Annotated in this window: 63 protein-coding genes and 1 tRNA gene (2 of these 64 only partly in view); 31 read left to right on the plus strand and 33 right to left on the minus strand. The window is 52.2% G+C overall.

From position 1 onward, the window contains the following. The 10 genes from CEE36_00280 to CEE36_00325 form a co-directional block, all read right to left on the minus strand. Nucleotides 1–735, minus strand: the 5' portion of a protein-coding gene (locus CEE36_00280; protein ID TKJ44215.1) for a hypothetical protein. The gene continues 348 nt to the left of window position 1, outside the view; 735 of the gene's 1083 nt are visible here — the first part of the coding sequence; it begins with the start codon at nt 733–735; its stop codon lies off the left edge, out of view. After that, complete coding sequence (locus tag CEE36_00285; GenBank protein ID TKJ44216.1) at nt 732–2201, minus strand: hypothetical protein; 1470 nt, start codon at nt 2199–2201, stop codon at nt 732–734. Before CEE36_00285 ends, CEE36_00280 begins: the two co-directional genes overlap by 4 nt. A 472-nt stretch (nt 2202–2673) precedes the next feature. Beyond that, nucleotides 2674–3732, minus strand: a complete 1059-nt coding sequence (locus tag CEE36_00290) for a hypothetical protein (protein TKJ44217.1) — start codon at nt 3730–3732, stop codon at nt 2674–2676. Then, nucleotides 3729–4394 carry a ribonuclease III gene (rnc, locus tag CEE36_00295; protein ID TKJ44218.1) on the minus strand — a complete coding sequence of 222 codons (666 nt, stop codon included), beginning with the start codon at nt 4392–4394 and terminating at the stop codon, nt 3729–3731. The genes CEE36_00290 and rnc overlap by 4 nt, the downstream gene beginning before the upstream one ends. Nucleotide 4395: 1 nt before the next feature. Further along, a tRNA-Leu gene (locus tag CEE36_00300) sits at nt 4396–4479 on the minus strand. Nucleotides 4480–4715: 236 nt separating this feature from the next. Next, the gene (locus CEE36_00305) at nt 4716–6068 is read right to left on the minus strand and encodes a hypothetical protein (GenBank protein ID TKJ44219.1); all 1353 of its coding nucleotides are present in this window, start codon (nt 6066–6068) and stop codon (nt 4716–4718) included. A gap of 208 nt (nt 6069–6276) precedes the next feature. After that, a complete protein-coding gene (locus CEE36_00310; protein TKJ44220.1) occupies nt 6277–7389 on the minus strand; it encodes an alcohol dehydrogenase in 1113 nt (370 codons plus the stop codon). Further along, on the minus strand, nt 7386–8462 hold the full coding sequence (locus tag CEE36_00315; GenBank protein TKJ44221.1) for a ribulose phosphate epimerase: 1077 nt from the start codon (nt 8460–8462) through the stop codon (nt 7386–7388). Before CEE36_00315 ends, CEE36_00310 begins: the two co-directional genes overlap by 4 nt. 226 nt (nt 8463–8688) lie before the next feature. Further along, nucleotides 8689–9408 carry an isoprenylcysteine carboxyl methyltransferase gene (locus tag CEE36_00320; protein TKJ44222.1) on the minus strand — a complete coding sequence of 240 codons (720 nt, stop codon included), beginning with the start codon at nt 9406–9408 and terminating at the stop codon, nt 8689–8691. 120 nt (nt 9409–9528) lie between these two features. After that, the gene (locus CEE36_00325) at nt 9529–9747 is read right to left on the minus strand and encodes a HicB family protein (GenBank protein ID TKJ44223.1); all 219 of its coding nucleotides are present in this window, start codon (nt 9745–9747) and stop codon (nt 9529–9531) included. Nucleotides 9748–10012: 265 nt separating this feature from the next. Here CEE36_00325 and CEE36_00330 point away from each other — a divergent pair, with 265 nt between their 5' ends. Further along, on the plus strand, nt 10013–10303 hold the full coding sequence (locus CEE36_00330; GenBank protein ID TKJ44224.1) for a nucleotidyltransferase: 291 nt from the start codon (nt 10013–10015) through the stop codon (nt 10301–10303). Then, nucleotides 10300–10641 (plus strand): hypothetical protein, encoded by a 342-nt coding sequence (locus tag CEE36_00335; protein ID TKJ44225.1) that lies wholly within the window; start codon nt 10300–10302, stop codon nt 10639–10641. The genes CEE36_00330 and CEE36_00335 overlap by 4 nt, the downstream gene beginning before the upstream one ends. A 121-nt stretch (nt 10642–10762) precedes the next feature. On the opposite strand, the gene CEE36_00340 is transcribed toward CEE36_00335, so the two are convergent. Then, nucleotides 10763–11104: a hypothetical protein gene (locus CEE36_00340; GenBank protein ID TKJ44226.1), complete on the minus strand. Its 342-nt coding sequence runs from the start codon at nt 11102–11104 to the stop codon at nt 10763–10765. Nucleotides 11105–11321: 217 nt separating this feature from the next. Here CEE36_00340 and CEE36_00345 point away from each other — a divergent pair, with 217 nt between their 5' ends. Next, a complete protein-coding gene (locus CEE36_00345) occupies nt 11322–12884 on the plus strand; it encodes a methionine--tRNA ligase (protein ID TKJ44227.1) in 1563 nt (520 codons plus the stop codon). 62 nt (nt 12885–12946) lie between these two features. On the opposite strand, the gene CEE36_00350 is transcribed toward CEE36_00345, so the two are convergent. Then, a complete protein-coding gene (locus CEE36_00350; GenBank protein ID TKJ44228.1) occupies nt 12947–14191 on the minus strand; it encodes a hypothetical protein in 1245 nt (414 codons plus the stop codon). Between the two features lie 212 nt (nt 14192–14403). Here CEE36_00350 and rpsT point away from each other — a divergent pair, with 212 nt between their 5' ends. Beyond that, nucleotides 14404–14646: a 30S ribosomal protein S20 gene (gene rpsT, locus CEE36_00355; protein TKJ44229.1), complete on the plus strand. Its 243-nt coding sequence runs from the start codon at nt 14404–14406 to the stop codon at nt 14644–14646. Nucleotides 14647–14723: 77 nt separating this feature from the next. On the opposite strand, the gene CEE36_00360 is transcribed toward rpsT, so the two are convergent. The 15 genes from CEE36_00360 to CEE36_00430 all read right to left on the minus strand — a co-directional run bounded on the left by CEE36_00360 (nt 14724) and on the right by CEE36_00430 (nt 25675). Continuing rightward, nucleotides 14724–15266, minus strand: coding sequence for a hypothetical protein (locus CEE36_00360; protein TKJ44230.1), 543 nt, complete (start codon nt 15264–15266; stop codon nt 14724–14726). Between the two features lie 10 nt (nt 15267–15276). Then, nucleotides 15277–16665, minus strand: a complete 1389-nt coding sequence (locus tag CEE36_00365) for a DNA repair protein RadA (protein ID TKJ44231.1) — start codon at nt 16663–16665, stop codon at nt 15277–15279. Next, a complete protein-coding gene (locus CEE36_00370) occupies nt 16662–17438 on the minus strand; it encodes a hypothetical protein (GenBank protein ID TKJ44232.1) in 777 nt (258 codons plus the stop codon). The genes CEE36_00365 and CEE36_00370 overlap by 4 nt, the downstream gene beginning before the upstream one ends. Continuing rightward, entirely contained in the window at nt 17431–18138 is a 708-nt protein-coding gene (locus CEE36_00375) for an ABC transporter ATP-binding protein (protein ID TKJ44233.1), read from the minus strand. The genes CEE36_00370 and CEE36_00375 overlap by 8 nt, the downstream gene beginning before the upstream one ends. Then, nucleotides 18135–18866: an ABC transporter permease gene (locus CEE36_00380; protein ID TKJ44234.1), complete on the minus strand. Its 732-nt coding sequence runs from the start codon at nt 18864–18866 to the stop codon at nt 18135–18137. The genes CEE36_00375 and CEE36_00380 overlap by 4 nt, the downstream gene beginning before the upstream one ends. After that, nucleotides 18863–20236: a replicative DNA helicase gene (dnaB, locus tag CEE36_00385; GenBank protein ID TKJ44452.1), complete on the minus strand. Its 1374-nt coding sequence runs from the start codon at nt 20234–20236 to the stop codon at nt 18863–18865. Before dnaB ends, CEE36_00380 begins: the two co-directional genes overlap by 4 nt. A gap of 70 nt (nt 20237–20306) precedes the next feature. Continuing rightward, entirely contained in the window at nt 20307–21488 is a 1182-nt protein-coding gene (locus CEE36_00390; protein TKJ44235.1) for a bifunctional 4'-phosphopantothenoylcysteine decarboxylase/phosphopantothenoylcysteine synthetase, read from the minus strand. Further along, on the minus strand, nt 21485–21676 hold the full coding sequence (locus CEE36_00395) for a hypothetical protein (GenBank protein TKJ44236.1): 192 nt from the start codon (nt 21674–21676) through the stop codon (nt 21485–21487). Before CEE36_00395 ends, CEE36_00390 begins: the two co-directional genes overlap by 4 nt. Then, nucleotides 21676–22281 (minus strand): guanylate kinase, encoded by a 606-nt coding sequence (locus tag CEE36_00400; protein TKJ44237.1) that lies wholly within the window; start codon nt 22279–22281, stop codon nt 21676–21678. Before CEE36_00400 ends, CEE36_00395 begins: the two co-directional genes overlap by 1 nt. Then, nucleotides 22271–23143 (minus strand): YicC family protein, encoded by an 873-nt coding sequence (locus CEE36_00405; protein ID TKJ44238.1) that lies wholly within the window; start codon nt 23141–23143, stop codon nt 22271–22273. Before CEE36_00405 ends, CEE36_00400 begins: the two co-directional genes overlap by 11 nt. Beyond that, nucleotides 23143–23586, minus strand: a complete 444-nt coding sequence (locus tag CEE36_00410; protein ID TKJ44239.1) for a D-tyrosyl-tRNA(Tyr) deacylase — start codon at nt 23584–23586, stop codon at nt 23143–23145. Before CEE36_00410 ends, CEE36_00405 begins: the two co-directional genes overlap by 1 nt. Continuing rightward, the gene (locus CEE36_00415; GenBank protein TKJ44240.1) at nt 23583–24197 is read right to left on the minus strand and encodes a thiamine biosynthesis protein ThiJ; all 615 of its coding nucleotides are present in this window, start codon (nt 24195–24197) and stop codon (nt 23583–23585) included. Before CEE36_00415 ends, CEE36_00410 begins: the two co-directional genes overlap by 4 nt. Before the next feature lie 16 nt (nt 24198–24213). Continuing rightward, nucleotides 24214–24471 carry a hypothetical protein gene (locus tag CEE36_00420; GenBank protein ID TKJ44241.1) on the minus strand — a complete coding sequence of 86 codons (258 nt, stop codon included), beginning with the start codon at nt 24469–24471 and terminating at the stop codon, nt 24214–24216. A gap of 8 nt (nt 24472–24479) precedes the next feature. After that, on the minus strand, nt 24480–24914 hold the full coding sequence (locus tag CEE36_00425) for a hypothetical protein (GenBank protein ID TKJ44242.1): 435 nt from the start codon (nt 24912–24914) through the stop codon (nt 24480–24482). After that, nucleotides 24911–25675, minus strand: coding sequence for a hypothetical protein (locus CEE36_00430; GenBank protein ID TKJ44243.1), 765 nt, complete (start codon nt 25673–25675; stop codon nt 24911–24913). Before CEE36_00430 ends, CEE36_00425 begins: the two co-directional genes overlap by 4 nt. A gap of 82 nt (nt 25676–25757) precedes the next feature. Here CEE36_00430 and CEE36_00435 point away from each other — a divergent pair, with 82 nt between their 5' ends. The 16 genes from CEE36_00435 to CEE36_00510 all read left to right on the plus strand — a co-directional run bounded on the left by CEE36_00435 (nt 25758) and on the right by CEE36_00510 (nt 41058). Then, on the plus strand, nt 25758–26876 hold the full coding sequence (locus tag CEE36_00435; GenBank protein ID TKJ44244.1) for a hypothetical protein: 1119 nt from the start codon (nt 25758–25760) through the stop codon (nt 26874–26876). A gap of 195 nt (nt 26877–27071) precedes the next feature. Continuing rightward, on the plus strand, nt 27072–27395 hold the full coding sequence (locus CEE36_00440) for a hypothetical protein (protein TKJ44245.1): 324 nt from the start codon (nt 27072–27074) through the stop codon (nt 27393–27395). 786 nt (nt 27396–28181) lie between these two features. Then, on the plus strand, nt 28182–29420 hold the full coding sequence (gene buk / locus CEE36_00445) for a butyrate kinase (protein ID TKJ44246.1): 1239 nt from the start codon (nt 28182–28184) through the stop codon (nt 29418–29420). Nucleotides 29421–29450: 30 nt separating this feature from the next. Further along, a complete protein-coding gene (locus CEE36_00450; protein TKJ44453.1) occupies nt 29451–30359 on the plus strand; it encodes a phosphate butyryltransferase in 909 nt (302 codons plus the stop codon). A 5-nt stretch (nt 30360–30364) separates the two neighbouring features. Then, nucleotides 30365–31351, plus strand: a complete 987-nt coding sequence (locus CEE36_00455) for a 3-oxoacyl-ACP synthase (protein ID TKJ44247.1) — start codon at nt 30365–30367, stop codon at nt 31349–31351. Nucleotides 31352–31361: 10 nt separating this feature from the next. Continuing rightward, the gene (locus tag CEE36_00460; GenBank protein ID TKJ44248.1) at nt 31362–32507 is read left to right on the plus strand and encodes a hypothetical protein; all 1146 of its coding nucleotides are present in this window, start codon (nt 31362–31364) and stop codon (nt 32505–32507) included. Further along, nucleotides 32504–33088 (plus strand): N-6 DNA methylase, encoded by a 585-nt coding sequence (locus tag CEE36_00465; protein TKJ44249.1) that lies wholly within the window; start codon nt 32504–32506, stop codon nt 33086–33088. Before CEE36_00460 ends, CEE36_00465 begins: the two co-directional genes overlap by 4 nt. 140 nt (nt 33089–33228) lie before the next feature. Beyond that, nucleotides 33229–33789 (plus strand): pyruvate ferredoxin oxidoreductase, encoded by a 561-nt coding sequence (locus CEE36_00470; GenBank protein ID TKJ44250.1) that lies wholly within the window; start codon nt 33229–33231, stop codon nt 33787–33789. A 44-nt stretch (nt 33790–33833) separates the two neighbouring features. Next, a complete protein-coding gene (locus tag CEE36_00475; GenBank protein ID TKJ44454.1) occupies nt 33834–34073 on the plus strand; it encodes a pyruvate synthase in 240 nt (79 codons plus the stop codon). Continuing rightward, the gene (porA, locus tag CEE36_00480) at nt 34073–35227 is read left to right on the plus strand and encodes a pyruvate ferredoxin oxidoreductase (protein TKJ44251.1); all 1155 of its coding nucleotides are present in this window, start codon (nt 34073–34075) and stop codon (nt 35225–35227) included. Before CEE36_00475 ends, porA begins: the two co-directional genes overlap by 1 nt. Continuing rightward, the gene (locus CEE36_00485; GenBank protein ID TKJ44252.1) at nt 35224–36138 is read left to right on the plus strand and encodes a 2-ketoisovalerate ferredoxin oxidoreductase; all 915 of its coding nucleotides are present in this window, start codon (nt 35224–35226) and stop codon (nt 36136–36138) included. Before porA ends, CEE36_00485 begins: the two co-directional genes overlap by 4 nt. 563 nt (nt 36139–36701) lie before the next feature. After that, a complete protein-coding gene (alr, locus tag CEE36_00490; protein TKJ44253.1) occupies nt 36702–37868 on the plus strand; it encodes an alanine racemase in 1167 nt (388 codons plus the stop codon). Continuing rightward, entirely contained in the window at nt 37865–38188 is a 324-nt protein-coding gene (locus CEE36_00495) for a hypothetical protein (protein ID TKJ44254.1), read from the plus strand. Before alr ends, CEE36_00495 begins: the two co-directional genes overlap by 4 nt. 175 nt (nt 38189–38363) lie before the next feature. After that, nucleotides 38364–39089, plus strand: coding sequence for a hypothetical protein (locus tag CEE36_00500; protein TKJ44255.1), 726 nt, complete (start codon nt 38364–38366; stop codon nt 39087–39089). A 4-nt stretch (nt 39090–39093) separates the two neighbouring features. Further along, a complete protein-coding gene (locus CEE36_00505) occupies nt 39094–39681 on the plus strand; it encodes a hypothetical protein (protein ID TKJ44256.1) in 588 nt (195 codons plus the stop codon). Nucleotides 39682–39768: 87 nt separating this feature from the next. Further along, on the plus strand, nt 39769–41058 hold the full coding sequence (locus CEE36_00510) for a hypothetical protein (protein ID TKJ44257.1): 1290 nt from the start codon (nt 39769–39771) through the stop codon (nt 41056–41058). Nucleotides 41059–41067: 9 nt separating this feature from the next. On the opposite strand, the gene CEE36_00515 is transcribed toward CEE36_00510, so the two are convergent. Further along, on the minus strand, nt 41068–41739 hold the full coding sequence (locus CEE36_00515) for a hypothetical protein (protein TKJ44258.1): 672 nt from the start codon (nt 41737–41739) through the stop codon (nt 41068–41070). 80 nt (nt 41740–41819) lie between these two features. Between CEE36_00515 and CEE36_00520 the strand changes: the two genes are divergently transcribed. From CEE36_00520 to CEE36_00530, 3 genes are all read left to right on the plus strand, one after another. After that, nucleotides 41820–42095 carry a hypothetical protein gene (locus CEE36_00520; GenBank protein ID TKJ44259.1) on the plus strand — a complete coding sequence of 92 codons (276 nt, stop codon included), beginning with the start codon at nt 41820–41822 and terminating at the stop codon, nt 42093–42095. A gap of 126 nt (nt 42096–42221) precedes the next feature. Beyond that, on the plus strand, nt 42222–42494 hold the full coding sequence (locus tag CEE36_00525; GenBank protein ID TKJ44455.1) for a transcriptional regulator: 273 nt from the start codon (nt 42222–42224) through the stop codon (nt 42492–42494). A 9-nt stretch (nt 42495–42503) separates the two neighbouring features. Then, complete coding sequence (locus CEE36_00530) at nt 42504–42854, plus strand: glyoxalase (protein ID TKJ44260.1); 351 nt, start codon at nt 42504–42506, stop codon at nt 42852–42854. Nucleotides 42855–42947: 93 nt separating this feature from the next. Here CEE36_00530 and CEE36_00535 read toward each other — a convergent pair whose 3' ends face one another. Beyond that, entirely contained in the window at nt 42948–44348 is a 1401-nt protein-coding gene (locus tag CEE36_00535) for a hypothetical protein (protein TKJ44261.1), read from the minus strand. A gap of 234 nt (nt 44349–44582) precedes the next feature. Here CEE36_00535 and CEE36_00540 point away from each other — a divergent pair, with 234 nt between their 5' ends. The 8 genes from CEE36_00540 (at nt 44583) to CEE36_00575 (ending at nt 51935) form a co-directional block, all read left to right on the plus strand. Further along, on the plus strand, nt 44583–45110 hold the full coding sequence (locus CEE36_00540; GenBank protein ID TKJ44262.1) for a hypothetical protein: 528 nt from the start codon (nt 44583–44585) through the stop codon (nt 45108–45110). A gap of 190 nt (nt 45111–45300) precedes the next feature. Next, nucleotides 45301–46023 (plus strand): hypothetical protein, encoded by a 723-nt coding sequence (locus tag CEE36_00545; protein TKJ44263.1) that lies wholly within the window; start codon nt 45301–45303, stop codon nt 46021–46023. Between the two features lie 10 nt (nt 46024–46033). Continuing rightward, the gene (locus CEE36_00550; protein ID TKJ44264.1) at nt 46034–46486 is read left to right on the plus strand and encodes a hypothetical protein; all 453 of its coding nucleotides are present in this window, start codon (nt 46034–46036) and stop codon (nt 46484–46486) included. Further along, the gene (glnA, locus tag CEE36_00555; GenBank protein ID TKJ44265.1) at nt 46467–47843 is read left to right on the plus strand and encodes a type I glutamate--ammonia ligase; all 1377 of its coding nucleotides are present in this window, start codon (nt 46467–46469) and stop codon (nt 47841–47843) included. Before CEE36_00550 ends, glnA begins: the two co-directional genes overlap by 20 nt. A gap of 31 nt (nt 47844–47874) precedes the next feature. Next, entirely contained in the window at nt 47875–48885 is a 1011-nt protein-coding gene (gene gap, locus CEE36_00560) for a type I glyceraldehyde-3-phosphate dehydrogenase (GenBank protein ID TKJ44266.1), read from the plus strand. Next, a complete protein-coding gene (gene pgk, locus CEE36_00565) occupies nt 48882–50069 on the plus strand; it encodes a phosphoglycerate kinase (protein TKJ44267.1) in 1188 nt (395 codons plus the stop codon). The genes gap and pgk overlap by 4 nt, the downstream gene beginning before the upstream one ends. 202 nt (nt 50070–50271) lie before the next feature. After that, nucleotides 50272–50931 (plus strand): hypothetical protein, encoded by a 660-nt coding sequence (locus CEE36_00570; protein ID TKJ44268.1) that lies wholly within the window; start codon nt 50272–50274, stop codon nt 50929–50931. Further along, complete coding sequence (locus CEE36_00575) at nt 50931–51935, plus strand: hypothetical protein (GenBank protein ID TKJ44269.1); 1005 nt, start codon at nt 50931–50933, stop codon at nt 51933–51935. The genes CEE36_00570 and CEE36_00575 overlap by 1 nt, the downstream gene beginning before the upstream one ends. Nucleotides 51936–52033: 98 nt before the next feature. On the opposite strand, the gene mviN is transcribed toward CEE36_00575, so the two are convergent. The 4 genes from mviN to CEE36_00595 form a co-directional block, all read right to left on the minus strand. Continuing rightward, nucleotides 52034–53635: a murein biosynthesis integral membrane protein MurJ gene (mviN, locus tag CEE36_00580; GenBank protein ID TKJ44270.1), complete on the minus strand. Its 1602-nt coding sequence runs from the start codon at nt 53633–53635 to the stop codon at nt 52034–52036. Between the two features lie 286 nt (nt 53636–53921). After that, nucleotides 53922–55376, minus strand: coding sequence for a hypothetical protein (locus CEE36_00585; protein TKJ44271.1), 1455 nt, complete (start codon nt 55374–55376; stop codon nt 53922–53924). A 159-nt stretch (nt 55377–55535) separates the two neighbouring features. After that, nucleotides 55536–56033, minus strand: a complete 498-nt coding sequence (locus tag CEE36_00590) for a hypothetical protein (protein ID TKJ44272.1) — start codon at nt 56031–56033, stop codon at nt 55536–55538. A gap of 288 nt (nt 56034–56321) precedes the next feature. Next, on the minus strand, nt 56322–56365 hold the 3' end of the coding sequence (locus tag CEE36_00595) for an amidophosphoribosyltransferase (protein TKJ44273.1). The gene runs 721 nt beyond the window's last position; only the last 44 of its 765 coding nucleotides appear in the window; its start codon lies beyond the right edge, outside the window; the stop codon is at nt 56322–56324.

Below are 56365 nucleotides of genomic sequence, written 5' to 3' on the forward strand. Positions count from 1 at the left end.
TACGTTTCTCACGTATGCGATGCCGAACTGCCAGGTCTCCTCCATGAAGCCCTTGCGAACCCAGAGACCGCCGCGGTCATCTACGTTGTCTAAAAGAAGGCCTGCCCCCCACTCCTCGGTTGTAACAACAGTCTGTATCTTTACCCCACCAAATGGCTCGTAAGCTAACCCGCCGCCTATGCGGAAGTGGGGAGGCCCGATCTCGCCCGCGGCCCCAACAAGAAAATCCAATCCTTCAACCTGTGGGACTGGAATCGGCACCGCGGCCCCTACTTGTGCCATAACGCTTAAGTGACCGGTATCCTGCGCGTTCCAGAACTTCGGGCCCAGAGAGACCCCCACGTACTCCCTCCACTGAAGCCCAAAACGCAAAGAGAAGGTTTGATCATGACCCAGGGTATCAAAGGAAGCGCTGAAGGCACCTCCCATTGCAAGGGGACGTGTCAGATGACCGGCACCGAGCGAGAAACCCCAGTCATGGATATTCTTGTGTACCGAGGCAGCTAAGGGCCAGTCTTGATACCTGTATGCGACCCCTGCGAGATTGTAACGGAACAAACCCTCGGCCGCCACACCGACCTGGAGCAAATCCAGCCACGCCAAACCGGCAGGGTTATACTCAACGGCAAAGACCCCCTGCTCAAGCATCATCCCGGCATCCGACGCCGAGGCAGGGCCGGTTCCGAACCAGCCGTTGGGATAGCTAACTAGGAGGAGCGCTAGAAGGATGCTCATCTTTCTAAGGCAAGGACTGTCGAGCGGTTGCGGCCGTTTTCTTTTGCCAGATAAAGTGCGCGGTCCGCGGTAGCGATCAGACGATCCAGACTCGTTGCTTCCCTCACGGTGGTTACCCCGACTGAGATGGTTACCGTAATCTGATCTTTCCTGCTCCCCTCCATACTCTCCATAGAAATCGGTTCCGATCCCACGGCTTTCCGCACCCTCTCAGCGATAACCCACGCCGTCTCCTCGTCCGTCTCGGGCAGCATCACCGCAAACTCTTCGCCTCCGTAACGCCCGATGAGATCTATACCCTCGCGGGTAGCGACGGAGAGTCGACGAGCTATAGAACGAAGCACAACGTCACCTGCGGGATGGCCGTAGGTGTCATTGATTCGTTTGAAGTGATCTATGTCGCACATCAAAAGCGAGAGGGGCCTCTCGTAGCGTATGGAGCGGCGCAGCTCGCCTGCCAGGAGCTCAAGGAAGTAGCGTTTGACGTAAAGCCCGGTCAGGCCGTCCTCGGTGGCCATCTTAAAGAGCCGTCTTATCTCCGCCAGCTTCTCCTGAATTTCATCGTAGGTGCGCTGAAGGTTATGGGCCATCTTGTTAAAAACCCGACCCAAGAGACCCAACTCGTCCCGTGAACGCACCTTGACACGGACGGAAAGGTCGCCTTTCGCGAGCTCAAGGGCATGCTTCTTTAACCTTGATACGGGCACCGTAAAGAACATGCTGAATAACAAGGATAAGAGCACGCTTACCCCAAGGATACCGCCGAGCACAGGTAGAACCTTCATCAAGGCGTCGCGGATCGCGCGGTCAAGAACGCTGGGATCGATACGTACCTGGGCGAAGCCCAGGGTATCGAAACCTATAAGCAGAGGCGAGGTAAACGTAAATCCGTCCGCAGGTTCGCCCAAGACTGAATGGATAGAGTCGGGATGTTGGAAAAGGGAGCCCCCCCCTTCTGAACCCACGTCCTCTTCGATTTCATCCTCCAGCTCTGCGGCAGTAGCCGCATCAAGGTAGAGCACGGGAAAGCCGTCCCAATCAAAAAAAACGGCCTCCTGAACCCCACGGCTTTCAACAGCCTCGCTTAAAGCGGCACTCAGGACGCGCTCCTTCTCAAAAGACGATGAAGAACGCTTAAACGAGAGGGTCGAATCACCAAAACGCAGGTGTTCGGCATCACGTGCTATAAGATTAAACGCCACCCTGTCAACACCGGCCAGCTGCTTGGCCAACAACTCACCCCTGCGGGTAAGCTCCTCTCCAAGCACCTTTTGTTCATAACGAATGAGAAAGTAGCCAACCCCAGCAACGCTTAGGAGAACCAGCAGACTCACCACCAGCGGAAGCTTAATCTTTAGACTCACAAGGTGAATAATAGGGAAAGGGGCCTGCTTGTCAACGTTTAGGGAACGAAGGATCTTCAGGGAGTACCAGATACTTACTTTGACCTGCTGAGCTATACCCATGGATCGGTTTTTATGCCTTTGACAAAGCTAAGGTCGGGGTCTTTCTTTTAGGAATTGACTACAATAGCGGACTAAGTATGCTTATTGCAGGTGAGTATATTAGATCGTTCGAGGCTATTAGCGAGTGAGAGTCGAACCAGCGTGCTTTGGAGTGCAACAACCGTGTTGTTGCCGTTCTGAAATGACATGGTCATTGCACTCCATAATCATAATCTTAATCCAAAGGCTTCGCCTTCTTTTTGGGACCCCTGATTTAGTCCAAAGGACAAAAGATCGCAAGGCTTGGTCCACGTACGAGCGTGGAGCGGTCGTGTGGGGTGCATTTGCTTATCAGTTCGCAACTGGTTAAACCAGTCCGCTGTTGTGCCTAATTCCCTTTCCTTTTTACGCCTCTCTCAGAAACGTTCGAGCACTTTCTCCAGGAAATCAAACACCCAGAAGCACAATCACCACAAGGCGTCAAGAATTTCGCTCATTCATCCTTCTCCGGCCGCGAGTAGTCCTTTGGAGTATCAGGGCCTTTTTTCTGAGCCGGCGGCTCCTTCGGACTCTCGTAGCCAAAACCGGGTTCAGTGGGAGTGGTTGGAGGTTCCGGTGCAGGAAGCGGGGATTCTTCCTTCCTCGCGGGCTTGAAGTATTCGTCAAGGAAGTATGGGGTTGCGGCCTTGGTCTCCGGCTTGGCAGGCTGCTTTCGCACCTCAGGCTTGGGTAGCACAGGTTTTTGCCCGGATTCCGTGGGTACAAAATCTTCTGGGGGAAGCCGAGGCTCCACTCCAAGCTTGGCAGCGACCTTGGGGGGAAGAGGTCTTCCTGAGACGGTGTAGCCGGTATAGCGACCGTATTCATCAACCGCAGGTTTGAAGGGTGAACGATTTCGGGCATCACGTATGAAAAGAAGGGATGCAACAACCATAACCCCCAGGAGTGGGAAAAGCCACAACCAGGCAAGACGGTGATAGGGCCACATCGCGATCAGATCGTAAAGTCCGTGTAAGAACACAGCGATGGAAAACCCCGTAAGTATCAAAAACGGCTTGACCCATTTACGTTTTGCGAACTTGGCCCTTCCGGCAAAGTAGCCTATGAAAAGCCCCATCATCGCGTGAGCAGGCACAGCTGTGAGGGCCCTTACAAAGGCGGCAGGGACTCCTCCCATCAACACATACATCACATTCTCTATAGCTGCGAACCCTAAGGCGGCAGCAACCGCGTACATAATCCCGTCGTAAGGTTCGTTCATGTGCTTGCTCCAGTAAGCCGTGGCAAAGAATGCAACCGCTTTGAAAAACTCCTCGGTCAGTCCTATCTCTATGAACGTCATGAATGCAAGTTCGCCTGTGGTAAGTGCCGAGATGTCATACGATATATGCACCCATAAAATCTCAACTATTATGACGGGGATGGCCGCGACCACCCCCGCACACAGTGTAAGAAGCAGGTATTTGAGTGGTTCCCGTTCATAACGATCCTTAATCCATAAGAAGAAAAGAATCGCCACCACCGGTCCAAGAGCGAGTGCAAAGATATTCATGACTTCTCCTTAAGTGCTTCCAGATAGGCCTCTGCTGCCCGCACCTCAGCCTGTTTTTTGCTTCCTGCTTCGCCCGATGCAACAAGTTCCCCCTCCACATAGAGTCCCACACGAAAGCAAGGACGGTGGTCTTCACCCTCCTTTGCAAGAATCCTATACTCGAAGGATTGCCCTGAAAGACGGATGTTGAGTCTGGACTTTGCATCGAAAGGAATTTTCGAAAGATCGATTTGTGGGGCCACATGAATGCGAAACCAACGCCGGCATCTGCGTAATCCACGGTCAAGGTAAAGAGCTCCCATAAGCGCCTCAAAGGTGCTTGCCAGTATAGAAGTCTTTGCCCGCCCCTCACTCTCCTCGCTGTGGCCCAAACGCAACGCTCTGTCTAGCCCCAACTTACGTGCAAGCTCGGCCATGAATGCCCCGGACGAATAGCGGTTCTTGAGCTTGGAAAGCATCCCTTCATCTGCTTGATCCAAAGCTTCATAGAAGTATTCGCGCAGAAGCATCTCATAAACCGCATCCCCCAAGAACTCAAGCCGCTCATAAGACATGCGGCGATCCCCTGTCTGCTCATGAGCATAGGAGGGATGAGTTAACGCCCTCTCCAGAAGATCCTTACGTCGAAAGGATATCTTGAGCTTTTTTTGAAGTTCTCGCACATGCCGGGAGCCGGATTCGAACCGGCACGGAGTTTCCTCCGAGGGATTTTAAGTCCCTTGTGTCTGCCAATTTCACCATCCCGGCCTAAGGCTGATTTTAACGGGAGAATACTGAGATGTCAATGTCAGAACCAACCACAGATTTCGCAGATTACACAGATTAAATAAGATGTCATCGCGACCGACCGAAGGGAGGGTGGCGATCTCCTAGCACCATCCTATAAGCATAAGGGTTGATGCTATGAATCAAAGGTCTCTGCTATGAGATTGCTTCGTCCTGCATCCCTTCGGTCTACAGGCCTCGCAACGACAATAAGGTGGCTACCGAATCAGAATCACCTTCTGAGTTTTGTGTACCGCGCCACACTCAAGTCTGAAGAAGTAAACTCCGGGTGAGAAGTCATGGTGTGTTACGGGCCAGGTGATGGTGCCGGACGCGCCAGTTGCATGTACCTCATCCACCTTCCTGCCAGTCACGTCGAAGACCTGGGCGTGAAAGCCTTGGGGTTGATCCGTGTAACGCAGCACTATCTGTGGGCCGATGGAAGTTACCAGCTTCCAGCCCCATGTTTCAATAACCGGTTCCTCGATAGCAGCATCCACGTAACCCAGGGAATCGGTCTTGATTAACCAAAGGTCATAATCTTCGGTATCTGAATAGTAGGTAGATCCTGCCATAATGTAGCCGCTATCCGAAATTTGCTCCACCCACCACAGGTAACCCATTCCATAAGTATTTGTCCATAGCGTACTCCACTCGGCATCGATCTTCATCAATATGGGACTATAGCCCGCTAGGACGTAGCCTCCGTCTTCTGTCGCGACTAGAGGCTTAAGCTCTGCTGGAAACATCTCTTCCCAGTGCCGAGTATAAAGAATCTCTCCAGATGCATTTGCCCTGAGCAAACAAATGCACATATGGAAAGGCTCTATCTCCGTGGAACCAGCAATAATGTAGCCACCATCATCCATTTCCTCAACGTAGATCCCTCTATCGAGACCTTCGGCAACACAGGTACTCTCCCAAAGAATATCTCCTATAGAATCGGTCTTCACTAGAAAAAGATCGAACTCGCTTGTAGCCCCTGTAATTATATAGCCTCCATCCGAGGTCTGCTTAACGCACGAAGACATTTCATATTCGTATCCTTCGCCCTTATAGGTTCTCTCCCAGATAACCTCCCCGAGAGAATCAATCTTGATGAGGCAAACCTCACTACTTTTTGCTCCCGCAATTATGTAATTACCCCCTGTGATTGGCTCTATCCAGTAACCTCCTTCATATGTTCGCGTCCACAAAGTATCCCCAAAGGAATCGGTTTTAAGAAGCCAAGATATAGGCTTCTCTAACCCGAATGAACAAGTTACCCCAAGAATAATGTAACCTCCATCTGCAGTTTGATGCACAACTCTCCCCACGTCATGTTCTTCTCCTCCGTAGATTCGCGTCCATAGAGTATCTCCCTCCGCATCGGTTTTAAGCAACCAAAGATTGTTCTTTTCAGCGCCAAAGGAACGTGTAAATCCTGTAATGATATAGCCCCCATCAGAAGTTTGCTGCACGCAGTAACCCCCATCGGCTTCTTCTCCTCCGTATGTCCGTATCCAACCAGCGGCGGCTGTGGTAGATACAAGGACTGCGGCCATGACCACCAGCAAGCTAAATCTTTTCATCTTTGCACCTCCAAGTTACATTAAAATATTACCTTAGTATTGAGGCTTGTCAAGTCTTTTTACCCCACACGTCTGCTTCACCCAACTGGGGCACAGGCGCAGCCGCGCGGGGACCACGACGCTCCGTCCAAAGACGGAGCGCATAGATCTTGCACAGGCTGGAGCACCCGACTGGGCACGCTGAACCTGTGCTACATTAGCAACTGGGTTACGGTTTGAACACAACCTTGATGCCGCGGCGGTGGATAACCGTGCGGATGGCCTTGCGCCAATCGGACAACAGAAACTTGTGAGTGACGAGCTTCTCGATGCCCTCCATTTTGAGAAGAAGCTCTACCGCCCGCTTGAAATCAGCATCCGAGTAGATGTAACTCCCCAAGAGCTTCACCTCACGGAACCAATGGGGAGAGAAATCATGCTTCATCTCGCCTGGTGAACCCAAAAGCAAAAGTTTGCCGCCCTCTCTTGCAGCCCACGACGCCTGCTGTAGGCTGGTTTTGCTTCCAGCGGCGTCTACCACCACATCAAAACCACCCCGCCAGCCCGGCGGTCCGATGATGGCTTTGTAGGATTTGGCACCAACCTGCCGCGTTGCGTCCCAAACATCAGAGTATACTCTATCCGCCCCAAGCTCTATTGCCAGTTCGGCCTGCAATGGATACCGCGCCGCCACATGAATCTCAGCTTTATAGCCGAGTATCCGTAACAGTCTTATTGTAATCAGGCCTATGGTTCCTGCGCCGATAACAAGCGTCTTTCCGTCATTTGACAGATCAAAGTTCCGCAGTCCCCGCAGCGCCACAGCCAGGGGTTCGGTTAAAACCGCCCGCTCGTCCGGCACCCTCTCAGGGACAGGATGAACCTTATCTGGATGAGCCCAAATCCACTCACCCCATCCACCCACGAGGTCGCGGCAGAAGCCAAGCATCCCCGGGGCAAAAGCCCCCTCCGCAGTATTCTGGCAAATCTCCTCATCCCCGCCCGCGCACGCATCACACCGCTCCATCCCCCGTTCACGGCAGGCAAGGTTGGGGTTCACCACAACCCGTTTTCCATCTACCTCACCCAGAATCTCGTGGCCGAGGACAGCCGGAAAGGAGAAAAAAGGCGAAAGACGCGGCGAGTTCTTCCCGTAAAGCAGGGCGATATCCGAACCGCAGATACCGCAAAGACGTACCTTAACCCGCCTCCAACCCGGTAGAGGGGAAGGTTCAGAAATATCTACTAAACGGAGAGGAAGAAAGGAGACCGGATAACGTTTGCCCAGGACCTTGGCTAAGAGATATCGAGGTATAGAGACACGGCAGCGCAGCGCCTTCATTCCATAGGGACTTGCTTGATGAGCTTCCCGTCGATACGATCGAGGATGTGGGCAAGGTTTCGTCCGGTAACGGTCAGTCCGTGGTTTTTGAGCCCTACCACCGCGCTGGCTGGATCAGGGCTTTGGCGCACCTTTTCTGCAACCGCCTGGCCAAGCTGATAGGTTCCACAGGGGTACTGGAATTGGGTGGTGGGCACCCCCTGCATCCAGGCGTGGACGTGGATGATGGCTCCCACCTCGGGGTGCGCACGGTATATCATCAAGTGTTCGATGGCGTCCACCGAGACCCTGCGCGGCTCAACGCTCGGCGGCACTGAGAGGACGATGGCGTTCTCCAGAGGGTCGTAATCCTTGACCAAAAGGATCTCCCTGCCGATCTCACGCAACTTTGACTTATCCACTCCGGAGGCGCTCATCCAGAAACGGCTTCCATCCTTGCGCACCGAAAGGTTTCCGTAGGAGAGCCCTCCGATCCCGTAGAGGCGCTTGACATGGCGAAAATCCTCCGCCGAAAGGATCTCTTCGATGGGAAAGGCGGCGGGCAAAAGGCTCCATTCGCCCAGCTTGCACCCTGCCGCAGAAAGCGCGCGGGTAAGCTCATCCCCTTCCCAAAGCTCGGGCTCGAGGTCTTGCTCGAATCGGTTGTTAACCACGAGAACCGAGGAGGCCATGGGGTTAATCCGCTTAAACAGTCTTTCTGCGAACCCTTCCCCTTCCGACTCCACAAAGTGCCCAAGATCCAGGGTCAAAAAGTGGGCCTGGATGCCAGGGATATACACGAGAAGCATGTTGGAAAGCGCCCGCACCAGGTAGGGGTACCATGCCCGGATGGGGTCTTGGGAAACCTCGGATGCCTCCAACAGCGAGAGCACGAATGTGGCCTGTGCCTTACGTCGGTATGACTTGACAGCGTCATTGGAGATGAAGTTGAGCACCAGCCGAGGGGAGCGTGAAATCCGGCTATAATGGTAGCCGTGTGCCTCAAGGACCTTCCTGAGCTTTTGTGCAAGGGCATCAAGAGAAGGGGTAGGTTTCCCGTGGAAGCGGAACACCAGGTTATCTTGTTTCAGCATGTTACGCTGCTTTTTTCCCTTTCATTTCTTAATTATCTCCACTGGCTTTGGATTGTCAAGGATATTCACCCCACACGTCTGCTTCACCCGACTGGGGCGCAGGCGCATCCGTGCGGGGACCCCATAGCGGCCGCAGGCCACACTGCGATCTTTCGTCCGAAGGACGAAAGGAGCATTAAAAACCCAATGGAATCGGTTTTGAGAGAGAGTCCAAGTACCTGTCCTTCTACCATATCCCTGGAAACAACCTGTACTTAACCTTCGCAGCATACTCTTTGTATCCATTCAACTCTTCCTGCAGTGTCTTGTCTTCCAGATAGGTTCTTGTTATTGCGAGGATTATCATCACACCGGCCGGGATCAGCGCATAAATTGAACCGATTACGAAAGGAAGGTGAAGCGAACCTATCAGCATCCCTACGTAACCCGGATGTCGCACAAACCTGTAAGGACCGGTGCTTATAACTTTCTGGTCCCTATCTTTCTGGATACGCACCGTACTCTCAAAGAAGGGATTTGACAGCATCGCCCATAGGGTGAGCGCAAAAGCAAACACGTAAACGGCTATACCAATAACTACGAAATAGGCAGGCAGCAGCGTCCAGCAAAACTTGCCTACATCCAACCCGGCCACAACCGGCATAACGATAAGTCCTAATATGAAATAGATGAGCAACAATATCTTATCCCAGGTCTTTGTTCCTTCCTTTGCTTTCGCCCTCTCGTGCGCAAGACCCGGTGTACACGTAATCATAATAATCGCTCCTGCCAGCGCCCCCACGAGAGCCATCCCGAAATATATCCACCCTCTAACGATGTTGAGTTTCCATGCCGCAAGAAAGAAACAAACTCCGCCAATGATTGCCGCCCGTAGCGACATCAAGGCTCCGATTACACCCCTGGCGGTCACCCTTGGCCTTGCTTGGATTTCTGATCTCTTATTCATATAAAGCCTCCAAGACTGAATCTATGCCGAGCAACACACCGGGAGCTCCTTTTTTAGCAATTCCACCATCCTGCCTTCTTGAGCGCTTTTACGAGTTGTGATCCGGAAATAACCGGAAGCTTAGCCACTCCTTACCTCAAAGGGATAGAGCACCACTTCCCCTACACTTTCCGGAAGATCATCTGAACCGAAACTCTCCAGATAAAGTTCTACCGCTTCCTTGAGATTGGCCTGCGCCTCCTCGATGGTCTTGCCCTGACTGACCACCCCCAACTCCACGCAGTGGGCCACGTACCAGCGCTCTTCCTTCACCACGATAGCAGTAAACTTCTTGGTCATTCAACTCCTTTTGGGGTTATTGTAGTGTGTAGGCGGTGTATTGTCAACCGCTCAGAAGCCCAAGAGAGTCGGTTTTGCCTATGGAGTGCAATGACCACGTCATTGCAGCAACAACACGGTTGTTGCACTCCAAATCAAACGTAGGGACCCGGTCCGCAGATGAAATGATAACATGCTTGCGCCCCCGTCGGGTGTCGGGTAGAGGGATGGGGTGAGGGGTGTTGATTAACCTCCCAATCTGAGTAAACTTAGCATAGGTGAAGTTATGAAAACCCTCGAAGAGATAAAGGCGACGTTAAGGAGGCATAAACCCCTTCTCAGGGAGAAGTTCAAGGTAAACCAGATTGGGGTTTTTGGCTCATACGCCAAGGGTGAGGAATCCCAGGCAAGTGACGTGGATATACTGGTAGAATTCAATCAACCTATCGGCTGGGAGTTTGTTGACCTGAAGGAGTTCCTCGAAGAGATTCTGGGCCAGGATGTGGACCTCGTCACGGTTAAAGCCTTGCGAGCTTCGCTAAGGGGAAATATCCTGAAAGAGGTAAGCTACGCGTGAAAGGAAGGTCTTGCAAGATCCTTGTCGAGGAGATAGCCGAAGCTATCGACAAGGTTGAACGCTACACCCATGGTCTGACCTTCGAGGTCTTCAAGGATAACGACATGGCAATAGATGCAGTCCTAAGAAACCTGGAAGTTATCGGCGAAGCTTCAAAGGGCATACCACCAGAGGTGAGAGAAGGGTATCCTGACATTCCTTGGAAAAGGATGATCGGCTTACGTAATATTGTAATCCACGAATACTTTGGAATTGACGTAAGTATTATCTGGGAGATAGTAACCAGGAATTTGCCTCAAACGAAGCCCCTGATTACACAGATGCTGAAACGGATTTAACACCGCTATCCCAGGAATAATCCAGGCTTGCTCCACCACAATGGCTGTAAACTTTGGTCATTCAACTCCTTTTGGGATTGTTGTTGTGTTTGAGCGGTGTATTGCCTATGGAGTGCAATGACTACGTCATTGCAGCAACAACACGGTTGTTGCACTCCAAATCAACCCCATCCTGAAACATAATGTGGTTTACTTCTCCCACTCCGTCATTGCGACCGACCGTCCGCCTCCAAAGGAAACGGGGAAGGGTGGCGATCTCATTGCTCTCACTCAGGCGTATGAGATTGCTCCCTTCGTTCGCCCTCCGGAACTCCGCAAGCGTCGTCCTCCGGAGCTTTGGGTGTCTCCGACACCCTCGCAATGACAATAAAGAAGTGCTTGCCCCGTCACCTTTACGTCCAACCCGGCATACATTCCTCGTGTCCAGCTTTCGGGTAACTTCTGACCAGTTTTTGACCAGCATAATTTCTTTGGCGTGTCCTACTTTTGTCCCCCTTTCGTCCATCTTTCAACCAGCTTCTGACCAGCTTATTTTTGTAAGGTTGTCCAACTTGTGGGTAATTTTTGGCCAGCTTTTGGGGAGTTTTTTTGGAGGCATCTGGTGACGTGTTGGGTTCAAATATGAAGAGAAAGATGCGTCCCAAGGCTTGCCTTAAGCCCCAATCTGCGTAAACTTAAGGATGAAGAAACCCTTGAAGAAAGAGCCGTTTTACATAACCACGCCTATCTACTACGTTAACGCCGAGCCGCACATCGGCCATACCTACACCACGGTGCTGGCCGACACGCTCGCGCGCTTCTGGCGCCTTTACGGCTCCGACGTCTACTTTTTGACAGGCACCGACGAGCACGGCGACAAGATCATGCAGGCGGCAAAGAAAGAAGGCGTCGAGACCCAAGCCTACGTTGACCGCATCGCCGGAATATTCAAGAGCACCTTCGAGGAGCTGGGGTTTTCTAACAACCGGTTCATCCGCACCACAGATGCAGACCACGTGAAGGTTGTGCAGGAGATCCTGCAGAAGGTCTATGATAAGGGTGACATCTACTTCGGCTCCTACGGCGGCTACTACTGCGTGGGCTGCGAACGATTCTACACCGAGAAGGAGATAGTGGATGGTAAGTGCCCTGACCATCAGACCGAACTCAAGTATATCTCTGAGAAGAACTACTTCTTCAAGATGAGCTTCTACCAGGACTGGCTGATCAAACATATCGAGGAGAATCCCTCGTTCATCGAGCCGGAGAGCCACCGCAACAAGGTTGCCTCGTTCCTCTCCGAGCCGCTGGGTGATTTGTGTATATCCAGACCCAAGGAGCGCCTGCCCTGGGGGATTCCACTGCCGTTCGACTCCAACTACGTCACCTACGTGTGGTTCGACGCGCTCATAAACTACCTGACTGCAATCGGTTACCCGGACGGGCCGGACTTTCGTAAATATTGGGATAACTGCTATCACCTGATCGCCAAGGACATCCTTATCCCCCACGCCATCTACTGGCCCACGATGCTTAAAGCGATGGGCGCGGGCCCGTACAAGGGGCTACGTGTTCACGGCTGGTGGCAGGTGGACGAGGCCAAGATGAGTAAGTCTTTGGGCAACGTGGTGAGACCCTTGGATATGAAGGCCAAATACGGGTTCGAGTCGTTCAGGTATTTCTTGCTTCGCGAGATGAGCTTCGGGCTGGACTCTTCTTTCAATGAAGAGCTTCTGGTGGAACGCATCAACTCCGACCTGGCCAATGATTTCGGGAATCTGGTTTCCCGCGTCCTGGGTATGACCGAGCGCTATCAGGACGGCATCGTGCATAAGGTGGAAGGAGAGGAGGGTAGACTGCAAGCGATCAGTCAGGATATCTCCGAGGAGCTTCCTAAGCTAATGGAAGCCTTCAGGTTCCGGAAGGCTATCTTAAAGATCTGGGAGCTGGTCACCGGTTCAAACGCGTTCGTTGAGGAGTCCGCACCGTGGGTGCTCAACAAGGAAGGCAAGACCGATAAGCTGGCCGGTGTGCTCTACGCGTTGCTGGAATCACTTAGACTGCTTTCGGTCTTCCTCACCCCGTTCATGCCTGAGACGTGCGCCAAGCTCCGCACCAAGCTGGGGCTCCAGGCTCTGGATAACGCCGTTGGATACAATGAGTTAGTCAAGTGGGGACGCTTGAAGGACGGTGTCAAGATCGAGAAAGGAGCGGCCCTGTTCCCGCGGGTGGAGTACTCTGCCGAAGAGTGCTCAGCGGAGTAACACATCCGAAGGGGAGTATAGTACATTTAGGGTAAACACGTCTCCAATCAGTCTTACTACTCTTATTGAGAAATGATCTCTATCTCTCCGACTTCACCGTCAGGGGTTACCAGATAGCATTCCGAAGGCTCTAACCACATTCCCCTTATGACTTTTTCTTTATTCGGATTGTCGTAAGTCTGTTCTGGAGCACCAGCTTTTGACGCCACTAAAGTCGGTTGTTCGACATAGACCCTAACTCCCCAACAAGCGTAATAATACACAAACCAGCCTCCACCACAATCGTAGTAACTTCGCGCATCACAGCCAGCTTCATCCCAACCTAAGTATGGAGCGCCGGTTGATTTATCCCAGATGCCGACGAAGAATTCTTTGCTTTGGAAAGTGTGACTCACGCTATGTTCATACCAGCCGATACCTTGGGAAGCTCCATCTTTAAGAGTAATCCAGTGACCATCTGGCCAGTAATAACCTCCACTCTGCTCGTAATCGTCGAAAGCATCGATGTCAAAACTGTACTGTGACTGGCCATGTATATAGATCCTTACTTTCGTGACTCTAGCAGCACTCCAGCCAGACGGCCTTGTGAATCTAACCATTAACCAGCCGTAGTCAACGCACCTCCTTCCAGTCTCGAAGCTTCCATCGTCATAGGAAAGCCATTGGCCTCTTTCAGTCGTAAACTGCCAGACATCGCCCGTAGTTGTTGCACCTTTATCATCCTTTGCCACAATCTTCCAGTAGTACGTGGTGTTATATTCGAGACTGCCTGGATCATAGTTCGTAGTTGTGCGGTCAGATGCAACTAAAGATGGACTTGATGATGTCCCAAAGTAGACATCGTAAGTTACCGGATCACCATCAGGGTCACCGCCAGTCCAGCTGAGGTTAACATCAAGAGGTTGATCAGTGGCACCATTGGCTGGAGAAGGATTGCCTGGGGCACTTGGCGGCTGGTTGTAATCCACAAATACAGTGACCACATCGGAGGTCCCTACGTTATCCGAAGGGTCATACGCCTTTGCAAAGACGGTATGCATGCTGCTGTCAGACACAGTGGTAGGATCCCATTCATATTCCCATGGAGATTCGGTATCAGAGTAACACATAGCTCCGTCAACATGGAATTCGACCTCAACCACCTCTTTGTTGTCATCGGCATCGGCTCGTATTATTACTGGATCTGAGATAGTCGCGTTATCGAGGGGATACGTAATGCTTACGGCGGGTGGTTCTTTATCGCAGCCTGTGGTTAGCATCAAACCGAGCACAACTGCTGCGGCTAAAACAGCCTTTCTATAGATCATTTTCGCCTCCTCTTTGAGGGCTTGTTTAGCTTCCCTTTCATTGTAAAGAAATCCTCTATCTCATAATACGTCCCTTCTGGCAGGTGTCAAGGAACTGATTCCTCCATACTTTTTCTTCCAACATGGCAACTATCTCCTGAACAATCTACCCTATAGGATTGACAAACCCCTCTTTATCGGATACAATTATAGTCTAACGCTAAAGGAGAAGCATGCCTGTTATTAAAAGTGTATTGAAGAATGTAAGGCAGAACGCCAAAAGACGAGCGGTCAACCGTGCACGTAGGTCTCGTCTGAAGACTGAGATCGCTAAGTTCACTGCCGCGACCAAGAAGGACAAAAAGAAGCTTTATCCTGCGGTGCAGGCCGTGATCGACAAGACCGTGCGCGAAGGCGTGATCCACCGCAACAAGGCTGCACGACTTAAATCAAGACTGGCAAGCCAGATAACTTAGGCTTCCCCATTCATGTCCGGGGGCGCTGGGAAAAAAGAGATTGGCCGGGATCTGTGACCCCGGCCAGTTTTTAAGACTTAAGTTCGGTATTTGGGACGGGCGAACACCATGCGTCCGGCAGGTGTGTTCACTACCCCCTTGATCACAACCTCCAGATAGCGGTTGATGTGCTCTGCACCCTCCTCAACTACAACCTTTATCCCGTTTGAGAAGTAACCAACCCCCTCATCCGCTTCCTTACCCAGTTTGACGATGCGCACCACCGTCTCATCTCCCGGTCTGAAGTGGGGCACGAAACGCTCAAACAGCGCATCTATGTCTATAACCCGAACCCCTTCCCGGCGCAGCTTCTCAGCGTTGAGTTCCTTTGAGAGTTTGAAAAACACCGCCTTCTTTGCATGGGTTAAGGCAAGTGCCTTATCGCTTGAATCCAGATCAGAGACAAACTCGATCTTTACATCAGAACATTTACCTAACCGCTCTATACCTGAGGCTGTCTCATCATCCAGAGGAGGAACATAAACCTTCCCCCTCAAAAGCTGCATCTCGAATAAAGACAGCACACGTCCATCCACTAATGCGTCTCGTTCGATTACGTACTTTTCTTTCCTTGCAAACATCAGTCCTCCTTCAGGGGTTTCGCAGGTATTCGAGGGCTTCTCGAATCGATCTTACCCCGATGGCTTCAATACCCGTAACACCCGTAACACCCTTAACACCCGTAACGCCCTTAACTTCCCCGAGGTTACGCTTGGGTATCAATGCCTTACTAAATCCCAGTCGCGCCGCCTCGCGCAGACGCAGCCCTGCCTGAGCCGCTGCTCGTACCTCGCCACCAAGACCCACCTCACCGAAGCAGACAAGATCATCCGGTAGTTTGCGATCCTTTAGTGAAGAGGCTACAGCCAGCAGGACCGCGAGGTCGCATGAGGGCTCCTCGATGGATATGCCTCCTACAACATTCAGGTAGGTGTCAAGAGAAAGAGCGGAGATACCGCCGCGTCTTGCCAATACGGCAAGCAGCATTGCGAAGCGGTGGCGGGGGAAGCCGGTGGTAACCCTCTGAGGCGAAGGAAATGGTGTAGGAGCTGTAAGCCCCTGGACTTCGACCAGCAGAGGCCTTGTTCCTTCCATGACCACGGTGACTGCGGCCCCTGGGGGACGCTCTGTCTGATCGGAAAGGAAGATAAACGATGGATTCTCGATATCCACTAGCCCCCTGGAGGTCATCTCAAAAAGCCCTATCTCGTTGGTTGAGCCAAAACGATTCTTGACCGCACGCAGGATGCGGTACTGCCGGAAACGCTCGCCCTCAAAATAGAGCACCGTATCCACAATGTGCTCCAGGGTACGCGGCCCTGCCAAGGTGCCGAACTTGGTGACGTGGCCTATGATAAGGGTGGTGACGCCTTCTGATTTAGCCAACCTCTGGAACCGTGCCGCACTCTCTCTTACCTGTCCCACACTTCCTGGTGCTCCATCAAGTGCTGAGGTAGTCATCGTCTGGATAGAATCAACCACCAGAAAGATAGGCCCAAGCTCCTTGACCCTTGTCTCGATGGCTTCGGTCTCGGTCTCCGCAAGGAGATAAAGGTTGTCTACATCAATCCCCAACCGCTGGGCGCGAAGCTTGAGTTGGGCAAGCGACTCCTCGCCCGATCCATAAAGAATCGGGCCTGCCGATGCGAGTCGCCAGGCAAGTTGAAGCGCAAGGGTTGATTTACCGATCCCTGGATCGCCCCCAAGAAGGATTACCGATCCTGGGACAAGCCCACCGCCGAGTACCCTGTCAAACTCAGGATGCGATGTAGGTAGACGAGGCCTCTCCTCCAGCTGGACCTCATTCAGGAGGGTAGGCTTGGCAGCCTGGCTTACTTCGACAGACCATTTGCGTCCTCTCTTGACAGCACGTTCCTCTACGAGGGTGTTCCATTCCCCGCAGGATGGACAACGCCCCATCCAACGAGAGGCCTCATACCCGCAGCTCTGGCAAACAAAGATCGATTCGCGTTTCCTCAAAACACTTTCACTTCAACTTTTAAGTAACGCTCAGGGTTCTCCCGGATGTCCTTGATTAGAATCTTGAGTTCCTCTGTGGCCTCTTTAAGGTTCACATACACCGTATCATCTCCCATCAGCCTTCCCAAAGAACCTTCGCCACGCTGGAGTCTTGTAAGGATAGAATCAAGACTCTGTGCAGAAGAGGCCAGATCGTCTATAGCTTGTCCCATCTTCTCACCGCGATCAACAACAGGTTTAATACCCCGTTTAGCCTCATCAAACAGATCCGTAATCCCCTCTTCAACAGCCGTCTGAATACCTTCCATCTCCACCTCGGATAAGAGACCTTCTATGCGAATAAGCGTTCGCTGCAGGTGTTCAAGAGAGAAGTCATCTATATACATCCCTTTGAACACTATGTTCGTGTCCCTGGCCATGATGTCGGATTCGCCTAAATCCACCTTAATATACTTCTCTCCAGTAAAAAGCGAACGGGTACGCATGGTAATGCGGGAGTCTATTGGGATATCGATGTCTTCTTCGATGTTCAGGGTAAGCATTATATCCTTTTTGCCGATCTCTACATCCGTCACCTTTCCCTTGATTACCCCGGCCACATCAACCGGGTCGCTCATGCGCAGTCCACCTACATCCTTGAGGCGAACCTTTACCTCGTAGGTTTTGCGTAACGACCAGTAATCCTTAAGCCAGTTGATACCGAAGAGCAAGATTAAGAGCCCGAAGAAAAGAAAGAGTCCTGCTGCTATCTCTCGCCTGCGTTCGTTATTCATAAAGTTCCTCCAATCGGGTAGTGCGTCGCGGACGGCTCAGGGTATAGTCCTTTAGAAAGTAGACGTCCTGTCCGGCGCGCCTTGCAAGCCCCATGTCGTGGGTGACGATCAAGGAAGTTACCTCAAGCCGTTCGCTAAGTTCTATGATGAGTTTGGTGATGCGCGTGGCCACCGCCGGGTCAAGAGCGGTGGTGGGTTCGTCGTAGAAGATGTATGCCGGCCCGGCGGCGATAGCACGCGCGATAGCCACAAGTTTCTTCATCCCCCCGGAAAGCTGAGCGGGGTACTTACGTCTTACCTCCCTATCAAGTCCAACCAGAGCGATCTTTTCGTCGATGATCCGGTTGCGTTCTTCCCAGGCAAGTCCTTTGCCGTCCAGGGCAAGAGCGATGTTGTCTGCAACGGAGAGGGAATCCAGGAGTGCTGATCCCTGAAATACATACCCTATCCTCTGTCGAACGCGGGTCAGTTCCTTTTTGAAGCGAGGCTTTGCCATAAGTCTTGTCACATCATCCCCATCTATAAGAACCTTTCCAGAATCGGGAACGAGCAACCCCAGTATGCACTTGAGGAACACGGTTTTACCTGAGCCCGACTTGCCAAGTATGAACACCCTGCGGCCGTCGTGTGCCTCGAAACTAACGTCGGCAAGCACCTTCTGCCGAGAGAAGCCCTTGGAGAGCCCGGAAACCTTTATCATCTGAACACCCAGAAGGCAACGCCAAAATCTATAACCATAATCAGTGCCGCGGCGGTAACCACCGAATAGGTAACCGAACGTCCAACCCCTTCCGCCCCCACGCCGGTCTCAAACCCGTAGTAGGATGAAACAGAACCCATAGTAAGCCCGAACAACAAGGTTTTCAACAGGCCGCCCAGTACGTCATTGAGGATCACGTAGCGCCGCAGACCGAAGACGTAGTCGGCTATCGGAATGTTCAGGATCACCTTGGCGGAAACCGCGGCCGCGACAAGCGAGATGAAATTTCCGTAGATCACCAGTGCGGGAACCACGATCACACCCGCAATTATTATGGGCAGTGCAAGATAGTGAACCGAGTTGATGCCCATGGTTTCCAAAGCGTCTATCTGCTCGGTAACCTTCATGGTGCCTATACGGGCGGTGATGTTCGAACCGACCCTGGCCACAATAAGAAGCGAGATAATCACCGGGGCAAGCTCGATAAGGATCGTACGTCCACCGGTAGCGCCAACGTAGAACTTGGGCAAACCGGCCTCGAGCTGATAGCTAACCATAAGTGCAACAACCATCCCTATGAATACCGCTGTAAATGAAACGACAGGCAGCGACAGAAGCCCGAGATGGTAGACCTGGTCGAGTATGAGTTTAGGCCGACGAAGGACATACCCCATCCCACCGAACGCCCGGAAGGTGAAGATCAGATACCGGCCAAGCTGTCGAATCAATCTAAAGGCTCCTCTGTTACTGAAGGTGCTATCCTCTCAGGTTCTTCTCTCGCTGTGTAGTCTTCAAAACGCATGTATTTATCCAAAAACACCATTCTAAATTCGCCAGTAGGCCCATTTCGTTGTTTTGCAATAATTATTCTAGCTATCTTTGCTTCAGTCACTACTATTTCCTCTCTATCCTCTTCTGTGTCTTCTTCTCTGTGCTTTTCTTCTTTGCTAGTTTGATAGAATCCAGGCCGATATATCAACATAACAAGATCGGCATCTTGCTCAATGGAACCGGACTCTCTGAGATCGGCCAGTTGTGGCCGCTTGTCTTCCCTCATCTCAGGACGCCGGGAAAGCTGCGAGATTGCGACCACAGGGACGTTGAGCTCCTTGGCCAGGGCCTTGAGAACTCTACTGATCTCGGTAATCTCCTGTTGACGGTTGCGCTGACCTGCAAACCCGGCTGATGCGTCCATAAGCTGCATGTAGTCAACGATAAACATCCCTACCTCACCTTCTGCATGAAGCCTTCTCGCCTTGGCCTTAAGCTCCAGTACGGTAAGCGACGCGGAATCGTCTATGAAGATCTGAAGTTCATTAAGTCTCCCCATAGCCTCCGAGATACGTCTATACTCATCCATGCTCAAACGCCCGGAACGCATCTTTGAAAGTCTGACCCCGGCCTCTGAGCAGATGATCCGCTCTGTAAGCATCTCAGTGGTCATCTCTAGACTGAATATACCTACCCTTATGCCCGTATGCCTGGCGGCTTCTACGACTATGTTGGTAGCAAGAGATGACTTACCCATAGAGGGTCTGCCTGCGATGATTACGAGTTCACCTTTCTGGAAACCGGATGTCCATTTATCCAAATCAGTAAAACCTGTCCGTATACCTGTGATGTAACGTCCCTCCTGTTTGGCCATGTCAATATTGCGCATAGCAGGTACAAGAAGGTCCTTGAGCGCCACGAATCCCCGCCGCAGCTTGGACTCCTTGATCTCGAAGATCAGATTCTCAGCCTTATCGAGCATCTCATCCACGGGCTGGCTAGAGTCATAGGCGTCCTGAACGATCCGGGTGGCAATACCTATAAGTCTGCGCTGGACCCACTTCTCATAGACTATGCGAGCATGCTCCTCGACGTGTGCAGGCGCCACTACGTTCTCGGCGAGGGAAGAGAGATACCCCAGCCCTCCTGCATCGGAAAGCTTCTTTTGCCGCTTGAGCTCCTCGATTACAGTTACGAGATCGGCGGTCTCGTTGCGCTCGAAGAGCCCCTGCAGCGCCTCGGCGATAAGCCGGTTCTTACGGTCGTAGAAGCAGGAGGGACGAAGGGTCCCGAACGCCTTGTACATGGCCTCCTGCGAGATAAGCATCGCGGCTAAGACCGCTGCCTCAGCTTCAGACGCGTGGGGTGGGACTCGCAACCCATCTCTTTCTAGTGGTTCAGCCACGGCTCTCCTTCCTTTGCATAAGTTCGGCGGTCACCTCAACCAGCCTTTCCGCCAGCTCTTCCTTGCTCGTTCGTGGGACCTCAATCTCCTCGCCGCCTGAATAGATAATCACAGCCTCGGTTTGTTCTCTACCTATAACCTCAGCCGGATTGGCCACTATCGCGTCGAGCTTCTTTAAGGTAAGTTTTTCAAGCGCCGCAGCCCTCCAGTCTTCCGCGGCTTCAACAGAGAAACCAATACGAACGGTTGATGAATCTGCAAATGCGGACAGAATGTCTGGGGTTTTAGAAAGGGTTAAGGTGAGCTCCCTATCCTTGATTTTATAGCCCGGAGTCTGTTGTGGTCTGTAGTCTGCGATAGCTGCTGCCATGAGCAATACATCGGTAGATGGCATAAGGGATGTAAGCTGTTCAAGCATCTGGGCTGCCGAGTTCACCCTGATGATCTGGACCCCACAGGGCAGTGGCACGCTCACCTGGCCTGCGAGGAGTGTCACATCGGCTCTGGCCCTGGCAAACGCCCTGGCAAGTTCTGCACCCATCCTGCCGGATGATCGGTTGGTAATAACCCTTACCGGATCGAGCTCCTCCTCTGTCCGACCACAGGTAATAACCACCGTTTTACCTCCAAGAATCGGATGTGTTCGGAGCAACCTCTCGGCAGCGAGCACGATTTCTTCAATCTCAGCAAGCCGACCCTTACCGACTATCCCGCATGCAAGCTCGCCCTCGCCAGGTTCAACAAACCCGGCACCGCGCCCCTTGAGTGTGGCTATATTCTCCTGGGTAGCCGGATTCCGCCACATCCCGGTGTTCATGGCCGGTGCAAAAAGCAAGAGCTTCGGGTCTGCCGCCAGAATAAGGCTTGAGAGCAGATCGTCGGCCAGACCATGAGCAGCCTTTGCAATGATGTCCGCGGTTGCAGGGGCTATAAGAACAAGACGGGTGCCTTCAAGAAGCGAGATATGTGAAAGCGCCTCCCGCCTTGCCCACAGGTTATCGTAGACCCCATCGGTGGTCAATGACTCGAATGTAACACGCCCGATGAAATGCTGGGCCGCCTCTGTCAAAACCACAGGTACTCGAAATCCCCTTTCACGAAGCCTGCGAAGGATGAAGGGGGCTTTGTACGCGGCTATTGACCCGGTTACTCCCAACAGAAGTCGCTCGTTCATTCTTCCTTCTCTTCAACCTCTCCACGCAGGGTGCGTGCCAGCCCCAAGCGATATGGGTTTTCTACCACATCAATTCGTCCCTCTGCCACCTCCTCGATCAGGCGGCGTGTTTCCCTCGAGGCCATCGCCAAAAAGTGATACTTGTTTTCGTAACGCTCCCAGATCTTCTCAAGGGAGGTTTCTTGCATCAATCCTCCGTTAGTTTAATCTTTTTAATTCGCGCAGCGCGAGCGCGTTCCGCATCAAGGATAGCCTGAAGCAAAGCGAGGCTTGCAGAAAGCGAATCGTTCACCACCACGTAATCGAACTCCCTAGCCCGTTCGATCTCAGCCTCGGCACGCGCAAGGCGCACCTCGATCGTCTCGCGATCGTCCCGTCCCCTTGCGGTAAGCCTGCGGCGCAGCTCGGAAAGGCTGGGCGGCAGCAAAAAAACGGTAACGCTCTCAGGGTAACGCTCCTTCAGATGAAGCGCTCCATTAATGTCCATATCCAACACAACGTCAAACCCCGCTGCGAGCAGCTCCTGGACCTGGGCTTTAGGAGTGCCGTAGCGATAACCGTAAACCTCCTCCCATTCAAGCAAACCATCCTGCTCGGCCAGGCTCGAAAACTCCTCGTCGCTTACGAAATGGTAGGCCTTGCCGTCTTCTTCCTTACCGCGCCTCGGCCGGGTGGTTGCCGAAACCGAGTAGCGAACCTTGTCATCGCGCCGCACAAGCGAGCGGCACAATGTTGTCTTCCCCGCACCTGAGGGAGCCGAAAGTATAAACAAAAATGGGTTCCTACTCAACATTCTGGACTTGCTCGCGAATCTTTTCTACCTCTTCTTTCATAGCTATAACGAAGTGGGTAATCGCGGTATCGTTCGCCTTAGATCCGATGGTGTTGGTCTCCTTCATCATCTCCTGGGTGATGAAGTTCAGCCTTCGGCCGTTGGATTCCTTGGCCCGAAGTGTCTCCCTAAAGAGTTTTATATGGTTTTCAAGTCGAACGCACTCCTCATGGATATCGAACCGCTCCGAGAAATAGAGAACCTCCTGCAACAACCGGTTGCGGTCAGGTTCAATCTTCATCTCTTCCAGAAGCTCCAGAAGCTTGGCGCGTTTCTTCTTGATTCGTCCAGGGATCCTGCGCTTAACAGCACTCAGATTGCTGTTGATGACTTTAAGGCGTCCTCTTAGATCCTTCTCAAGGTTCCTTCCTTCGGCGCGGCGCATCCTTACCAGATCCTTAATAGCACGATCAACCAAGCGCTTCGTGTATTTCCAGAGCCTGGCCGTCTCCACATCACGAGACTCTTCCTTGATAAGACCGGGGATTCGGAAGAGTAGCTCAGGGGTTATTTCTTCAGATACAGGCACCCGCTTTCGCAATTCCTTTAGAAGATGCAGAAAATCGTCAAGAACTTCCTGGGCAAGAACCAGACGCTTGCCGTTGGATTCTTCAAGGTGGACAGTAACACTCACCGAGCCGCGATTTAGGTTCTCTTTTATCACCTGTTTGATCTTTTCCTCGTAACCTGCCAACTGATCAGGCAGCTTAACACTCACCTCAAGATAGCGGTGATTTAGTGAATGCACCTCCACTGTTAGACGTAATCCCTCCGGTTTGATGGGAGCAACGGCCCTTCCTTGTCCGGTCATGCTGTTGACCATCACAAGGCTCCTTGAAATACGAACGTCACAGGCCCATCATTGACCAGTTCAACCTCCATGTGCGCACCAAAAACACCCTCTTTAACATCTATCCCAGCTGAACGAAGCGTATCAACAAAGACTCCCACAAACTCTCGAGCTCGATCAGGTTCCATCGCCGGATCGAAAGAGGGTCGCAGACCCTTTGCAAGATTGGCGGCAAGGGTAAACTGGGAAACAACAAGAATGCTTCCTCCGACATCTTTAAGTGAAAGATTCATCTTGCCGTCGGCATCGGTGAAGAACCGGTGTCTCGGAAGTCGCTCGGCGAAGCGGACAATCTCTTCGGCGCTGTCCCCTTTCTCCACTCCAAGTAGAACCAAGAGCCCCTTCGAGATCGAAGCCTTTTGGTTTCCATCCACCCTGACCGCTGCCCGGCTTACTCGCTGAACGACCGCCCTCACTCCTCTTCCTTCTTGAGCAAGGACAGCAGTTTGTGCCCGAAAGCCTCAGCAGCACGAGGGCCGGAGGCGGTAACTATCTTTCCTCTGCATACCACGTCTTCTGTCAGGTAGTTGGCTTCTCCGGCCTTCAGTTCGGAAGCGACGGAGGAAAAGCAGGTCGCATCTATGCCTTTCAGTATACCTGCACGTGCAAAGACGACTGGAGCAAGACAGATAGCTCCGAGGATCTTATCGGCCTCTTTGAACTCGCCTGCCAATCGAATCAAGGTGCTGTCGCTCCAGAGCGTCCTGGCACCCGCCCCCCCCACGATCACCAGAGCAACGTAATCGTCGGCATTGGCCTGCGAGATTAAAAGATCAGGCTTCACCTTCGCGCCCAGCATACCCTTCGCAACGCTGGTGTCGGTTGAGGCTATTACGCCGGCAAATCCACCCTCTTCCAGAATCTTCTTGGGAGTGGCAAGTTCCTCATCTCGAAATCCCTGGTGAGCGATCACAAAAAGAACCTTGGATCGAGATTCAGGAAGGCTCACCGATTCGGCCTCACTTGCAGACGGCTTAGATCCGCAGGCCAAAGCCGCCAACACTAAGACCGGCAACAATCTACGCATGAGCTTATCTCCTTTCTTAAGGCTTGTAGTCTAACGGCCGAATCTCAAATATTACTCCGTCATCGTCAGGACAGGCCGCACGGGTAACCTGTTTATTCTTCTCCCAGAAGAACGCCCCGCCGGTCTGAATGGTAAGGATCAAGGGAAAGATGGAGGCGAACGCGGAGGTGCAGATGCCTTCAGGTGTCAGGTCTCCAACAACATATTCATCGCCGACCTTATGAAAACCCTGGTTGCAGCGGCCTGCTGCTACCTTACAGCTGACCTTCTTCATACGTCCTCCTACACGTCAAACACTACGCGTGCCCGCCAGAGATTCCCCTCTTTTCCATAGAGGAAATCCTGGTAGGTCACCGTCTTAACCTCATGCAACAGGTTGTGGCGTCCTAAATCGAGCATCTCGCCGCAGACCACCGCCTCCAACCTGTATTGATCTCCCACTTTTGAAAGCCTCACACCCTCTGCATGATGCACAAGAAAACCTTGCGTTATAACACAATACAACAGTTCACGCAGCCAGTCAAGAAAACGTTCCTCAACGCTTTCGGATCTCGCCTCGATCCTACGCTGCTCGCTCTCGCCTACACTTTCCGGTTCGACTATCTGCGCAAGCAACGCCTCTGCTGCGTTGGCAAAAAGCTCCTCTTCGCTTGCTCCACGGATAAGGAGCTCCAGGTCGCTTGTATGCTCAAGCGCCTCCCAAACTGACTCGTTCACACCTTAAGCGGCGTAGGGAATAGCACCCGATGCTGTTCTGTATTGATGAGGGCGTAGCGGCCTCGGAACATGGGACCCGGATTGACTACAACCGTGGGACCTATACTGTCCTGTCCGGGCGTACCGTGAGCGTGACCGCAGAAACAGAACGCAGGTTGATGCTTCTCTATCACCTCGTTTATTACCTTCGCTCCCACATGATCGTCTATAGCGGGATCAAGGTCAACCCTTGAGATAGGAGGGGTATGAACAAGCAGTACGGTTTGATCAGGATCGGAGCCAAACCCGGAAGATAAATGCTTCTTGAGTGTTTTCCCTTTCAAACAATAAAAGCTCGCGTCCACATCAACCGGTCCAACAGCTCCACCCCAGCCAATAAAGGTGTAGCCCGCTACCTCGAAAGGCTCGGTTTGAACGTTATGCACGTTGGGAAAACCCTTCGCCGTTTCATTAAGCCGGGCGGTTGGAGCATCCAGATGCCCGGGAACGAACACAACCGGCACCCCGAATCCTGTAAGATTGATGAAGAACTCGCGGTAGATCAGCTCATCTATAACGCCATCATGTTCCGATTCCGCCTTGGACTTGCGCGGGGCTTTACCGGTCGAGCGAACCTTTTGCCATTCGGCTTCGCGTTCTGCTGAATCCAAGATATCACCGGCAAAAACAATCAGGTCTAAACGTTGATCCTCCAGTGCCTCCTCAAGAAGAGGCCATACGCGATTTCCTCCATGATAGTCCGCAAACAGAGCGATTTTCATATCAGAGAAGCTTAATCGTGAATCGGGAATTGTCAAGGGAACTGATCACTTGACTCTACCCCATAGAGGTGTAGGATTGTGTATGGATGTCACTCAACTCTTTCCCCGCACCAGAGGCATCATCTACTTCAACCACGCATCCAGCTCTCCACTTGCTGTCCCTACACGCAAGCGTATGAAGGCGTTGATTGATGAACTCAAGCTTGGGGATAAATCGTGGGATTTCTGGAGCACCGAGCTTTCCGAGTTTCGCGGCGAGTCGGCAAAACTTCTTAAAGCCCAGCCTTCCCAGATAGGTTTCATCCCCAACACCTCAATGGGACTTTTAGCTGCCCTTTACTCCATACCATGGCAGGAGGGCGACAACATCGTGTTGATCAAGGACGGCTTCCCTGCAAACATCGTCCCGTGGGAGCAGAATCTGCCGCAGATAGAGAAACATCAGATAGAGATTGAAGACGACAGACCGCTTGAGGATAGGATTCTGGATGCAACCAATGAACATACCCGTGCAGTGGCCATAGACTGGGTTGACTTCTTTACAGGTTACAGGGTTGATCTTAAGAAAGTTGGGGATTTCTGCAACGCTCAAGGCATCTTCCTGGTGGTTGACGGTATCCAGGGTGCGGGTGCTTTAGAGCTTGATCTTTCAAAGCTTCACGTGGACTTCTTTGCCGCCGGGTCTGCCAAATGGCTCCTGGGTCCGGTGGGCGCCGGGATCCTTTATGTGAACGCCAAGACCATGTCTCGGCTGAAGCCCGCGTTTGCGGGATGGATGAGCCTTTCCTGGAAAGACTTCAACATCTTCGACCCCCTGCCTCCTCTCAAACAGGGCGCGGGCCGGTTCGAGCCCGGCTCCTATCCTGGAGTCCCGCTCGTAGGGTTCGTTGAGAATCTGAAGATCCTGAACTCGGTAGGGATAGCAAAGATTAACGAGAGGATCTTCCAGACCCGCAGATTCCTGTTGGAAGGTTTAAAACAGATGGATGCGGAGATTCTCTCACCCTTCAAGGAGGATCACGCCTCAGGCATACTCACCTTCCGGTTTCAAGGTAAGGATTCAAAAGAGCTGTTCGAGGAACTTAGTGATGCCCGCATCATCGTCTCACTGCGCAAAGGTGCTATCAGGCTCTCCCCACACTTCTACAACACTGCCGAGGAGACCGAGAAGGTGCTCAAAGTCATCCGGGATTTCGCCTGAAAAAAATAGGACAAAAGCTGGTCAAAAGTTGGTCAAAAGTGGGTCAAAAGCTGGTCAAAAGTTGGACATTTTGCGGGTCCGATGCCGAATAAGTTGGTCAAAAGCTACCCAAAAGGTGGACAAATAACAGCTCACAGCTGACGGCTGACAGCTGACGGCAGGTGGCGCGACTGCGTCGCGAATGCAAAAGTCAAAATGCAAATTGCAAAGTGTAAAATGATGGGGCGGGAAGCAGACGTCTGGGGTAAAAAAGTCGGCCCGTTTAATTATTCGGGCGGACCTGATACCCTATGGGATAAAAATATCCCAAGGGGCACACTGAGGTCAGCCCCTACGAACTTTGTCGCTAAATCCCCCCTACCCCCCTTGCAGAAGGGGGGCTGCAGAGTTGTCCTCCTTGTTAAGGGGGAATTAAAGGGGGATTCACCCTCACCCGGCTGTCGCCGCCCCCTCCCGTCGAGGGAGGGGGCCACCTCCCCCTTGATGGGGGAGGGTAGGGTGAGGGTGGCGATCCTATGACACTCTGCCCAAGACACTCAGGTGGTTGCCCTGTGTTTCAGATACTGCCATGGGATTGCCACGCAAGGCTTCGCCTTGCTCGCAACGACGAATTGGGGGCGGTCTTGTGTCCGCTGAAAAAACGTAGGGGTCGGTCTTCAGACCGGCCCGAAAAGAGTTATACAGGCTCTAGGTTTTGTGATTATGCGATTGGTTTCCCAAACGTTCCAAGATTATGAGGATAGGCTCTATTAAATGGATGAGTTCTGCGGTTGATATTACAATAGGTTTCCCTTTATTCATGGCTACAGCACCTTGGATATCGGCAAGTGCCGACTTAGCTTTTTGTAATTCTATTGTCATTTCTCCTCCTTTAGACTTTATTCGGGCTGACCTGATACCCTATGGGATAAAAATATCCCAAGGGGCACACTGAGGTCAGCCCATACATACTTAATCCGAAAAAAAACTCCTCCTCCTTGATGGGGGAGGCTGGGAGGAGGTGAGGCGGTTTCCCCTCCCCCTTTGTCCCCCTCCACCGAGGAGGTGGAGATTACTGTTCGGGCGCACCTAAAGGTACGCCCCTACATTCTTGCGGAGCAATCTCATGGCACTGCATTGAGACACAGAGGTGATCGCCAAGGGTATTCGGTTAGTGCTATGGGATCGCCACGGGAGCTAGAAGCTCCCTCGCGATGACGAATTTGAGAGGTCGTTGCCCGCTTTGTCCCCCTACCCTATGGGATGCAGTAAAATTGGCATCCCAAGGGGCACGCTGTCCACCAGGGAGGGAAAGTTACCTGTTGAATGCAGGGCACCAAGATTATCCCTGCTGTGTTCCTTCGGTGCTTTGGCTTCCTGCGGAAGCCTCGCAGTGACGGGCGAGGTTCCCAAAGAAAACGAAGCTTTTGTTTGGGGTGTTTTCGGCTTGACATTGGGCGTGGAATCCGTATCCTCAACCCCAAGGAGGAACATGTGTCAGAGTTACGAGTTCTCGCAGTAAATCCTGGCTCCACTTCAACGAAGATAGCCGTTTATGAGGGAAAGGAAGAACTTTTTTCGGTAAATCTCACGCATCCGGCGGCCCAGATAGCCAAGTACGCAAAGATAATGGATCAGTACGAGTTCCGTCGCGACGTGATACTGGAGACTTTAGCCGAGAAGGGTATTGATACCTCCACACTCTCCGCAGTGGTAGGTAGAGGAGGACTCATGCGCCCGATCCCTGGTGGGACCTACCGGGTGAACGAGGCGATGCTTCGCGATCTTCGCGCCGGCTTGCAGGGCGAGCATGCCTCCAACCTGGGCGGGCTCATCGCTTATGCCGTCGCCGAACCTTTAGGGATCCCGGCGTTCATCGTGGATCCGGTGGTGGTGGACGAACTGGAGCCATTTGCTCGATATACAGGCCGGCCGGAGATAAAACGCCGCAGCATCTTCCATGCCCTGAACCACAAGGCAGCCGCGCGCAAAGCCGCCGCCGAGATGGGCAAGAAATACGAAGAGGTCAACCTTATCGTAGCCCACCTGGGAGGGGGTATCTCCATCGCCGCGCATCGCAAGGGCAAGGTGGTCGACGTCAACAACGCCCTGAACGGAGACGGGCCTATAGCGCCTGAACGTGCAGGCTCCCTGCCTGCCTGGGACCTGGTATGCTTTGTGCTCGACAACAACTACACCAAACAGGACATGAAGAAGCTCCTGGCGGGCAAGGGCGGCGTGGTTGCCTATCTGGGGACAAACGATATGAGGAAGGTGGAAGACAGGATCAAGGCAGGTGACAAAGAGGCAGCCGAGGTTCTGGGAACGGTTGCCTATACCTGCTCCAAGGAGATAGGTGCTCGCGCCGCGGTGCTTTGCGGCAAGGTGGACGCTGTGGTTCTCACCGGTGGGCTTGCCTACGACAAGCAGTTTGTGGATTGGGTCAAAACCCGTGTGAAGTTCATAGCGCCATTAAAGGTCTACCCAGGGGAGAACGAGATGCAGTCCCTGATCGAGGGGGCGCTGCGGGTTCTTGCAGGAGAGGAAGTTGCTCAAGAATACTAAAAAGGACGAACCCAAGGAGGCTTGATGCCTATCAAGAAATTGTCAGAGCTAGTAGAGAAGGTAAAGAGTCTGCCCAAGATGCGGGTGGCGGTGGCGGCTGGGGAAGACCCTCATACCATCGAGGCGGTGGCCCGCGGAGTAACAGAACAGATGATTGATGCCACCCTGACCGGCCACGAAACCCACATCAAAGAGGTAGCCTCTGAGTATAAGATTGACCCTGCTATCTTTAAGATTATTGACACCACGGATGAGAAGGCCGCCGCTCAAAAACCGGTTGAACTGGTCAATACAAGGAAAGCCGACTTCCTGATGAAAGGTCTTATGGACTCAGCCGTCTACATGCGCGCCATACTGGATAAGGAAAAGGGCCTTCTTCCTGCAGGCAAACTCCTTTCACACGTCACCGTTCTCGAGGTGCCTTCATACCACAAGCTTCTTATAACAACAGACGTAGCTGTTCTTATAGCCCCTGATCTCAAACAGAAGATTGCCATGATAGGCTACGCGGTGGATATCGCCCATCGCTTGGGGATAGAGCGTCCCAAGGTGGCTATCCTGGCTGCTGTGGAAAAGGTCAATCCCAAGATGGACGCCACCATCGAAGCGGCGATACTTACCCAGATGAACCGCCGCGGCCAGATAAAAGGATGCATTGTGGACGGCCCACTGGCCATGGACCTTGCGGTTTCAGAAGAGTCAAAACACATCAAGGGCGTGGAAAGCGAGGTGGCTGGCGACGCCGACGTGCTCATCTTCCCGGATATCGAGGCGGGCAACATCTTCTATAAAGCAGTAGCCCACCTGGCAGGCGCCCACCTGGCCGCTATAGTCACCGGAGCAAAGGTGCCTTGTGTTTTAACCTCTCGCGGCGACGATGAGGACTCCAAGTTCTACTCGCTCGCTCTCGCCGCTTTGATGGCCAGGAAAGGAGAGTAAGGTAGATGAAGTTTTTTAGAAGATTTAAGATTCTGGGGACGGGGGCATACTTACCTGAGAAGGTGCTGACGAATGCGGATCTGGAGAAGATAGTTGATACCTCTGACGAGTGGATAAAAACCCGCACCGGCATCGAGAAGCGCCATATAGCTCGAGAGGATGAGGCAACCTCTGATCTCATCATAGAGGCTGCCAAGGAGGCTTTAAGGAACGCTGGGCTTGCCGCATCCGCCCTGGGTGCCATCATTATAGGAACCATCTCGCCGGATACCTTCTTTCCCTCCACCGGTTGCTGGGTGCAGAAAGGACTCGATGTTCCCGGCATCCCTGCGTTTGACGTCTCGGCGGCCTGCTCAGGATTCCTTTACGGGCTTGAGGTAGGCTCTTTAATGCTCTCCTCAATCGCGAAGCCCATCCTTGTTGCAGGCGCAGATATTCTATCAAAGATCACCAACTGGGAGGATCGCGGTACCTGCGTACTCCTGGGTGACGGCGCAGGCGCTGTCATCATAGCTCCTACGGATGAGGATCGCGGGTTTCTTTCTTCCATTTTAGGCGCGGACGGCTCACTGGGGGAACTGCTCATACAGCCGGCCGGAGGCTCGCGCATGCCAGCATCACACGAGACGGTGGATAAGAAATTGCACTTATTGTACATGAAGGGCAACGAGATTTTTAAGTACGCGGTGCGAACCATGGGTGATGCTGCGATCCAGGCGATCAAGCTGGCCGGTGTCGATCCGGATAATATCTCTTTATTCATCCCGCACCAGGCCAACACCCGCATAATCGAGGCCACCTGCAGACGCGCCAAGGTGCCTTTAGATAAAACCCACATCACCATCAGCTGGCACGGCAACATGTCTGCAGGAACCATACCGATAGCCTTCCATGACGCGATCTCAAAAGGACTTATCAAACGCGATGACCTGGTACTTTTTGCCGCATTCGGCGCCGGCTTCACCTGGGGCGCTTCGGTATTGAGGTATTAGAGAAAGACAAATGGCATACCCGTCGGTTGACCAGCTTCAAAAATTACTGGCCAAAGAGGTATTCCATTATGCTAAGGATACAAAGAAGGCTGCTGGTCGTGCCCTAGGCACGTTTGTCGAAATAATCACATTCTACTACTTGAAGTTTTGGGGTTTTGAACGTTACATTGCAATTGAACGGCCTTTACCCGAATACGCAAATGATGATCTTACTCACAACGTCGAATACAGTCTTCACCCTGCTTACGACAAGAAGATGGTTGAATTCAAGGATGACGATCTTCCCTTGACTGCCAAGAAAATAGCTGGACATAAGGAACTTACACCAATAGGAATTCCCGGAGACTCAATTAAAAAGTCGAAGGTATTGCTATCAAAGGATTTAACTCTCCGAAACTCGTGTACGATTTGTGACCTCCGTGACCTTTTTTTGAACGCCTATCTTGATAACTTCTCGCAAGGCATAGCGCGTTGCGCAATATCTTTCTTACACCGTAAGCCTTTTGCCATTTTTGAATGCAAACGTGTGGGCGTTGAAGAAGGTGTAAAAAAAGGGCCACAGACTATAGAAAAAGCGAAACAAGGTGCCTACGTTGCCAGAACCGTCTCGTCTTTACAGAAAATGCGTTATGCCGACGGCAGACTAGGTGGTTTGATTGAGAAGAAAGATGGAACGTTTTGCCTTCAAGAATACTACTCCTTGCTCGCTAAGGTAATTGCATCCAACGATCCAGAGCTTCTAGCCGATTTCATTCTAACGATTGGGGTTGTCAGCAATCACGGCAACTGGTTTACTTCCGAAAACCATAACAAAGAACTGAAAGTCCTGGCTCAGTCTTATGATTGGCTTTTGTTTCTTACCGATGAAGGGATTGCTCAATTCATTGATGACCTTCTGCTGCATCCAAAAAAGGAGTTTTCTCCAGTACGCAACGCTTTACTAGCAAGCTATACTGGAAAGAAAGTGGTCAATAAATTTACAAAGGTCAAGATTGCTTTGTCTGCTGACGCTGAATTACAGTCTTATTTTAGTGTGAATGCGCAAGCCATTGAGGGGTGGTTTATTGTTATCGCACCAGCCCAAAAGAATCTTGCCATGCTAAGAAGTGAGCTGAAAACACTCAAAAGTAAAGACTGGCCGAGGATTCATTCGTGACGGCTGGACGGAAACAAAATACATTGAGTCAGGATTGGGGAACACCGCAAGAATACGTAGATGCCGTCAAACAGGTGTTTGGGGGGGGAATTGAACTAGACCCATGCTCCAATAAGTTTTCAATTGTGCAAGCCAAGACAGAATACCAACTACCTTCACATGATGGTCTCTCTGAATCATGGGATTTCAAGCGCATATACGTCAATCCTCCTTATGGTGCCGACAGAGAAAGGGGTACAACGATAAAGGATTGGCTCCGCAAGTGTGCAGAAGCACACAGGAAATATGAATCAGAAGTGCTTGCTTTAATTCCAGTAGCAACAAACACTTCGCATTGGAAGAACTACATATGGGGACGAGCAGCAGCAGTATGTTTTCTCTACGACACGAGACTTCGGTTCCTGGTAAATGGGGTAAATTGGGGTAAAGGTGCGCCGATGGCCTGCGCTATGATTTACTGGGGTGTGAATTATGATGCTTTTTTTGAAACTTTCATTCGATTCGGAGCGGTTGTTGATATCCGGTCGCTTATAGAAAAGCGAATCGGACAAAAACATACCAAGATGATGCTGCCTTTATGAAGATCAAACCTGATAAGATTAGCGGGATTAACAATAAGATTTTGACGAATGGTGATTTGTCAAAGATGTCATTCAGATTTTTTAACTTTGGTCTGAGCGGACGAAAGTTCTCTCAAACCAGTAACAACTAAGGAGGCTAGATGCTTGAGATCCGCTTCCACGGCCGGGGCGGCCAGGGAACGGTGATTGCTTCAAAAGTGCTGGCGGTCGCCGTGGCCAAGGAAGGAAGATACGTTCAGACCTTCCCGGAGTACGGCGTCGAACGCCGCGGAGCACCGGTGGTCGCCTTCACACGTATCGACACCGAACCAATCTACATCCGATCCAAGATCTATGCGCCCGATCATCTGTTGGTGCTTGACCCAACTTTGATTGCTGCAATCGATGTCACCGAAGGACTCAAATCAGGCGGATGGATCATAATCAACACCGAGAAAAAGGCCGCCGACTTCCCCCAGTTCAAAGACTTCAAGGTGGCTATAGTGGATGCAACCTCTATCGCTCTCAAACACAGAATCGGATCAAAGGCGGCGCCTATTGTCAACAGCGCTATCCTGGGGGCGTTTGCAAAGATCACCGGTTTCGTGGGAATCGAGGCGGTGCGCGAGGCGGTGCATGAACTCTCGCCGGTCAAGAAGGACGAAAACGTGAAGGCGGCCCAGGAGGCCTACGATGTCGCCAAAGCCCCGGAGGAGAAATAATGAGTGAAGAGATCAAATGGGAGAAAGAATCGGACATGCCGTTGATGGCGATGTCGCTTGGCCGCATGACGGTCAACAAGACCGGCTCCTGGCGAAACCTGCGCCCGGTGATTGATAAAGAAAAATGCAACAAGTGCGGCATCTGCTGGAAGTTCTGTCCCGACGTCTCCATCGAGATCGACTCCGAAGACTACCCTGTGGTCATCCTCGATTTCTGCAAGGGATGCGGCATCTGTGCGGTGGAGTGTCCCAAGGACGCAATCGGCATGGTCAAGGAGGCCTGATGCAGAAGGTAATGATGGGCAACCACGCCCTGTCCTGGGGAGCGCTGCTCTCGCGCGCCGAGGTGATTGCCGCCTATCCCATCACCCCGCAGACCGAGGTTGTGGAGCTTCTTTCAAACATGTGCGCGGACGGCTCGCTGAAAGCGGAGTTCATCAAGGTGGAGAGCGAGCACTCGGCAATGGCCGCATCCATGGGTGCATCGGCAGCGGGTGCGCGCACCTTCACCGCAACCTCTGCCCAGGGACTCGCCCTCATGCACGAGGTGCTTCACTGGGCTACGGGCGCACGCTTGCCAATCGTGATGGGCAACATCAACCGGGCCATGGCTCCGCCCTGGACCATCTGGACCGATCAGACCGACTCCATTGCCCAGCGCGATACCGGCTGGATTCAGATATACACCTCATCCATCCAGGAAATCCTTGATTCGGTGATCCAGGCCTACAAGATCGCGGAACAGATCTATCTCCCTGCAATGGTGGTTCTGGACAGCTTCGTGCTCTCTCACACCAACGAGAACTGCGAGGTGCCTGACCAGGACAAGGTGGACGCCTATTTGCCCCGCTTCGAAAACGCCTACCGACTTAATACCGATAAACCTGCTGCATTCGGCGGGCTCACCGGTCCTGACTGGTACTACGAGCTACGCTACAAGATCGAGCGCGACATCCAGAAGGCGCTGCCACTGTTTGAGGAGACCGGCAAGGAGTTCGGAGAGATGTTCGGCCGCTACTACGGCCTGGTCGAGACCTACAAGCTGGACGACGCGGATATTGTTCTCGTCACCTCTGCATCCATCGCGTCAACGGCAAGACCGGTGATCGACCAGATGCGCTCCGAAGGTCACAAGGTAGGACTTATAAGGATTCGCGTGTTCCGTCCCTTCCCGTCAGAGCTTCTGCGCAAGCTGCTTTCCGGTCGCAAGAAGGTGCTGGTCGTAGACCGTAACATAAGCTTCGGCATGTCAGGCGCGTTCTACGCCGAGGTCAAGGCGGCGCTCTACAACGTTAAGGGTAGACCTCCGATGTGGGGCTACATCGCCGGACTTGGCGGACGCGACGTTCCTGTGGATGTGATCAAGGGGATGATTGAACAGACCATGAAGGAGGATCATCCCACCCAAGACATCATCTGGATAGGAGTGAAGAGATGAGATACACGATACCCGAACAGGAGATAATGTGTGCAGGCCACAAGGCGTGCCAGGGATGCGGTGCTGCTAATGCCATGCGCTTTGCACTCAAGGCCCTTGGACCAAAGACGATGCTCACCTTACCTGCATGCTGCTGGTCGGTGATAGACGGCCCCTTCCCCTACTCCTCAGTGGGTGTTCCTCTTTTCCATACGGCCTTTGAGACCGCTGCAGCTGTCGCGTCGGGCATCCGGGCCGGGCTTGATATGCGCGGCGATACCGAGACCAACGTGGTCGCCTGGGCAGGAGACGGCGGAACCTTTGACATTGGCATCCAGGCCCTTTCAGGAACGGTGGAACGCAACGACAACGTCATCTACGTCTGCTACGACAACGAGGCCTACATGAACACAGGTGTGCAGCGCTCCTCGGCCACGCCCTGGGGCGCGGTAACGTCCACCACCCCACCGCGCCACTTCAAGCAGGAGCGCAAGAAGGACATGATGGCCATCATGGCCGCGCACGGCATACCCTACACCGCGTCGGCATCGGTAGCCTACGCAGAGGACCTCATCCGCAAGGTTAACAAAGCCAAACAGATCACGGGTTCCAAGTTCCTACATATCATCGCGCCCTGCCCCCCAGGCTGGAGAAGCTCCCCTGAGATCACCATCCAGCTTGCAAGGTTGGTTGTTCAGACCCACATGTTTCCCCTCTATGAGATATACGAAGGCCGCTACTACAAGCTTTCGATGGATCCAAAGAAGAAGCCCATCACTGAGTACCTGAAACCGCAAGGGCGTTTCCGCCATCTGACTGAAGAGCAAGTAGCCGAGATAGACCGGCAGGTTGACGAACGCTACGCCTGGCTAAAGGAGCAGGCCGAGCGCTCCAAGCCGTGGTTTGAGGCGAAGAAGGAAAAGAAAGACTGATTAAATCCTCCTTTTGGCCTCCGGCCAAAAGATCGGAAGAAGACAATTAGGGGCAGCAATGCTGCCCCCTTCTTTTTATTCTCCCATCTTGCGCCATCTACGATGGCGACGCCGCAGGTGAAAAGGATGCCGAGTTCGTTTTACAGACTTGACAAAGCATGAAACTGAGTTATAATTACTCCTTAATTGAAACATGACAACCTCCCTGGAAAGGCCCCTTCCCGGGGCCTTTCTTTGTATATCGCCCCGATGCCGACCGCCACCTCAAGACAAGCCCCCCGCGACGAAGCGGATATCATAATCACTTTCATCAGTTAAATATATTGAGTTAGTCGAATCTGCGAAATACGTTGGGGGGTTCTATTAAGGTTGCAACGATCCTTAGACGCTCATCCACGCCAGTCCCTTCCCACCAAGGGAGCAGAAATTATTTTCCAAATCTTTGTTCCGAAAGAACAAAAGGAGGATATAATTCGGGGTCCCCGCGACGGCGCAGCCGATGCAGTCACTTCGTGGGGTGATTAAAACGCTTGACAGGCTTTACACGTCGTATACAATAGATTATGCCACAGAGAGGACGCGTATGGGCCGAGATAGATATCGACGCCCTCGTGCATAACTACCGTCTTATCCGGGAGACGGTGGGCGAGGCCAAGGTGCTTGCCGCGGTCAAGGCCGAGGCGTACGGTCACGGCGGGCGCGAGGTAGCAAGGGTGCTTGAAAACCTTGGGGTCGAGTACTTCGGTGTGGCAAGCACCGAGGAGGCGATTGACCTCAGAACCAACGGCCAGATAAGGCGACCGATACTTGTGCTCTCCCCTGTCCCCTACCGTGAGATAGGGGCCATCTTCGACTACACCCTGACTCCCACTGTCACAGAAGAGGGTTTCGCCAAAGCTCTGGCCCAGGAGGCCAACCGCAGGGGCAAAATTCTGGGTGTGCACGTAGAGGTAGATACGGGTATGGGCCGCACCGGCGTCAGTCCGAAAGAGGCGCCCGCACTCATCTCGCTTGTCATCAACAAACCCGGCCTGCGGCTTGAGGGTGTCTTCACCCACTTCCCTGCAGCTGAGACTGATAAGGAGTTTACAGAAAAACAGGTCTCGATCTTCGATCAACTTATCGCACGGCTGCGCAGCGAAGGAATCGAGGTGCCTGCGCTGCATTCGGCGAACTCTGCGGCTATCTTCAAATACCCTCAGGCTCGCTATGACATTGTAAGGCCTGGCCTTGCGCTTTACGGAATCGAGCCTGAAGGAATGGAGGCTTCCCTTGACCTTGCGCCGGTGCTGACACTTCGGACGCGGATCGTGAACCTTCGGCGTCTTCCCAAAGGCGCAAGCATAAGCTACGGCAGAACGTATGTTCTGGAGCACGAGACCCTTGTGGCGACGGTTTCGGTTGGCTACGGCGACGGCTACCCACGGGCGCTGTCAAACAAAGGCGAGGTGCTTTATGGCGGCAAACGCTACCCGATCATCGGCACGGTATGCATGGACCTCATGATGCTGGATCTCTCAAAGGCTTCGGGTGCAAAGATTGGTGAGGAGGTAACGTTGATCGGTCGGGACGGCAAAGCGCTCCTTACGGCAGACGAGGTCGCCGGCTGGGCTTGCACCATCCCTTACGAGATAACCACGCGCATAAGCCCAAGAGTGCCCCGCATCTATAGAACCTCTAAACGCATCCTTGGAGCACGCACGCTCCTTGGATCAACCACAGGCTTATGAACGAAGAAATGAAAAACGAGGAGCAGAAAAACTCCACAGAAAAAAAGAAAGAATATAAGCCGCCCCGTTTTCTGGAGCTGGTGCTCTCGGTGGCTGCTGGTGCGCTGCAGGCCCTGGAGTTGGGGGTACCGGACAAGGAGGGCAAGAAAGAAAAACCCAACCTGGAGCTTGCCCGCTACTCGATAGACATGCTGGAGCTTCTGAGGAACAAAACCAATGGCAACCTGGAGGAGGAGGAGGAAAGATTCATGCAAGAGATGCTGCATCAGTTAAGATTGAGATACGTGGAGGCCGCCAAACAATCGAAGGAGGCGAAATGAATGCAGATCATTCCGGGGAAGTTAGGACCCTGAAAAAAATCTTTGATCAGAATAATCCGGCCGCCTACTGGATCTTGTGGGGGCTGGCAAAGAAGTTATCACAACGTTTGCGTGAAACAGACCAGCGGCTCAAGGCCATACTGGCCCTGATCCGCCGATTCTAGGAGGTAGTTGTATGCAACAGCAAGAAAAACCAAGAGCACAGCAAGCCAAAGAGGTGCGCTACGACTCCTCTGGCAAGAAGATAGTAACCCGGACGCGCAGCAGGGAAACCGAAAGTGCAATCCTTGCCATCAACGACAAGCTGGATCAACTCGTGGGCATTCTTTCATCCACCCTTCCGACCAGACTTGGTGCGGAACTGCGTGAAGCCGTTGGAGGGGGCCAAGAACTCCAGCGTTTGATAGAGGTTGTATCCAAAGAGCTTCCTGACCGTATCAAGAAGGACTCGGACCAGATCGTATTCGAGAAGGCGGAGATGCTTTCGATAGTGATCTCCACAAGCATCCAGCATCTTAACGATGCGTTTAAGTCCTACCAGGAGTCCATCCTTCAAGCCCTGGAAAGTCTGGCTCAATCACACGAGAAAACCAGCGAAGCACTAATCAAGATCAACCCCTTGCTTGCACAGCTACATGCAACCATCGCGGGGCGCGAAAAAACCCAATCTCCTCCAACCCAGTCTTCGCCAACCCCTGAGAAACCTTCAGAACCTGCTCCCAGCGCCATGACTCAAAAAGAAACCCCACCCTCCTCACCGCCAACGTCCTTTGGGGAACCGGAAGAAAAACCCCCCGAAGAAGAGAAATCGGATCTTCCCGGATGGCTGCAAGCAAAACGGGACGATTTGGACTCCTCTTCTGAGCCAAAAACGCCGGACTCGCCCAGCGGGGTAAGTTAGTTAAGTGCGTATCTACACCCTTGGGACCGAAAACCGATCCGAACCGGAAATCGCAAAGATCCTTTCCAAGTATCAGATTCAGGTCTTGGCAGACATCCGCCGTTCTGCCGCCTCTCCCATCAAACATTTAAGGCGAGAAAACATCCAGAATATCTGCAAAAACAACAAGGTTGAGTACATATACCTGGGCAACGAACTAGGATCTGAACGTGAGACCGGGAGAGTGAATAACCTGGACCCAGCGCTATACGAACGGGGGATCGCCATCCTTAAACGCCTGGCGCGTACCCGGGGGCTTTTGATACTGTGTTCCGAACACACACCCGAAAAGTGCAACCGACGTTTGATTGCCGCCGAACTGGCAAAGGACGGTGCCGAGGTGTTCCATCTCCTGGAACTGGAGAAGCTCTGGAGACCAACGAGGAAGAAAGCCGGTGTTTACGGTAAACGTCCCTCAAAGCGAAAACGCTCCCGAGAGGATAGGGGACGAAAAGACCACAGACGAGGCAGATCAAAATCTTCAGAACCCGGCAAAGAACGCCCCGTCCTCAAGAAGAAAACCTCCCGGTCCAAGATGGACAAGATTTCCTAACTCCCTCGCAAATCTTAGGTTACATCATATAGACAATATTGATTTTGAAGGACCCGATGCAATCGAGGCCTTTTTGAGGTCTAAAGGATGAAGCGATTACTATTAGTAAATCCATGGATACACGACTTCGCCGCGTTTGACTTCTGGCTCAAGCCTCTCGGTCTTCTGAGAATTGCCGGTGCATTAAGAGAGGCGGGGGCAGAGGTGCATCTTCTTGATCTACTTGACCGCAACCATCCCTGGCTGCATGAACGCACCAAGACCGACGAGTGGGGACGCGGCAAGTTCTTCGCCGAGGAGATCGATAGACCGGGGATAGTTGAAAACGTCCCTCGTAAGTTCAGAAGATACGGGTTGCCCAAGGGAATACTCGATGAGAAGTTATCCGAACTTCCCGATGCGGACGCCGTTCTCGTGACTTCGAGTATGACCTACTGGTACACCGGGGTCAGAGAAACAATCGAGGTCCTTCACAAGAGATACTATGGGGTGCCGATAATACTTGGCGGAATCTATGCAATGCTTCTGCCTGAACACGCACGGAAGAACTCAGAGGCGGATGTAGTCCTTAAAGGGGGCCTTGCAGAGATCAAAGAGAGGCTCGAGAAGCTCGTTGGTCTTAATCTGCTCGAAGAAACGCCCTTTCCTGCCTGGGACCTCTATTCGAAACTCGACTACGCGGTGACGACGATCTCGCGCGGCTGCCCGTTCCGCTGCACCTACTGCGCATCGCATCGGCTTGAATCCCACTACCTTCCCAGCAAGTTGAAGGATATCACTGTGGAGTTAAAGTACCTTGCCGATCTCAAGATACGAAGAATCGCCTTCTACGACGACGCCATGCTCTTTCATCCGCAATTTGACGAGATAATGCGGAAGATAATCAAGATGGATGCGGCTCTAGAACTCCATACTCCCAACGGGCTGCACGTGAACCAAATAACGCCTAAAAGGGCGAGATTGATGAAGCAGGCCGGATTCCGCTCATTATACCTGAGCCTTGAGACGGTAGACGAGCGACTTCTAAAAATTACCGGGGCCAAGGTCTCGCCGGATGCGTTCAAACAAGCGGTTAGAGTGCTTAAGGATGCAGGTTTTAGTGACGAACTTCACGCCTACGTTTTATTCGGTCTGCCGAGCCAGACTGGGGAGAGTGTCAAAAGAACCCTCGATCTTGCACTCTCCCTAGACGTTAAGCCTCATCTTGCCGAGTTCTCTCCTGTTCCTGGAACCCTTGAGTTCAAACGAAGCGGCCTTGATGATAACGCTGACCCATTGCTTACCAACAACACGGCATGGTGCAATCAGGGAAAGCTCAGGGATTCGTGGGAAAGATTAAAGGATTATCTCAAGGAAAAGATTGAAGAATCGGCTTGAGCGAAAAGTCTAGGCCTCTGCCACCATCTTCACGAAACCTTCCCCCTCGAGTCTAAGCCGTTCGGTAATCCTGAACCCGAGCTTCTCGAATGCCCTTATCGCCCTCTTGTTATCGGCAGCGGTGAAAAGATAGAAAAGCTCCAGATCAAAGCGTTTTGCCGCCTCGACGAGAACGAGCCTCGCCGCCTCGCTGCCGTATCCCCTGCCCCAGTAGGCGGGATCAAAGAGAACGATGGAGAACTCTGCCTTCCGCTTCAGCCTGTCTATATCGGTAAGGCTCACCTCACCTATCAGCTTGCCTTCCAGGGTGTGAATCCACAACCGCCACTCCTTGGAAGATCGCTCCTGCTCTTCAAAACGCAACCTTACCTCCTCAAAGCCGGGTTCTTTCGGCCAGACATCTGCCCATCGGAGCACATCGGCCTGAAACCGCTTGGCGTAGAACTCACGCAGGAGCCGGGGATCGCGTGCACGCAGCACAACCGACTTCCCTCGCATGGGAGTGAAGTTCACATCAGGCTTCATTAGATTAATTCTCTTCAATATCTCAGAAACGTCAAGGTATTTGGGGGATATCTGCGTCAACTTGACGACCTGGGCTTCTTTTCTATGATAAAAAGCGCTATCCATATGCAAAAGCCAAGGGAAAGCGGAGGGATAAAAACCATCCATAAGGATCATACCCTGACCAGAAATATCTAGACCAGGGACTTGACACCATCGGTGATTTGTATATACTAAAGCCGCTAGGAGGAGGCGCAATGAGTTATGCTTACTGTCAAAGCTGTGCCCGGGTCATTCATAACCCAAGAGACCTCGGCACAGAAGCGGACGGTTCCTTAAATCATGATTTCTGCAGAAGGTGTTACGCAGAGGGTTGTTTTACTGAACCCAGACTCACACGCCGGCAGATAATCTCAAGGATCGTCCCTTTATGGATGAAAGAAAATAACCTGACCTATCGTGAGGCGTTGGTTGACGTCAACCATTTCATCTCCGGGCTGCGTCGCTGGCAGACCCACAAGACGTGGACGTGATCTAGGAACACAACCATCTGGATACGTCTTCCTGGGTTGACACGTCTCCAACTTCCGCTATGATACCAAGTGTCAAAGGCTTCATGGCTCACGCAAAACATCTAACCAAAGGAGGAGATCATGCAGATGCCTGAAGGAGTGATATGTCAGAGTTGCTTGATGCCGATGACTAAACCCGAGCACTTCGGCACCGAGGCAGACGCCTCTCAAAGCAAAGAATACTGCACCCACTGTTACCAGAAGGGGCAGTTCACCAATCCTGAGATGAGCATGGAAGATATGGTCGCATACCTCGCTCCCAACTGGGGAGAATGGACCCAAAGGCCTGATCTGACCGCTGAGCAGGCAAAGCCTGAGATCAGCGGAATGCTTTCAAACCTTAAGCGCTGGAAAGCGTAAGGAGGAGTGATGTCCAAGATAGTTCACATCGAGATCCCGGCGCCGGATCTCGAGAAGGCAGCCGAGTTCTACTCTAAGGTATTCGGCTGGAAGGTTGAGATGACACCTGAGATGGACTACGCTATGTGGTCTGCGGGTGAAGATGCGGTAGGCGGCGGGTTCAGCAAACAAGCCAAGCCCTCCACCGAGGGTGCCCTCCTGCATATCGGAGTGGATGACATCGAGGCCAAGCTTGTCGAGATCGAGGCAGCGGGCGGAAAGATAGTCGCCCCCAAGACCAAGATCTCGGACGAGTGGGGCTACTACGCCGAGTTCCTGGACGTCTTCGGCAACAAGCTCGGCCTGTGGTCCAAGAAGTAACCAGTAACACACCGTAACACACCTACATAGGATTCGTTCAGTAAATTTAAGGGGTGCCTTAAAGCACCCCTTATTGTTATTCTTGAAGATCTCTTATCTCGCCAGGATAGCCTTTACGGTAACCGATTCATTGCCTGCGACAAGTCTTGCAAAGTAGACCCCTGCAGATACCTTGTTAGCATTCCATGTAAATGTGGACTGCGACGAGTTCAGCGCGAATGTTTCAACTGCCCGGCCATCAACCGAGTAGAAGGTTAGCCTACCTTGCATACTGGCGGGAAGGCTGTAGTTGAGTGTAGGGGTTGCCGAAAGGTTTCCGACTATTTCCAGAGTGAGAGAGGAAACCGTTGGGATTTCTGCTACCGCCGGGATGTCGTCCTGCTCGTACTTGATGGTACGGAAATCGTAATCACTGCCGTCGTAGTAAAGCCCTGTCACGTAAAGGTAATGTGAACCATCCACCGCTATACCTTGAGCCATGTCATCATCACCTGAGTCAAAATCCTTCTCCCAGCTGAAGGTGCCTTCTTTGTCATAGCGAACAGTAAGAAAATCAACATCAACGCCATTATCGCGGCCACCTGTAACATACACGAAGTATTCATCAACCGCTACGCCGCGGGCTTCCTCATGCTCACTACCTCCATACCTTTTCTTCCACTGGAAGTTGCCGTCCGTATCATACTTGACAGTAAAGAAATCGTAGTCACCGCCGCTGTTCCTAGAGCGGCCTGTAACGTATAGGTTCGCATCAGCATCTACCGCTATACGGTAGGCTTCGTCGTTGTAGTTCTCGTCACGTGCATCGCTCCACTGGAAGTTGCCGTCCGTATCGTACTTGATGGTGAGATAATCGTCGTCCGTACCGTTGTTTGTGTAACCTGCCACGTAGACGTTACCTGCAGCATCCACTGCCACGTCTTGACCAATTGATCCGTTACCGAACTCGTCGTAAGGGTGGGACCACTGGAGGTTACCGCCTGAATCATACTTGATGGTACGGAAACCCACACCACCGACATCGGAGCCGCCTGTTACGTAGACGTTACCCAAAGCATCCACGGCTACGCCAGAGGCAATGTCAGTAGAAAGGCCGTCCCAGGACTCTCTCCAAACCTGATTACCGTCACGATCGTATTTGATAAGAAGATAATCCCAATTGCTGCCGTTCCAGGCCCAACCTGCCACATATACGTTGCCTGAGGCGTCCACATCTACGTCCCAGCCGAGATCAATGTCGTCCTCGTCGAAGAGCTTGTTCCATACGACGTTGCCGTCAGTATCATACTTGATAGTGCGGCAAGCAGCAGTGCCTATATCTCCATAGTAACCTGTGACATAGGCGTTGCCCGCAGCATCAGCCGCTATGGCCAAGGGCTGGTCATTGCCGCCTGACTCGTAGGGTTGGTTCCAAACCTCAGTCGGCGGTCCGGCAAAGGCAACGGTCACCATTGCGCAGGCTGTTACGGTGAACACTAGGAACGCTTTTTTCATACCGTCCTCCTTGGTTGGTTTGGTGACTTGATAGTTGCTATCAAGCCGCCTTTTACGGTCAATTCCAGTATGTTTATAATACAGCGTTTCTATGGGATGTCAAGGTATCTCCAAGCAGAGGAGTCAACTGCTTAGGTTTAGCTTTTTGATACTTGTGAGTTCTCCCAGTACGTCAAACACCTGAGGTTGAATCATTGCTACTTGACGCTGAGCTCGCCCCGTGTAGAATAAACTATGAGCGACGAAGCTACCACGTGTCCCAAGTGCGGCTCAGATGAGCTAGTGGACTGGGGGACAAACCTCAGGATGTGCCGGCGATGCCATGAGGTATTCCTCCTCACACAAGAGGAAATCGAGGATAAAGAAGAAAGCCTTCAAACCGCCTCAGAGCGCGCCGAAAGATTCCTTGAGTCCTTACGCGCAGACCGTGAAAAAGCAAAGAAAGGATACGAAACAGAGAAGGAGCTCACCTCGGTCTCGGACGAAGAACTGGAGAAAAGGTTAGAAACCCCTTCAGAGCCTTCCACCCAGACAGAGACACTCCAAGAAGTAACGGTAGAACCTGAGGCGAGCGCTACTCATGAGTTCGAGGAGTTCTACGCAAACCTGAAGGTAGAACAAGCAAGACAAGCGGAAACGCACGCGGCAAAGCCCGAAATCCAGGTGCAAAAAAAGAAATCGTCTGCCAGAAAAGCGATAGTCTGGGTTGTCGTCGCCGTACTCATCTGGCTTGTTCTAGTAATCATCTGCAGCCTCCGGTAAGGTTATGAAAGAAAATTCCCAAGAAAAACAGAAGAAATCTCGAAGGAACACTTGGCTTGCAGTACTTGTATTCATTCTTCTTATAGTGGTGATAGGAATAATATTTGCGCTTATCGATCTCATCTTCTCGTTCTGACCATACCCTCAAAGGCAAGCTTGACAACGAGGCTTGGAGGAATAAGATAGGGGTATGAATCGTAAGCGCTTCGTGCCAGATGGACCAAAAGCGAAGCGGCCTACCTTTATCACCCTTCTGCTACTTGCAATGGCGTGTGTGGCATTTGGACAGTCCTATGTACACCGTCCGGATGCAAGTGTTGCCATCCATGGCTCTTACGGGGTCGGCCTGCACCTGGCTCCTGGGGGTGGATTGCTTGCAGGATTAAGTGTCGGGTTCTTCGACCGCTTCCAGATCGGGCTTTCGTACGGAGGCGGAAACATCATCGGTTCGGGTCCGATCGAGTGGTATGACTTGCCTCCTGGAGTGCAGGCCAAGGTTGCCATCCTTGATGAGGCAAGCTTCCCACTTTCACTCGCTGTCGGGTTCGACTCCCAGGACCCGGTTGGCTCGATCGAGGTAAATCAGGCCGGGTTCTACCTCGTTGCAGGGAAGCTGATACCTGCAGGATGGGTAGCGTTTGATCTGGGCCTTGGAGCGGGCTACGATCTACTGGACGAGCACGCCTTTCATCTTTATGCTGTGAGTGGAGTCAGGTTGGGCTATGCATTCAGCATTACTCCTGAGTTAACCGTGTATCCCCAAAGGCAAGCGGATGTCCTGAATCTTGGATTATCTTTTAAGTGGGAGATCTACGAGGGAACCGGGGCAGGGTTTCTACTTGCAGACATCTTAACCGGCCCGGTCGAGGGCTGGACTAGAAGCGTACGGTTTCAAATCACCCAGGAGTTCTGATGGGAGAAGCATGAAAAAGGCACCTATCCCCGAAGACGACATCGAACGCATTCTTAAAAGTTATGAGTTAGCTTCTCATGGGAAGAAACAACATGTTCTTACACGATGGGGAAAAATTTTTGGCATACTACCTATGTCTCTGTACAACCGAATCCAAAAGTACAAAAAAGAGAAGATGCATAAGATTTACATAGATCCCCAAAAACTGAGTAGCATGATAAACGTAGTGGTCTTCTATAGGACAATGAAAATCATGCCTTGGTTCTCAAAGAAAAAACCCACATGGAAAAAAGTAATCCAACTTGCAGAAGAGCATGACTTGATAGCAAAAGATTCAGTGAGGGTAAAAGAGTTGATGCGTTTTATTAGAAAATATAATTTAATCCCTGAACATCGAGTAACACGAGGTGTCCAGCGACACAAAAGTAATTCTGTGACCTCACATGGAGGATTTAATGAGTAGCCACGAGGAATTGATCAATAAACTGAAAGAAGGCGGTGTTGAGTTTGTGGACCTAAAGCTCTCCGATCTTTCGGGGAGATTGCATCACATCACCTTTCCATTAGCAAGACTCCAGACGGCTCTTGCCCAGGGGGTGGGCTTCGACGGCTCCTCACTCGGCGGCTTCCGTGACGTTGCCGAATCCGACCTCGTAGTGAAACCGGACACCTCACACCTTTTCATAGATCCATTCTACGAGCGACCCACTGCAAGCTTGTATGGCGACATCTATGAGCCTGACGGCCAGACGCCCTTTTCCGCCTGTCCCCGGAACATACTCAGAATGGTGGTAGAGTTCATACGAAAAGAGGGGCTCGCAGACCGCATCTTCGTGTTGCCTGAGTTTGAGTTCTATCTGTTTGACGAGGCTGAGTTCTACCTGGAAACCAGCGCCTCGGGTTATCTTGTCTCCTCGTGCGAGGCAGAGCCACCTTCGGGACTGCAGAACGCCTACCACATCACGCCTCCCACGGATGCCTTTGCCAATCTACGCAGCGAGATGGTACGAGTCATACAGGAAGCAGGGATAGAGGTGAAGTATCATCACCACGAGGTGGGACGCTACGCTCAGGCAGAGATAGAAACGGCTTTGCTTGATATTACTCGGGCAGGGGATGCGATTCAAACCGTCAAATATCTTATCAAGAACGCTGCTCGAGCCGGGGGGATATACGCCACCTTCATGCCCAAACCCCTTGCAAATGAAGCTGGCAGCGGCATGCACATCCACATCCAGCTGTGGAAGGACAACCGCAACGTATTCTCATCAGAGAAAGACGAAAACGAGCTTTCCGAGACTGCACTCATGTTCCTGGGCGGCATAATCAAACATTCAAGGGCCTTGTGTGCCTTCAGTAATCCGACCACCAACTCCTATCGTCGCTTGAGAGGCGGAATCGAGGCACCATCGAGGGTGTTCCACTCACGTGCCAACCGCAAGGCCGCTCTCCGGGTACCAGGATACGTGAGGGGAACAAAGGATCTGCGCTTCGAGTATCGGGTGCCCGACGCAACCTCGAATCCCTACCTTGCTCTTGCAGGAATCCTTCTGGCAGGGCTTGATGGGGTCCGTAAGGCCCTCAATCCCGGCGAACTGGTCGAAGATCAACCCGAAGCCGACGACGATCGGTTCCCGCGGCTGCCAGCAAGCCTTACAGAAGCACTTGGGGCACTCAACGCAGATGCCTACTTCCTCGCCGAGCAAGGCTTATTCCCAAAAGAGTTAATCCATAAATGGATCAAAACAAAGGAGAAAGAGATAGAAGAAATCGAGTCCTATCCTACTCCCGCTGAGTTCGTAAAGTATTTCGCGCTTTGAGAGGCGCGAAAAAGAAAAACTAGGAGGAAACATGGCGGTGAGAGTAGCCATCAATGGCTTTGGTAGAATAGGACGTCTGTTCTTCCGATCGGCTTTCAGGGACAAAGGGCTCGAGTTCGTGGCGGTCAACGATATCACCGATGCCAAGACATTGGCGCATCTTTTGAAGTATGACTCGGTCCACCGCGGCGAACGCCTGGATGTAGTTCCCGAAGGTGATGGATTCTCCATCGAGGGACGAGATGTAAAGGTGCTTGCAGAAAAGGACCCGGCCGCCCTGCCCTGGAAGGAGCTGGGTGTGGACATCGTGGTCGAATCAACCGGGCTGTTCCGGACATACGAGAAGGCCTCTGCCCACCTTGAGGCCGGTGCGAAGAAGGTTGTGATCTCGGCCCCGGCCAAGGGCGAGCATCCGGTGCCAACGTTGGTGATGGGTATCAACCATGAAACCTACAAGCCAGCCGAGCATCACATTGTATCCAACGCAAGCTGCACCACCAATTGTCTGGCCCCTGTGGTGAAGGTGCTTGACGAGGGATTCGGCATCGAGAAGGGCTATATGACCACCATCCACGCCTACACCGCTGACCAGCGCATCCTCGATGCGCCGCACAGGGATTTAAGGAGAGCAAGAGCCGCTGCACTCTCCATGATTCCCACAACCACCGGTGCAGCCAAGGCGATCATCAAGGTGATGCCGCATCTTAAGGGCAAGCTATCCGCAATATCCATTCGTGTTCCTACCCCTAACGTCTCGATCGTTGACTTCGCCGCAGTAGTAAGTAAAACCACGACCATCCAGGAGGTTAACTCTGCCTTCAAGAAATCCGCCGATGGGAATCTCAAAGGAATCCTCGAATACTCGAGTGAACCCCTGGTCTCGGTCGATTTTACAACCAACCCTGCCTCAGCAATCTTCGACGCCCCGCTCACCTCTGTAGTGGGGGGTAACCTCGTCAAGGTCTTTGCCTGGTACGACAACGAGTGGGGTTATGCGAACCGGATAAGGGACCTGGTTCTCTACATGGGGGGGCGGCTATGATCCTGCGAAGCGTTTCAGAACTGCCCATAAAACAAGGCGACAGGGTTCTGGTTCGTGTTGACTACAACATCCCGGTCAACCCCGAAGGCCTGATTACCGATGACGCCCGTATCAAGGGAACGCTTGATACTTTGGGCTACCTGCTTGAACGCGGGGCCGTGCCAATCATCCTCTCGCACTGGGGCAGGCCGCAGGGAGGTCCCCAGCCTGACATGAGCTTGGCACGCGTCCTGCCAGAGCTCCAGACCCTTCTTAACCACCCGGTTAACTTCCTTTCCGAATCCTTAAATGACGTAACAAAAGCAAGCATCGATGCAGCTCACCCTGCTGAGATATTCCTGTTGGAAAATCTTCGCTTCCATCCCGGTGAGAGAAAAAATGATCCCCAGTTTGCCAAGAAATTGGCCTCCTACGGTTCGTATTACGTAAACGACGCCTTCCCGGTGTCACATCGCGAACAGGCAAGTGTCTCACTTCTGCCTACACTCTTTGCCGACCCGGCTGCTGGATTCTCGCTGATAAGAGAGGTGGAGTACTTCAGCCGCTTGATACACGCACCGGCGAGGCCCTACGTCGTAATCATAGGCGGTAAGAAGATCCAGGATAAGGTTTGCTCGCTGCGTTTCCTTCTGGATAAGGTGGATGAGGTTCTTGTCGGCGGCGGCTCATCCTACACCGTCCAGGTCACACGAGGTCTGCCCATGGGACTCTCCATAGTTGACGAGGATCTGGTGGATGAGATAGACGACATCGCCGACTCGCCCAAGGTCAAGCTGCCTATAGACTACATCGCAGCTCCAACCTATGCTGAGCCGAAGAAGAAAAAGGTGGTCAGGGCTGATGCCTTCCCTGACGATCTCGAGGGCTTTGACATCGGACCCGAGACTCGGAAGGCTTTTGCCTCCTCGATCTCACGGGCCAAGACGGTGCTTTGGTTTGGGCCTCTTGGGGCCTATGAAGAGCGGGCCTTTGCCGAGGGTTCGCTTGAGGTGGCGAAAGCAGTGGTTGCCGCAACCGAGCGGGGTGCTACTACGGTTACCGGTGGTGGGGACTCACTGGCCATGCTGCGAGCCTTCGACTTTAAGGATAAGTTAACCCACGTATCCATCGGCGGGGGCGCATGCCTTAAGTTCCTGGAAGGCAACAAGCTGCCGGGCATCGTGCCGCTGATCAAAGAACGCTAGGATTGTAACCACGAAAGGTTACCAAGTAGAGGGGGAAGTATGCCGGAGGTTGACAGAGGAGGGAAAATAGTTAAACTTTTAATGTGGAGGATTTATTCTGAAGAGACTTCTACTGTCAACCCATAGAGAGTGTCCCTTTAAGTGTAAATATTGCTTCGCGAAATGGAAGGGGTATCAGTTTCAATTGCATTATAGAGAGGTATTGACAAATAAAGACGGCGTAAACGGTATTGATGTGATCTGTCCTGGCTGTGATAGTGATTTATTTGCTTTTGAGGATGCTGTCGAAGTGTTAAGCTCTCTTTCAACCCTTCGCAAGATAATAAGCTTGTCCACAAAGGCAAGCATCCCCAAAAACAGCCTTGAGAGAATAGCAATGTTAAATAAAGAATTAATTAAGCACGACTCCTTTATTAAGATAAGCGTGGCTTTATCCTCTTTCCATTCAGTAGATTCTATAGAAGAGGGAACGGCAAACTTCGAGGAAAGATTGCGGAACTTGAAGCTCCTTCAGCACTATGATATCCCTTCTTCTATATACTTAAGACCCCTACTTCCTTTTGTCTCAGATGAGGAATACAAGCAAATAATAGATGAGACATCTCCCTACACAAGGAAGTATCTGTTGGGTGGTTTATTTGTCGATCGCGAAAGCGAATTTTACACCAAGTTTCTCCAGGGGAATGGTCACTTAAGGATTAGGGATAAGCAGGTTCAATGGATAACTTCAAAGCCACAGTGGAAGTACGTAGATTTACCTGAAAAAGAAGATTATGTCCAAAGAAACGTTCATAGTAAAGGAGGGATGGCGTTCCACAGCGATTTGAATTTGTTAGATAGCATCAGGCAGGAGCTTTTCTGATGGAAAGCGCTTTAGTCATAAGCAATATAACTCTTATAATAGTAGCTGCAATACTGGGTCTACTTACAATTAGATGGCTTATTAGTGCCTCGGGAATTGTGCCCAAGAAGTGGAAGTTTTCATGGTTATTTTACGGCAGAGATGACTCGGAATTGATTACAAAGACTGTAAAAAAGGTCTTAAATGAACAGAAGAAGGAGGAAGAAACCCGGAGTATTTCACGCTTCAAGGCAAATTGGAAGTATAATGAAGTGTATAACCTCATAGCCCTGCTCTCCAACTGCATAATCAAAACAAATAAAGAAGTAAGATATGGAGAAAGCTCGCGTGTATGGACACGATATTACATTAATAGTATGGGGATAGCTAAAAATGAGAAAGCTTTAAGTATTATGGTGGGAATAATGTCCCAATTGGTGAATAGAGAGATTGTGAATGGACAAACGACATATCCTAGTTATGATTTTATTATTACGCCCAAGGGAGGGAATCCTATCTTCGGGGAAAAGTTTGCCGAAACCGAAGGGGCACACCTCATCCTTCACAAACATGAGGAGGATAGTTCAAAGTTACATGAGGGAGGTAAGTGGATAAATTTACGGATAAATTTTGAAGGATTCAGTGAAATAGCACCTCCTCATAAGAAAAAATTACGCGGGATAGCGATGGATTGCAACGCTTCTGGTTGCACCCAGATCAGGGAATCCATAAAGGAGTTCAATAAATGCGTAAAAGCTACCCAGGCTAAAGGATATATAGAACCTGTAAGGGATGCGTTTATTCTTTTCAGGCCGGATGCCAAGAACGATAAGATAGATGATGTACTTGAGGGGGAAGGTATTAAGCTGCATAGAATAATGGATTTCAGCGAAGAGGCCAAGACAGAGTTAAAGGCTTTGGGTGAGCTAACTTTGGAGAAAAAAAGTGATGTGAATAAGGTTACCCAGTTCATAAAAGAATTCCCCGAATGCATAAAGGTAGAACATAAACTTCTTATTGAATAATTATCCAATAGATCTGTAAAGGCGAGGCATGCCTCGCCCCTACAAACCCATCCTCTAGGTGTCCGACAGGAACACAGGTGGCTCGCTTGGGGATTAAACTACCTGCGCCTCAAGATACCTCCCAGCTCCTTGATGCCGAAAAGCCTGGCGAGTCCGAAGTAGATGAGCGCAAAAAGCACGAATCCTACCCCAAGCATGAGGAGAACAGGAAGGAAACCCTCGATCCTGTCAATGAAGTAGAAGCGATAGCCCAGATAGATGGGCAGCAACGCGATCACCGCCGCGGCAAGCACGCGCAGACCGTAGAGCGGATGGTCGCCTGCCTTCCAGACGGGCAACTTACGTTTCAAGAGGGTCATAAGGATGCCCATGGAAAAGAAGGAGCAAAAGGTGGTGGCAAAGGCAAACGCGCGGAACCGACGGGTTTGAAGAATCACAAAGGCAAGCAAGAGGTTTAAGCTGATATTCAATACCACGCTTCCCAGATTGACGAACATGGGGGTGCGTGAATCCTTGAACGCGTAGAATGCCACCGAGAGCGTCCGCACAGAGGAAGCAGCCCAGATACCTGCAACATAGAGCATCAAGGCCTGGGCCGTGTAGTCTGTATCCAGGGGGGCAAACTCTCCTCGCTGATAGATCACCCTGATGACAGGATGGGCGAATGCGATCACAAAAAGCAGGATAGGGATCAGGAGAACCGAGATGGTTCGCAGGGAGCGCTGGAGTGATGAGGCAAGTCCTTCCAGATTACCCTCGGCGCGCTGGCGGGAAAACAAGGTAAGGCTTACAGTTCCCACAGCTGCGCCGAAAAGGGCCAAAGGAAGGTGCATCACCCTGTAGGCATAAGAAAGCCAGGAGACCGAGCCTTGCTCTAGAAGCGCCGCAAGAAAGGTGTCAACCGCGACCTGAATCTCCACCAATCCAAGACCGATAACTACCGGTATCCAGAGCTTAAGCACCCTGCCGAGATCAGGCGAGCGCCAGTTGACGTAAGGCCTGTACCGATAGCCCCTCCTCCAGACCGCGATGTAGGGAACAAGGAACTGGAAGAAGACACCAACCAGACCACCGATCGCCATGCCGACGATCGGATCTAAGCCCTTAGATATCCAGAAGTTGTAGGTCAGGTAAGCCACGGCGATCGAGCCGAGGTTGAAGAACGCCGAGCTTACCGCGGGCAGAAAGAAGCGGTTGTGAGCGTTCAGCACACCTGCAGACCATGCGGAGAGCGAGATGAATAAGAGGAATGGGAAGAGGATACGGTTTAGCAGGGTGGTGAGTTCGATCTTGCCCGGGATGCCCTTGAACCCGTGTCCGATTACTGATACGAGTTGCGGGGAGAAGATAACACCAAGGACGGCCAATGCCCCGACCACAATCAGGAGGGTGTTGAACAAATTGTTGCTCAGTCGCCACAGATCGCGCCGGTCCTCGCCCTGCATCTTCTCAACGAAGACCGGAACAAAGGATGCGGCCAGCGCGTTCTCGGCAAAGAAATCTCTGAGAAGGTTGGGTATGCGGAAGGCGATCTCGAACGCATCCTTGGCGAACCCGGCGCCGAAGAGTGAAGCCATCACCACCTCCCGCGCCAGCCCGGTGAGACGTGAGATACCGGTGGCCAGGGAAAATCCTGCAACCCCTCGGCGAAAGCCCGTGCTCTCCTTAGTCTTATTCAACGAACTAGTATACAGCGTGATTACTTAGACGTCAAGAAGGCATCACCTTGAATGCACCCCGGGATAAATGCTCCTTTTGACCAGAGGTCAAAAGATCGCAGAGAAAAACGTAGGGGCTGACTTTGGCGTTTCTAAACGCCGCTTCGCGTAAGTCGACCCGCTTACTATCTTATGAGAACAACCTTCTGTGTTCTGCGTGATGTTTCCCCCTCAACCCTGGCGAAGTAGACGCCTTCACCCTACGCGTCTGCTTCACCCTAAGGGGGTACAAGCGCATCCGCGCGGGGACCCCGAAAATAGAACTCCGTTAGCGTAGAACGACGACTTTTGTGCGTGCCGAGTAACCCTCGGTTGTAACCCTGGCGAAGTAGACGCCGGAGGGAAGGGAGGAGGGCTGGGAGGAGGGCGTCCAGGTGCCTTGGCCCTGGATGGTTTCGGTAAGCACGCGGCGGCCGTCTGCGGAGTAGAGGGTAAGGGAAGCTTGGCCGGGGAGATCGTACGCCAGGCGGTTGATAGTGGTTGTGATTCGAATTGGTGATTCGATTAGTTGTTCGGCGACTCCGGGTTCCTTCTCGTAGCCGTACTCCAGGAGCCAGAAGTCGGCGCCGCCTTCGCCCCAGGAAGAGGTGAAGCCGGGCAGCATGAAGTTTCCATTAGGGTTCATCTTAGGGAAATAGCACCACTCATCTGCTTCTGCACCGTAGGTCTGGGTACACAGGGTGTCGCCAAGCGTATCTATCGCCAATACCCACAGGTCATAGCCGCCGGCGCCGAATGAAGAGGTTCGTGCTGAGATGAGGTACATACTATCACCAGAAGGGCATATTCCGTAGCCTTTATCATCGCCTTCGCCGCCGTAGAATTTTGTCCATACCGTATCTCCTGCCTCATCCAGCTTCAGAATCAAAACATCGCTATGCCCGGTCGGATTAGCGGTTCCTATAACGAGATAGCCGCCGTCAGGAGTCTGGCAAGCGCTGTGACCGCGGTCGAAGCTGCCCCATTCGTACAACTGGTCCCAGATGACCTCACCGGCTGAATCAGTCTTCACCACATAAACATCCCAGTTCTCAGGAGGAGTAATTCCCGAACAACCCACAAACAGGTAGCTTTCATCAGAAGTCTGGCAACCCGAGAAGAATAGCTCGCCGCTGTATTCAGGTCGGCCAGGATCGTATTTCTTGCCCAAAAGCCAGGGGATATCACCGGTGGCCGGGTCGAACTTGAGGACCCACGCATCGGCAGAGCCTCCAGTACCGAAAGACCAGGTGTATCCGACAACCAGGTAGTTGCCATCCAGGGCAGGCACCATGGTAAATCCGGTATCATGATCCTCGCCTCCGTAAATCTGTTCCCATACCGTTACGCCCGACGAATCTACCCTGATCAGCCAGAAATCAGTGTTGCTAAAGGGAAAGAGTGTAGTAGTCCATCCAGAGGCAATATACTCGCCATCAGAGGTTTCCAGAACGTCATAAAATCCATTGGCGCGTGCAGTACCGTAGGTTTGTTCCCACTCGACGTTGCCTGCCGAATCGGTCTTTACCAAGTAGCCGTCCCAGTCGCCTGCGCCCATGGAGTTGGTAACACCGGCGATGATGTACCCACCGTCAGAGGTGGGGCATACCGAATAAGCGGTATCCTCCATTGCGCCGCCGTAGGTCTTTGTCCACAGGGTATCAGGGGGCTGGGCAAAAAGAGGGCTTGCAGAAAGGAGTATAACCATCCCAATAAGGGATGCATACATATAACGCTTACTCATCTAATTCTCCTCGTTTAGATTTTTTAGAGTAAGCTAGGCCGGCACTTTTGGGTTCCGTGGGGAACTAAAAAGCGTCCGTCACCCACACTTCATTGAAATATACACGAAAACTAGAACTTGTCAAGCGTTTTTAGTTCGTGCGCCAAGGGTTTGGATTCCTTACGGACTGTAGTGTATCCGCTCGCCTGCACTGCCGCCTTCTCCTTCAATGCCTTCAGGATCACTGTTGCTTACACGCCACCATGCTGTGTAGGTAGGGTCAGGCTCGCTGTCGTAGTTGAAGTGGTAAGGGTCGGTACTGGCCCAGGTGCCTACGACGGTAAAGGTGTCAGGGGGGAACCCGGTGATCGTGAGAATCGCATAACCTGACCAGGCACCATTATAGGCTTCCTTTTGGCCTTCTTGACCTGTGGGTTTCGAGCCGCTGGCCCCCGGCCAAAGCTTAATGGTCCAGCCACTCGTGGCGCAGGTGAAAGTCGAAGGAGTTATAGTGCTGACGAAAAACGTATCGACGTCTCCAGAGGTGAGGTCCTCAAGCCTGCCTTCACCTTCCACATAGTCAAAGGGGTCGCCCTCTAAGAAGGTGAGGAATCCTGAGTTGAACCAGCCGTCCCATCCTTCATAATAGCCGTAGGCGCTTGTAGCGTCCACGAGCATCACCGCAACCGCGGCGATGATAAGGATTTTTTTTTGCGCATCTCGTACCTCCTTTAGGTTTGCGCGTTTTTCTCTCTCCCCGAACCATCTCTCGCCCTCATTTAGCTGTCCGCCTGATTGTACTCATCCCCCCCCCCATGTCAAGTGTTTTTAGACATAACTAAATTAAATAGTATCACCGATTGAACTGAAACCGGCGGCAGTACAGGTGTAATCTTTTGTCCGAAGGGCAAAAGGAGCATTTTGTTCGGGGTCCCCACAAAGTAGCGAAGTAACTTTGTGGGGTGTTTATCTTGCTATCCAGGCCCCGCCGACGGTCAGGCCGTAAACCT

It is taken from the genome of candidate division TA06 bacterium B3_TA06, from assembly GCA_005223075.1.
Taxonomy (GTDB): domain Bacteria; phylum Hydrothermota; class Tepidihabitantia; order B3-TA06; family B3-TA06; genus B3-TA06.

Coding starts and splice junctions, on each gene's coding strand:
- CEE36_00285 (TKJ44216.1), bottom strand. CDS start 2,201: ATGGGTATAGCTCAGCAGGTCAAAGTAAGTATCTGGTACTCCCTGAAG.
- CEE36_00290 (TKJ44217.1), bottom strand. CDS start 3,732: ATGAATATCTTTGCACTCGCTCTTGGACCGGTGGTGGCGATTCTTTTC.
- CEE36_00305 (TKJ44219.1), bottom strand. CDS start 6,068: ATGAAAAGATTTAGCTTGCTGGTGGTCATGGCCGCAGTCCTTGTATCT.
- CEE36_00310 (TKJ44220.1), bottom strand. CDS start 7,389: ATGAAGGCGCTGCGCTGCCGTGTCTCTATACCTCGATATCTCTTAGCC.
- CEE36_00315 (TKJ44221.1), bottom strand. CDS start 8,462: ATGCTGAAACAAGATAACCTGGTGTTCCGCTTCCACGGGAAACCTACC.
- CEE36_00320 (TKJ44222.1), bottom strand. CDS start 9,408: ATGAATAAGAGATCAGAAATCCAAGCAAGGCCAAGGGTGACCGCCAGG.
- CEE36_00325 (TKJ44223.1), bottom strand. CDS start 9,747: ATGACCAAGAAGTTTACTGCTATCGTGGTGAAGGAAGAGCGCTGGTAC.
- CEE36_00330 (TKJ44224.1), top strand. CDS start 10,013: ATGAAAACCCTCGAAGAGATAAAGGCGACGTTAAGGAGGCATAAACCC.
- CEE36_00340 (TKJ44226.1), bottom strand. CDS start 11,104: ATGCTGGTCAAAAACTGGTCAGAAGTTACCCGAAAGCTGGACACGAGG.
- CEE36_00345 (TKJ44227.1), top strand. CDS start 11,322: ATGAAGAAACCCTTGAAGAAAGAGCCGTTTTACATAACCACGCCTATC.
- CEE36_00350 (TKJ44228.1), bottom strand. CDS start 14,191: ATGATCTATAGAAAGGCTGTTTTAGCCGCAGCAGTTGTGCTCGGTTTG.
- rpsT (TKJ44229.1), top strand. CDS start 14,404: ATGCCTGTTATTAAAAGTGTATTGAAGAATGTAAGGCAGAACGCCAAA.
- CEE36_00360 (TKJ44230.1), bottom strand. CDS start 15,266: ATGTTTGCAAGGAAAGAAAAGTACGTAATCGAACGAGACGCATTAGTG.
- CEE36_00370 (TKJ44232.1), bottom strand. CDS start 17,438: ATGAATAACGAACGCAGGCGAGAGATAGCAGCAGGACTCTTTCTTTTC.
- CEE36_00375 (TKJ44233.1), bottom strand. CDS start 18,138: ATGATAAAGGTTTCCGGGCTCTCCAAGGGCTTCTCTCGGCAGAAGGTG.
- dnaB (TKJ44452.1), bottom strand. CDS start 20,236: ATGCTTATCTCGCAGGAGGCCATGTACAAGGCGTTCGGGACCCTTCGT.
- CEE36_00390 (TKJ44235.1), bottom strand. CDS start 21,488: ATGAACGAGCGACTTCTGTTGGGAGTAACCGGGTCAATAGCCGCGTAC.
- CEE36_00395 (TKJ44236.1), bottom strand. CDS start 21,676: ATGCAAGAAACCTCCCTTGAGAAGATCTGGGAGCGTTACGAAAACAAG.
- CEE36_00400 (TKJ44237.1), bottom strand. CDS start 22,281: ATGTTGAGTAGGAACCCATTTTTGTTTATACTTTCGGCTCCCTCAGGT.
- CEE36_00405 (TKJ44238.1), bottom strand. CDS start 23,143: ATGGTCAACAGCATGACCGGACAAGGAAGGGCCGTTGCTCCCATCAAA.
- CEE36_00415 (TKJ44240.1), bottom strand. CDS start 24,197: ATGCGTAGATTGTTGCCGGTCTTAGTGTTGGCGGCTTTGGCCTGCGGA.
- CEE36_00420 (TKJ44241.1), bottom strand. CDS start 24,471: ATGAAGAAGGTCAGCTGTAAGGTAGCAGCAGGCCGCTGCAACCAGGGT.
- CEE36_00430 (TKJ44243.1), bottom strand. CDS start 25,675: ATGAAAATCGCTCTGTTTGCGGACTATCATGGAGGAAATCGCGTATGG.
- CEE36_00435 (TKJ44244.1), top strand. CDS start 25,758: ATGGATGTCACTCAACTCTTTCCCCGCACCAGAGGCATCATCTACTTC.
- CEE36_00440 (TKJ44245.1), top strand. CDS start 27,072: ATGCAAATTGCAAAGTGTAAAATGATGGGGCGGGAAGCAGACGTCTGG.
- buk (TKJ44246.1), top strand. CDS start 28,182: ATGCAGGGCACCAAGATTATCCCTGCTGTGTTCCTTCGGTGCTTTGGC.
- CEE36_00455 (TKJ44247.1), top strand. CDS start 30,365: ATGAAGTTTTTTAGAAGATTTAAGATTCTGGGGACGGGGGCATACTTA.
- CEE36_00460 (TKJ44248.1), top strand. CDS start 31,362: ATGGCATACCCGTCGGTTGACCAGCTTCAAAAATTACTGGCCAAAGAG.
- CEE36_00470 (TKJ44250.1), top strand. CDS start 33,229: ATGCTTGAGATCCGCTTCCACGGCCGGGGCGGCCAGGGAACGGTGATT.
- CEE36_00475 (TKJ44454.1), top strand. CDS start 33,834: ATGGCGATGTCGCTTGGCCGCATGACGGTCAACAAGACCGGCTCCTGG.
- porA (TKJ44251.1), top strand. CDS start 34,073: ATGCAGAAGGTAATGATGGGCAACCACGCCCTGTCCTGGGGAGCGCTG.
- CEE36_00485 (TKJ44252.1), top strand. CDS start 35,224: ATGAGATACACGATACCCGAACAGGAGATAATGTGTGCAGGCCACAAG.
- alr (TKJ44253.1), top strand. CDS start 36,702: ATGCCACAGAGAGGACGCGTATGGGCCGAGATAGATATCGACGCCCTC.
- CEE36_00495 (TKJ44254.1), top strand. CDS start 37,865: ATGAACGAAGAAATGAAAAACGAGGAGCAGAAAAACTCCACAGAAAAA.
- CEE36_00500 (TKJ44255.1), top strand. CDS start 38,364: ATGCAACAGCAAGAAAAACCAAGAGCACAGCAAGCCAAAGAGGTGCGC.
- CEE36_00510 (TKJ44257.1), top strand. CDS start 39,769: ATGAAGCGATTACTATTAGTAAATCCATGGATACACGACTTCGCCGCG.
- CEE36_00515 (TKJ44258.1), bottom strand. CDS start 41,739: ATGATCCTTATGGATGGTTTTTATCCCTCCGCTTTCCCTTGGCTTTTG.
- CEE36_00520 (TKJ44259.1), top strand. CDS start 41,820: ATGAGTTATGCTTACTGTCAAAGCTGTGCCCGGGTCATTCATAACCCA.
- CEE36_00525 (TKJ44455.1), top strand. CDS start 42,222: ATGCCTGAAGGAGTGATATGTCAGAGTTGCTTGATGCCGATGACTAAA.
- CEE36_00530 (TKJ44260.1), top strand. CDS start 42,504: ATGTCCAAGATAGTTCACATCGAGATCCCGGCGCCGGATCTCGAGAAG.
- CEE36_00535 (TKJ44261.1), bottom strand. CDS start 44,348: ATGAAAAAAGCGTTCCTAGTGTTCACCGTAACAGCCTGCGCAATGGTG.
- CEE36_00540 (TKJ44262.1), top strand. CDS start 44,583: ATGAGCGACGAAGCTACCACGTGTCCCAAGTGCGGCTCAGATGAGCTA.
- CEE36_00545 (TKJ44263.1), top strand. CDS start 45,301: ATGAATCGTAAGCGCTTCGTGCCAGATGGACCAAAAGCGAAGCGGCCT.
- CEE36_00550 (TKJ44264.1), top strand. CDS start 46,034: ATGAAAAAGGCACCTATCCCCGAAGACGACATCGAACGCATTCTTAAA.
- glnA (TKJ44265.1), top strand. CDS start 46,467: ATGGAGGATTTAATGAGTAGCCACGAGGAATTGATCAATAAACTGAAA.
- gap (TKJ44266.1), top strand. CDS start 47,875: ATGGCGGTGAGAGTAGCCATCAATGGCTTTGGTAGAATAGGACGTCTG.
- pgk (TKJ44267.1), top strand. CDS start 48,882: ATGATCCTGCGAAGCGTTTCAGAACTGCCCATAAAACAAGGCGACAGG.
- CEE36_00575 (TKJ44269.1), top strand. CDS start 50,931: ATGGAAAGCGCTTTAGTCATAAGCAATATAACTCTTATAATAGTAGCT.
- CEE36_00585 (TKJ44271.1), bottom strand. CDS start 55,376: ATGAGTAAGCGTTATATGTATGCATCCCTTATTGGGATGGTTATACTC.
- CEE36_00590 (TKJ44272.1), bottom strand. CDS start 56,033: ATGCTCGTGGACGCTACAAGCGCCTACGGCTATTATGAAGGATGGGAC.